Origin of the sequence: Bacillus sp. FSL R9-9530, from assembly GCF_038008145.1 — a bacterium.
Classification (GTDB): Bacteria; Bacillota; Bacilli; order Bacillales; family Bacillaceae_G; genus Bacillus_A; species Bacillus_A mycoides.
This window is the reverse complement of sequence record NZ_JBBOYO010000001.1, coordinates 2,018,504-2,076,174: the sequence shown is the minus strand read 5'-3', so window position 1 is coordinate 2,076,174 and position 57,671 is coordinate 2,018,504. Positions and strand designations below refer to the sequence as shown.

Here is a 57,671-nt window from a genome sequence, read left to right as displayed (position 1 = left end):
AATATATGATATTAGAGAGGAGTCATTCAATCATGATGAGAGTAAAAGTTGTTTTGATTACCCTTGTAATATTATTAAATGTACAGATGCTATTTGGGATTCAAATAGCAAATGCAGAGAATGATAGAATGTTTACGGAAAACGATAAAGAACAACTAGACTCGCTTATAAAAAAACAAATGCAAGAAGCCAAAATTCCTGGAATGTCAGTGATAGTAGTCAAAGGTGATCAAGCTGTATATAAAAAAAGTTTTGGCTATTCAAATCTTGAGACAAAGCAACGTGTAACGGAAAAAACATTATTTGAAATCGGTTCGAATAGTAAGGCGTTTACAGCTCTCGCAATATATCAACTTGTTCAAAAGGGGTTAATTGATTTAAAGGACCCTGTTAGCAAATATTTGCAGTGGTTTCAAATGATATATGAAGGTAATTATAAAGGAAAACAACTTAATAAAAATGTTGAAATAACTCTTGAACAGCTTTTATATCATACGAGTGGGATCCCTTTTCATACCATTGGGGACATACCTATCTCAAATGACAATGATGCGTTGGAAAATACAGTTAGAGAAATATTAAATCAAAAATTGGAGACATATCCAGGAGAGCAATTCAATTATGCCAGTATTAACTACGATATTCTAGGATTAGTTATACAAAAAGTTACCAATCAATCTTTTGAACAATACGTTCAGAATAATATATTAAACCAATTTAATATGGGTAATACTTTTTTGTTTAGAAAAGATGTCGCTAAATATGATATGTCAAAGGGATATAAAATAGGTTTTTTAAAGCCTATAGAGTTTAATGCACCTATTTATCGAGGAAATACACCCGCAGGTTATTTTATCTCAAATAATGAAGACATGGAAAAGTGGCTTCGTATGCAGCTTGGGATATATGGACTAAGTGATGATCACCAAAAGGCAATTTATAGTACACATATACCAAACAGATCAGTTCCACCATCTGAGGATGGCTCTTCTTATGCCGGAGGGTGGCAAGTTTTTCAAAATGGTCCTGGTGAAATATCACATGCAGGAAGTAATCCGAATTTCTCCTCTTTCGTTGTATTTCATCCTCAAGAGAAGTTAGGAGTTGCGGTGATGGCTAACATGAACTCCGAGTACACTCAAAATATTGGCCAGGCTATTATGGACACACTTGTGGGGGAGAGTGTGGTGACAAACGGTAAAGATACGTATAAGAGTATTGATGCCTTTTCTGTTACTGTACTTTTGTTTATGGTTCCTTTTTCAATTATTACTCTATACTTCATTTTCATAGTTATGATTCAGGTGTATAAGAAAAAAAGGAAGTTGGAAAAAAATAAATTTAAAAGTATTTGTATTCCCTTTATAACGTTTCTGTTTGCGTTCTTAGCTGGGTATGCCCTTTATAAAATTCCATTTGTATTTTTCGGGAGACTTTCTTGGGATTTTGTTAATGTTTGGTTACCTATCAGTATGAGTTTTGCGGTATGGGCTACTTTAATTAGTATTGTACTGTTCTGCCTATATTTATCTTTAATAACTGTTTTTCCTTTGCATAATAAGAAAAATTTTTTTCCGATTTTTGTGTTGAGTGTAACCAGTGGTTTTGGAAATGCGATGATTATTTTTATTATTAATGAAGCTTTAACTAGAAGTAATTATTCAAGCAACAATAGTTTGTTTTTATATTTTTTGCTAGGAATTATTACTTATGTATTAGCGCAAAAATTGGTACGGACGCAGTTGATTACCATTACAAATAATCTGATTTATGAAAAAAGGACCCAGTTAATTAACGATATATTAAAAAATCCTTTTGAAAAAATTGAAAAAATAGAGTCAGAAAGAATTCAAACCACCTTAAATAATGATACAGAAGCTATCAGTAATTATGCTGCCACCATAATTACTGGTTTGACTGATTCAATTACACTTTTATGTTGTTTGGTTTATTTGGGAGTAATTAATGTTTATGGACTGCTTGTTTCTATTGCAGTTATTTTGGTTGCAGCAGGTATGTATTATGTAGCTGGAAAATCAGCTAATAATCTTTGGGAACAAACAAGAAACATCCAAAACACTTTTTTTAGATATATAAACGATCTCATTGGCGGTTATAAAGAGTTAAGCATAGGAAAGTCAAAGCGAGAAGAGTTTGGACAAGGGATGCAAGAGAGCTGTGAGGATTATAAGGATAAGCGGATTCAAGGTGGTCTTAAGTTTGCTAATGTTTTTATTATTGGTGAATTGCTGTTTGTTATGGTAATTGGGGCTGTTACATTTTTATTTCCGCTTTTATTTAAAGGGGTACAGAGTGAGTTTTTAAGAAGCTATGTTTTTGTTTTTCTTTATATGACAGGACCTCTACATAGTATACTCAATACTATCCCTAATGCGATTCAAATGAAAATTAGTTGGAAGAGAATAAATGATTTTTCAAGGTATTTAAAAACCGAAACTAATAAGACAGACGTAAACAGTACTTTGATACCTCAAAGTAAAATAAACATGGAGATTAAAGAGGTAGTATATCAATACGAAAGTGAACATGGAGAACCTTTTCAAGTTGGGCCAATTAATTTTGAACTTAAATCAGGAGAGGTTGTATTTATAACCGGTGGCAATGGTAGTGGTAAATCAACTCTTGCTAAACTAATTACAGGTTTGTATTCTGCAAATAGCGGAAACATATTTGTTAACAATCAACAAATAAATCAGGAACAGTTAAGAGAGCTATATTCCGCAATATTTAGTGATTTTTATTTGTTTACAAAAGTCTATGGTATTGACTATAGTTCAAAGGAAGAAGAAATAAAAAAATATTTGAAAATATTACGTATCGATGAAAAAGTACAAATTCAAAATGGAGAATTTAGTACAACTAAACTTTCAACAGGACAACGAAAAAGACTAGCACTATTAATTAGCTATTTAGAGGATAAATCTATTTATCTATTTGATGAATGGGCGGCAGATCAAGACCCTGAATTTAGACATTTTTTCTATACAGAACTATTGGCTGAATTAAAGGAAAAAGGAAAAGCTATCATTGCTATTACTCATGATGATAGGTATTTTCATATCGCGGATAAAGTTATCAAGATGGAAAGAGGAGAAATTATAGAAAATATGAAGAAGCATAATTATTTAGATTCATTTGATTGTCTCAAGGAGGAGCTCAATGATGATAAAATTGGATAAACAAAATTTGGAAGATATTCTTGGTTTAACACCAATACAGGAAGGGTTGTTATTTCACTACTTAAAAAATCCTCAAAGTGATGAGTATTTTGAACAGATATGTTTGGGGATTTTAGGTAGAGTTGATGCAGGATTGTTTAAGAAAGCTTGGGACGCGGTTGTCCAAACAAATGAGCAGTTACGTACACTATTTCGTTGGGAAAAAGTGAAAACTCCTGTTCAAATAGTATTGAAAGAACATACCCCTCATATTAAAATAATTGATCTTACACACAAGAGTGAAAGTGAAAAAAATATTTTACTAGAAGAGATAAAAGTTAAAGATCGTGAAAAAAAGTTTAATCTTCGTGAAATACCATTCAGGGTTACTTTGTGCATATTAGCAGAAGAAAGACATGAAATGATTATAAGTAATCATCATATTATATATGATGGCTGGAGTAATGGAATTATTTTAAAAGAATTCCTAAACGCATATCGATGCCTTAGTGAATCAGAAACTTACAATCTGCCTACTAAAAAAAAATATAAAGATTTTATTAAATATATTCAAAAACAGGATAAAGAAGGGCAGAAAGTATTTTGGCAAGAGTATTTAAAAGGATTTAACTCGCAAAATAGATTGGAAGTAACAAAAAAGAAACATAAATCAATTCGAAAAGATCATCAGTATCGTATTCAATTTTCAAGGGATAAGTTGGAAGGATTTGCGAAGGGAAATGAAGTTACTCTTGCCGCCCTTGTTTATAGTTTATGGGGAATTGTGCTACAAAAGAATCATAATATCGATGACATTATTTTTGGCGCAACTATTTCGGGTAGAGCAGGAACATTTAATGGGATTGAAGAAATGGTAGGCCTATTTATAAATACAGTTCCATTAAGAGTTAAAAAGGATTCTGGCGAAACATCTATAGAACTTATCAAAAAGTTAAATAAGACATTGCAGGATTGGGAATTGTATGGGACATCATCTTTAGTAGATATAAAAAAATATAGTGAATTGGATACGGAAATCGACCTTTTTGATACTATTGTTGTTTTTGAAAACTACCCTTTAGATCAGACGATACTGACAAACAAAAATAGAATCGCTTTGAACTCATATTCCACCTTTGAAATGACTAATTATGGCTTATCTATTAGTATAAGTTTGCACAAAGATATTGAGATATGTTTCAGTTACAACGAACAATTATATGAATCATCTAAAATTGAGCGTTTAGCTCAGCATTTTACTATAATTGCAGAAGCAGTCATAAAAAATCCTCATAAAAAAATAGAAGAGATTGATATCGTATCTATTGAAGAGAAAAAACAAATCCTTTTGGAATTTAATAATACTCGTAAAACATATTCACATCAGTTGACGATTAGTCAGTTGTTTGAGCAACAAGCGATGAAAACCCCGGATAATGTTGCGATTGTATATAAAAATAGGACTATGACTTATGAAGAATTAAATGACATATCCAATAACTTATCAAATGAACTGCTTAGAAAAGGAGTGAAAAAGGGTGAGATTATTGGAATCATGACGGATCCATCAATTGAAATGCTAATAGGGATAATTGCTATTTTAAAAGTCGGAGCTGCATACTTGCCAATTGATCCAGAATATCCAGAGTCAAGGAAAATGTATATGATACAGGATAGTCAAACAAAGTTCATATTGACCAGTAAGGATGTAATTAATAAAAACGACTATGTAATTGGAAAATTCAACAATGATTGTATTTTTATATTGGATAATAGTAGAAAAATTTCGGGTGAGACTCTTCTACCAAAAGTAAACCTTAGTCCGAATGATTTATTTACGGTTTTGTATACTTCAGGTACTACAGGAAAACCTAAAGGTGTAATGATAGAAAATCGAAATGTTGTTAATCTTGTTCAGTGGTTTGGAAAAACATTTAATATAACGGAAAAAACAAATCTATTACAACTAACAAATTATGTGTTTGATCCGAGTATTGAGGATTTTTTCGGTACATTACTTTATGGAGCGACATTACATATAGCCGAAAAGAATTTAATTTTAAATAAGGAGCATTTTTGTGATTATGTTGATCAACATGAAATTCATATTATTAATTTCATACCGACTGTATTAAAAGAATTATTATGTCATGATCGCAAATTGCAGAGTTTACACACAGTTATTTCAGGTGGGGAAAGACTAGAAGAATCATTAAAAGATGCACTGATTGATAGAGGATATAAATTATATAATAATTATGGTCCAGCAGAAACGACAGTGGATGCTTTAAGTGTTGAATGTTCAGAAAATACCGTCTCTTTAGGGCGGCCGATTTCAAATGTTAGATGTTATATATTAGATAAAGATAAAAATATTAGTCCAATAGGTGTTCCTGGTGAGTTGTATATTGCTGGAGACGGTGTAGGAAGAGGGTATTTGAATCTACCAGAATTTACAAATGAAAAGTTTATGAATGATCCCTTTAATCCAAATGATCGTATGTATAAAACAGGGGACTTAGGAAGATGGCTTCCAAACGGAGAAATCGAGTTTCTTGGAAGAGAGGATCATCAGGTGAAAATCAGAGGGTATCGGATTGAACTTTCAGAAATTCATAATTTAATATTAAAAAGGAACTACATTGAAGATGTTGCTGTAATTGATTGGGAAATTAATAATGGGAAAAAAGTTATCTGTGCATATATCGTTTCCCATGTTCAGGTTAACATGGAGGAACTTAAGGGATTTTTAGCAAAAGAATTACCAGATTATATGCTTCCGTCATACTATATTCAGCTAGAGAGTCTGCCCTTAACTTCCATAGGAAAGCTTGATCGAAGGAACTTACCGGCTCCTCAAATTCATACTTATAAAGGTTACGTTGCTCCAAAAAATAAAGTTCAAGAAGAACTAGTAGAGGTATGGTCTGCAGTATTGGGTCTACATCAGGGGGGAATTGGTATACATGATAACTTCTTCGAGTTGGGAGGAGACTCAATTTTAAGTATTCAAATAGTAGGTAAAGCGCTTCAAAAGGGTATAGAGATTACCGTGAGTCAGATGTTTGAGAACCAAACGATAGCAGAACTGGCGGATTGTATTGCAGATATTAAAGAAAGCTATAGTGAAGATCAAATAGAAGAACCTGAGACTGGAGAAGTGCTTCTTACACCGATTCAAAAGTGGTTTTTTGAGCAAGATTTGGAAAATTATCATCATTGGAATCAATCTGTGCTATTGGAAACACGAGCAGGTATAAATCCGAATTTGTTGCATGAAAGTTTTCGTATACTTACAAATTATCATGAGAGTTTTAGGCTCCGTTATTATCAAAGGGCTGGAGAATGGATTCAAGTTTATTCAGAGTCCGATGAGAATGTGTTATTTGAATTACATGATTTTAATAATAGTCATATGCATGAAATTTTATCAAAATTGCAGTATGAATTAAACATTACAGATGGGCCATTAATTAAAGTTGCATATTTTGATTCCGGGGATCAGGAAAAAGGAAGGTTGTTTATAACAGTACATCATCTTGTAATAGACGGATATTCATGGCGACTTATGCTGGACACTCTACAGATGATATATGAACAGCTTACAAATAGTGGCTCTGTTCAACTTCCAGTGAAAGGCCTCTCTTTTAAAAAATGGTCTGAGCATCTCTATGAATATGCTTATTCCAATCAATTAAAAGATGAACTTGCTTTTTGGAAGAACAATGTCCCTTCTTCTGTAAATACTATACCTATTGACATGGAAGGGGGGAGAAATGATGAAAATTCTGCTCGTACACTTTCTTTTATGTTGACGGAGAAAGAAACAAAGTATTTACTGCATGACACGTATCAATTATTTAAAATGAGAATTGATGATATTCTGCTTTCCGCACTTTCTAGTACATTAGCAAATTGGAGTGGTGAAACACTAGTTGATTTGGAGGGCCATGGTAGGAATCCTTTGTTAAAAGAGTACGACACTTCAAGAACTGTAGGATGGTTTACTTGTGTATATCCTATTGTTATGGGCGACATTGAAAAAGAGAAGGGCATAGCAGAAATATTGAAGCAAGTAAAAGAGCGGTATCGTGCTATACCAAATGGTGGAATTGGTTATGAAATTTTATATTACTTAGCAGAGAAAGAGATGCGAGGGCAAATTTCGTCTAGGAAAAGGGCACAAATAAGCTTTAATTATTTAGGACAGTTCGAACAAGCAATTAAAAAACAGCAGTTATTTAATATAGCGGATGTGAATACAGGACCAACCCGTGATTTGAATGGAATTAGAAGTCACTTGCTTGAAATTGAATGTATGATCGTTGATAAAAAATTATGTGTAGAATGGAAATATAGTGCGAATAGTCATTTGGTTGAAACCATTCAAGGCTTGGCAAAGGATTTTGTCAACAATTTGAAGGATATAATTGACCACTGTCAAACAAAAGAAGGTACATATTTGACGCCTTCAGATTTCCCACTTGTCTCCATAGATCAAAAGAAAATTGATGAGTGGATTGAGGTATATAAAAATATAGAAGATATATACATGCTTTCACCAGTACAACAAAGTATGGTTTTTCATCATATCTATTCACCAAAATCGTCAGTAACTGTGGAGCAAACAATATTTTCAATAAAATCAAAACTAGATATTGAGATATTTGAAAAGGCTTGGCAAAAACTTTTAGATAGACATGAAAGTTTAAGAACATCATATCATTGGGAAGGACTAGAAGAACCTGTACAGATTGTTCATAAAGATCTAAAAATTCCTTTTCAAGTTTTAGATTGGACAAATTTTTCGAAATCTGAAGGATTGCAAAAGTTAGAACAACTTATTGAGGAAGATCGTAAGAAGGGATTCGACCTTTCAAAACCACCACTTATGAGAATTTTGGTCATTAAGCAAGAAGAGTATGCCTATGATGTAGTATGGACGCATCATCACCTTCAGTTAGATGGTTGGTGTAATAGCATCCTCTTTAAGGAACTGGGTCAGTGTTATGAAGCATTATGTGTTGACGAAAAGATAACATTTGGACATGTATATTCATTTAAAGATTATATCGACTGGTTACGTAGGCAAGACAAGAAGAAAGCGGAACAATTTTGGAGAACCGAGTTAGATGGATTTAAAACACCTATACGATTCAATAATATTTTTCCTGCAAAAAATTCAAATCAGTTATCTGCTTTTGGAGATGTAGTATACGAAGTGTCTGAAGACAAACAACAGATAATTCAAGACTTTACTAGAAAGAATCGGATTACACTAAATACTATGATTCAGGGGGCTTGGGCAATTCTTTTAAATCGCTACTCCCAAGAAACAGATATTATTTTTGGGGTAACTTCATCAGGGCGTCCGGCCGAGTTAGAAGGTTCGGATTCAATAATTGGTTGCTTTATGAATACTCTTCCTTTTAGGGTAAAGATAAATAAAAATGTAAATTTGATTAAATGGCTTAAAGATGTACAACTGAAGCAGGTTGAAATGCGTCAATATGAATATACCTCACTCGTTGATATAAGAAGTTGGATTGATATGCCAAGAAGCTCTGCCTTATATGATTTGTATGAGAGTATTGTAATTGTTGAAAACTATCCATTCGATGTGAAATTGAAAGACGGAATTGGTTCATTACAAGTGAAATCAGTACGTATAGATGAACAAATGGATTATCCTTTGGTTGTTTATTGTAATCTACAACCAAAGCTTCAATTGAAGCTACTGTTCAATAGTTCCTTTTTAAATGAAACAGAAGCAAATCAGATACTTTCACATTTAATCAATATTTTGTGGGAAATGCTTGTTAGCGAAGATGGTAAGTTAGAGAATATCTCAATGATTTCCGAAAAAGAACTTACACATATTTTAAGTGATAATAATTCTACTTCATTGGATTATCCTAAGAATCAATGTTTTCAGGATTTATTTACTGATCAAGTAAAATTAAATTTAAACAAACCTGCTGTTATACAGGGGAATGAAAGTTTATCTTACACAGAATTAGATATACTTTCAAACCAGTTAGCGCATAAGCTAATTAAATTAGGGGTAGGGCCTGAAATACCTGTGGGAGTGTATGTTGAACGTTCACCTAAAATGATTGTAGGAATTTTAGCTGTTTTAAAAGCTGGTGGAGCTTTTCTACCTATAGATATGGATTATCCTGGCGAAAGAATAAATTTGATGTTGAAAGATGCCCAAGTACCTATATTACTCACCCAAAATAATTTACAGTCGAAGATTAGAGATTATCAGGGACATACCGTTTGTCTTGATATAGAATGGGATTCAGTGCGCGAAGAACCAAAAAACCAACCGAGTGTTAGAATTGAACCCCAGAATTTGGCATATATCATCTATACTTCGGGTTCTACTGGTCGACCAAAAGGTGTAATGATGTCTCATGAAGCAGTTGTAAGCCACTCCATTGATATTTGCAAACGTTATGAGCTGACACCGGAGGATCGTGTTCTTCAGTTTTCTTCGATAAGTTTTGATATTTCACTTGAACAGATTTTTACAACACTAGCTGCAGGAAGTTCTCTTGTTTTGCGTGATAAGAATATATGGACTCCTTATCAGTTTTCTCAGAAATGTGTTGAACTTGGACTCTCAGTTGTTAATCTACCTACAAATTATTGGGGCGAAATTGTACAAGAATGGTATACAAGACCAGAAATAATTCCAGATAGTAACCTCAGACTCGTTATAGTTGGTGGGGAACAAATGCCAGCGGAGAAAGTAGGGATGTGGGAACAGTTACCTTTAGAAGATATTATTTTGTTAAATGCATATGGACCTGCTGAAACGGCGATGACAAGTACTTTATATGAAGTGTCTGGAAAAAGAACTAAAAGTGCCGACTTAAAAGTTATTCCCGTGGGAAAACCACTTGCTAACAGGCGCATTTATATCCTTGATGAGAACATGCACCCTTTGCCGATTGGAGTGAAGGGGGAAATATTCATAGGTGGCATACCTTTAGCTAGAGGTTATATTAACAATTCTAAGTTGACGAAGGATAAGTTTATTCGAGATCCGTATTATCATAATTATGGAAAAATGCTTTATAAAACAGGAGATATGGGGAAATTACTTTGCGATGGTAACATTGAGGTTCTGGGGCGGAAGGATGACCAAACAAAAATACGAGGGCATCGAATTGATATAGGAGAGATTGAAGTTGTTTTAAACAAATGTGATAACATAAAAAACTCTATAGTTGTCGTGAAGAATGGAGTAGCAAATGATAAGTATCTTGTTGCATTCTATGATTCCCCCTCACATGGTACAAATAATCAATGCAGTATAAGGGGTTTTTTGCGGAAAAAACTTCCTGAATATATGATTCCTTCTTATTTTATTCAACTAGGAAGCCTTCCGCTCAGTCCGAATGGAAAAATTGATCGGAAGTCCCTAGAAAATATGGAGATTAAAGTACAGTTTGATGAAGAATATCAAAAACCTTATAATACGATACAACAAAAACTTGTAAGTATTTGGAGAAAGATACTGGGAACTGATGGTGTAGGCATTAATCATCATTTCTTTGAAATTGGGGGACAATCATTAAAAGCAATAACACTTGTTTCTGAAATTCATAGGGAATTTGAAGTTGAACTTCCACTTGGAAATATATTTGCATTTCCTACTATTAAGGAATTGGCTGTAATCATTGAAGAAATGATGGGAAAAAAAGAAACATATGAAGCGATTCGTCTAGCACCACCACAGGAGTATTATGAAGTCTCTCCAGCACAAAAAAGTATGTATATTGTTAGTCAATTGAATGGTGCATCTACAAACTATAATATTACCGGAGCAGTATTTCTTGAAGGGGAAGTTAATATAGTACAGATAGAAAAGGCATTGCAAGCTTTAATTAATCGCCATGAAAGCTTGCGAACATCATTTAAACAAGTACAAGGGAAAATAGTTCAAAAAATCCATCAGAATCCTGAATGGAATATGCAACACTTGTATGCAGATGAACAAAATTTTGAGAGTGTTGTTGAAACATTTATTAGACCATTTGATTTAGAGAAAGGGCCCTTGTTCAGAGCAGCAATTGTGGAGGTGCTACCATCATCGAAATATTTGCTTGTTTATGATATGCACCATATTATATCCGATGGTTTATCAATGGGAATTTTAATTAGAGAGTTTGCATCTCTTTATCAAAAAAATAATTTGCCAGACGTAAGAATTCAATACAAAGATTTTTCAAACTGGCAAAACAAAATGATAGAATCCGGGAACTGGAAACTAAAAGAACTGTACTGGCTTGAAATATTTTCAAAAGAAATACCATTACTCAATTTACCAACTGATTATCCAAGGTTAGATGAGCCAATGTTTGAAGGTGATGTAGTTCAATTTAATTTGGATGCATATTATACATCTAAATTAAATGAAATCTCAAGCCGAAAAGGAGCTACTCTGTACTCATTATTACTTTCGGCATTCAATATACTACTGTTTAAATATAGCGGACAAGAAGACATTATAATTGGAAGCCCGGTAGCAGGAAGACTGAATTCTGAATTAGAAAATGTGGTAGGTATGTTTGTTAATACACTTGCGCTCAGAAATTATCCTACTTCAGAGAAACGGTTTGAGGATTTTTTGAAAGAAGTTGCAAGCCACACACTTCAAGCTCTCGAACATCAGGAATATTCATTTGAGATGCTCGTTGATAAGCTACAATTGCGAAAAAATGTGAATCGTCATCCTCTGTTTGATGTGATGTTTGCTTTTGAAAATGTTGATGCAGTATGGGCGGAAATAGGTGATTTTGAAATTAAACCGTACGAGTATACGAATCGTACATCTAAATTTGATTTAGAGCTGAAAGTAACTGAGCAGGATGGACAACTTCGTTTTATATTTGAATATAGTACAGGTTTGTTCCGTAAAGAAACGATAGAACGAATGGCGGAACATTTCGTTAAAATTATTGATACTATCATAGAGGACATTACTATTCCAATTGAGGAAATTGATCTAGTAACCATGAAAGAAAAAAATAGAATAGGTGTTTTTAATAATACTGATACTTTGTATCCAGAAGAAAAAACGATTAAACGTATATTTGAAGAACTGGTGGAAAAACATCCGAATCGTACTGCTGTAGTGTTTGGACAGAGAACAATAACTTATAAGGAATTAAATGATAAAGCAAATCAATTAGCTAAACACTTGATTAAGAAGGGGGCAGGAAGTGATACAGTAATCGCTTTATTAGCTGAGCCTTCTATTGAAATGATCATTGGACTATGGAGTATTATTAAAAGCGGGGCAATTTATTTACCTCTTGATCCGGAGTTTCCATTAGAACGAATAAATAGCATGATTGAAGACAGTGATACAATTCTTCTTTTGACCCAGTCTCACTTAGTAACTTCTAATGATTTTACTTGTGAGGTTATGGAATTGGAAGATAAGAGCTTATTTTTTGAATGTCCTTCAAATATAGAGGAAAGAAGTACAGTTGATAATCCAATATATATTATTTATACATCTGGTACCACTGGGCTCCCAAAAGGGGTACCGATTAAGAATCAAAGCTTGGTAAATTATATTTCATGGTTCACACGAGAAGCAAGTATAACGTATAGGGATAAAACACTACTATTATCTTCCTTTGCATTTGATTTAGGATATACAAGTTTGTATACAGCTTTATTAAATGGCTGTGAGTTACATTTAGTTCCAAAAGAACATTATATGCTCCCAGAAACCCTTATCACATATTTGAGAGAGAAAAAGATAAGTTATATAAAACTGACTCCTTCACTATTTAATTATTTAGTTAACCATCGTATGGTTGAAGATTATGAGAATTGCATGGCGCTAAGGTTAATCGTATTGGGCGGTGAAGAAGTGAAGTCAGCTGATATTAGTAAGTTTAATAGGGTGTATCCGCAAACTGTAATTATGAATCACTATGGACCTACAGAAACTACTATTGGCGCTCTATTTCACAAATTTAATGCTACTGATTTTGACCTTGTATCCAAGGGAACGGTTATTGGAAAGCCAGTAGATAACACGAAAATATTCATTTTGGATAGAGGTCAAAAACTTGTTCCACTTGGAATGGCTGGTGAAATTTGTATTGGGGGAGTAGGAGTGACAGAAGGTTATTTGAATCAAATTGATTTAAATAGCGAAAAGTTTATTACGGTTTCACCTTTGGGACATGAAAAAATCAAACTCTATAGAACGGGAGACTTAGGGAGGCTCACATGCCATCAAGAAGTAGAATTTCTCGGAAGAATTGACAATCAATTGAAAATTCGAGGATATAGAGTGGAGTTAGAAGAAATAAATTCAGTACTGTTGCAACACGATATGATACTTGATGCAATTGTTGTTCCAAAAAAAGATAAAGAAAATAATAATATACTATGTGCTTATATTGTGTTGAAAGAGAATGAGAATGGGTGGGGAATAAGGGAATACCTTTCAAGTAAGATTCCTTACTACATGATGCCCTCTATCTTTATTAAGTTAGATAGAATTCCTTTGACTCCAAATGGTAAGCTAAATGTTAAAGCACTCCCAGAAATTAAGGATGAATTATTGATAAAAACTAATTATGAACTGCCTGAGGATCCAATTGAAAAAACTGTTGCACAAATGTGGGAAGAAACTCTTAATGTTAAGCAAATTAGTATGAATGACTCGTTTTTTGAAATGGGTGGAAACTCATTGTCGTTAATGCTTTTAATGGCAGAAATTCACAAAAAGTTTAGTGTAGATATATCGTTAAGAGAAGCGTTTAAAGCACCAACAGTAAGAGGTATAAGTAAGCATATAAAGAAAAGATCTGAAAGTAAGTATGTGTCATTACAACCTGTGGAAAAGTGCGAATATTACGACCTTTCTTCAGCTCAGAAAAGGATATATACACTACAACAGATGGAAGGGATTGGAACTAGTTACAATATGCCAAGAGCAACCTTACTAGAAGGTGAAATCAATCTGGATAAATTGGAAAAAGCTTTTTGTGAGATTGTAAAGAGACATGAGGCATTTCAAACATCTATTGAAGTAGTAGATGGTGTGCCCAAACAACGAATTCAGGGAGAAGTGGATATAGAAATTAGTTATTCTGTTTTAGATGAACATTTATGTTCTAATCCATCAAGTAAGCTGAATGTCGAACTGGAAAATATAATTGATGAATTTATTGAACCTTTCGACTTAAGTAAAGCCCCTTTAGTAAGAGTTAAGATCATTCGCTTAAGTAGTCATAAACATGTGCTCTTAACAGATATGCACCATTTGATTTCAGATGGATATTCAGTCAATATTTTACTGCAGGAGTTATCAGAATTATATCAAGGAAAACTGTTACAGGAAAACCCTATTCAATATAAAGAATTCGTTTATTGGCAGAATGAGTTTTTAAAGACAAGTGCTGCAAGTATACAAGAAAAATATTGGTTAGATGTACTTTCAGGGGATCTTCCAGTATTAGATATGCCTACGGATTTTCCTAGACCAATTATACAAAGCTTTGAAGGAAATAGTTTTATTTTTGAAGGCGGAAATGAATTAAAGCAACGTTTAGACAATTTATGTTTAGAAACAGATACGACATTGTACATGATTTTGTCTGCAGCTTATAGTATTTTGTTATCAAAATGTTCCTCGCAGCACGATATAATTGTAGGAATGCCTATTTTAGGGCGGACACATTCTGATTTGAAAAATATCATTGGTATGTTTGCAAATACTATTGCAATTAGAAGTTTCCCTATTGAGAAAAAAAACTTTACGGAATTTTTGTCAGAGATTAAAGAACAGTTAATTAAAGCGTATGATAATCAAGATTACCAGTTTGATATGATTATTGATAAGTTAAAAATTAAGAGAGACTTAGGGAGAAACCCTATATTTTCTACAATGTTAGCTTTTCAAGAATCTCAAATCAATGAAAGTATAATGGGGAATTTGAAAATGACGCCTGTTCAATATAGAAATAAAATTTCGAAATTTGATTTAACCTTATTTGTAGAAAAAGGAAAAAAAGAGTTGTTTTTTGAATTTGAATATGCAAGTAGTTTGTATAGAATGGAAACTATAAAAAAATTAGCGGAGAATTTTTTAGGTATCTTAGACACGATTAGTTCAAATAAAGAAATAAAATTAGAAAATATTGAGATTGAAGGGTTAGTAATCGAGAATACAGAAATTGAAAATGTCAAATTTAATTTTTAAGATAGATAAGATATTGGTTATTGAGGCTATTCCTAATATGATACTTTAGGAATAGCCGTTTCATATAAATGCATTCTTTAAATATCTATAAAAAATAAAAGGATATATTGTATAGAAAAGGTTAGCTTTTAATTATAATTAAAACGATGATATAGAAGTGGCGATATAAAGGGAGTTCTCTATCATGGAGAGACTTAAAGAAGTGTTTCATTTTGTTTAGGATAGCGGTATCGTAGTTCATGATCTAGATAGTTATACGTTTTTACGAAAAGGTTTGGTAAGGAACAGTAATAGAGCGTTACGTAAGTGAGGTGCTAGGTGTGGAAGGAGAAGCAGCCATTCTTGAAGTGGATGGTGATAGAATTGAATTACTTACACCAACGAATACTATACCTTCTCCAATGGCACGATTTATAAATAAAAAGGTGTTACGTAATAACGTAACACCTTTTTATTTATGTATTTCACATTTTCTTCACAAATGATTCACGAGAACTTTTCTTCTTAGGAAACTTACATAAATATATTTTATGATATAATAACAATCGACTTTAAAAATGTAAGTTGTTTTAATTAAAGTAGCTACTATTATATTAGAAGTTTAAAGGTGGGGAGAAAGAAAGCGTCATGTTGTATAAAAAAATACTTAATCAGGTTAATATTTCGTCAGGAAATCAAACTAGGAAGTATAAAGTAATGAAAGTGTAGCGAGAAAGAAGAAAGAAGTGAAATGATTGTGAAAGTAATACGAAGGTTAGGGGCATGGCTATTAATAGCGTGCGTGTTTATCATATTGATACCAAAAAGCGCATCTGCTCATGCGTATGTTGTGAAATCAAATCCTGCTGAAAATGAAACGTTAAAGAAAGCACCATCTGTTGTGAAAATTGAATTCGATGAGGACATACAAGTTTCAAGTTTTAATACATTGTTCGTAAGAGACACCTCAGGTAAAAGAGTAGATTTAAAAGATGCACATATTGATAAGAAAAACAAAAAAATATTAGAGGCTGGGTTAAAAGAGAATCTCAAAAATGGTCTTTACTCTATTCAGTGGAAAGCTATTTCAGCTGATGGACATCCGATTCAAGGAGTTATTCCATTCCGTATTGGATTAGCAGAAGCGGGAACAGATGATATACAAGTAGAAGAGATGGGCTATGTTCCGCAAATCGATATGATCATGGAACGTGGGGTTCTATATACAAGTTTCTCACTATTTTTAGGAGTTCTATTCTTTAATCTTATTATGTATAAAGGGAATGCAACCTCAGTTCAATCAAGGGGTAAGAGAATAATATGGATATCATTATTTGGGATATTTATTAGTTTACTATTCAATCTACCATTGCAGGCGAAAATAAATGCTGATGTTTCATGGTTAGAAGCATTCGATCCTTTATTATTAAAAGAAACATTACAGCTATCTGTTTTTGGTTATGTATGGATCACTCAAATGGCTCTTATTAGTACGCTTATAATTGTTACATATTTTGCAGTGAAGAGTGAGAGGCTTTCGTCGTTTAAAGTATGGAGCATTCCAATTGTATTATTTATGGGGTTACTGGTTATGAAAGCTTTCAATAGTCATGCATATGGATTAAAGTTTAAAGAAATTGCTGTCGTTATGGACTTTCTACATTTATTCGCAGCTTCGTTATGGATTGGGGGGCTATCATCGATTGTTCTTCTTTTACGTAAAGAGGATGACAAGTGGACTATGTATTGGGATGCGATTAAGCGTTTTTCGCCATGGGCAACAGGTGCTGTCATAGTGATTTTATTAACGGGTCTTTTTAACAGTACATTTTTTATTCCCACAATCCATTCCCTATTTGATACGAAGTATGGATTGGCCTTATTAGCAAAGATACTTTTATTCGTGTGTATGGGGATATTGGGAATTATTCATTATGTGAAAGGGAGAATGCGAGCGCAGCAAAGGTTAGGAGCTACGGTGAAAGTAGAGTTTATCATTGGAATTATCGTTTTCGTAATCGTAGCGTTTATGACAAATGTACAAACGCCGCCGATGCCTCCTACGGGACCTTTTACAGAGAGTAAACAATTAGATAATGGATATGAACTTACTTTACATGTAAGTCCTAATAAGGTAGGACAGAATACATTTCATATTACTTTGAAGGATGAGAATGGACAGCCTGTTACTGATATGGAACAAATTGTATTGACGACTCAATCTTTAGATATGAATATGGGCAAAGGTTCATTTAAAGTTTCGGCAGTGTCACCGGGAGAATATGAAGCGGAAGGTATGTATATTAACATGACAGGAAACTGGAATATACAAGTTCACGGATTAACAAAATCTCTTGATAGTTTCGATACGGATTATAAATTTATTGTAGGTGGCAGATAAAAAAGACGTTATAAATGAAAAGGAGTTTATAGAAAATGAAACGTATAAAAAAATTAGGAACAACAATGATCGCAACAATAATTGCAATGGGGATTTTTTCGTTACCTGTTAGTGCTCACGTAACTGTGAAACCAGCAACTTCTGACGTTGGCTCTTGGGAGACTTATACAATAAAGGTACCTGTTGAAAAGAATATGGCAACAACAAAAGTCACACTGAAAATACCGTCTGGAGTCGAGTTTCAACAGTACGAGCCAGTGCCAGGGTGGAAAGTGGAAGAACAAAAAGATGCAGCTGGAAAAGTTAAAACTGTAATATGGGAAGCAACAGGAGAAGGGATTTTACCTGGTCAGTTCCAACGATTTACTTTCGTTGCTAAAAATCCAGATAAAGAGCAACAAATAGCTTGGAATGCATATCAACAATATAAAGATGGAGAAATTGTTGAATGGACAGGCGATGAGAAAGCTGAAAAGCCCCACTCACTTACTACGATTGCAAAAGGTACATCATTAACAGGAGAACATGGTGAAGTATCTAGTGTGGAAAAAAATGAAAGTACAAGTAATATGCAAACAATAGCAATTGTCTTATCAGTTTTAGCGATTGTATCTTCCGTAGGTACGTGTGTTTTTGTAGTACGTCGTAAAAAGTAGGGAACATTGAAAGGTCTCATTGAAAGTAATGAGACCTTTGTTAATAAAATTTTGAGATTAAGCAGCTTCGAGGGGGATTAGAGCTACAAATACAACATGGTTTATTAAGATAAGGAACTCAATTGACTGTCATTACTTCTTCTGGTAGGTTATCATGCTTAAGCCAGTTTTCAATTAAAGTATTAAATAGTTTGGGATTTGCTAAAGGGATTCCATGACCGATTTTAGGAATGATAATACCTGTGCAAGTAGGATTGCTTTCAAGGATTGCAGTCATCGAGTCTTTCATGATAATAGTTATCAAATTGTGTTTCATCTATGTACATTGATTTTGCTTGTATTTTGGAAAACGTCTTACTCTTTATAAGTGGATAGGTTAAGCCAAGGGATCTTATTAATGTTTTAGCGAAAGGAATTAGTTTAACTAATGCGCTATTTATCATAGCGTATTGAATTAAGTTTGGTTTCATGCTGAGCATTGCAATTAATACTTGAGCACCTAACGAAAAACCGATTACTATAACAGTTTTACCTTGTCCTTTTTCTTCAACTAATTCAATGATTTTTTCAGCACTAAAGTGTATTGAAAAATGATCCTTACTACTATTTTCCCCTTGCTCGGGTAAATCAGGAACAAGGCAGTGAAAGTTAGTAAAATGTTTAATTTGTTTGTCCCACATCCATCCACTGACTCCGCCCCCATGAATAAAAACCATAAGTGGAGAGCTTGAATCTCCAAATTCCTTATACTGTAAAACCATATAATTCCCCCTTATGATTAGAATTGTTAGTCCATACATATGTATTAGAGATAATATTTTCTACTTAATTATCATCATACAATAAAAAAGGAAAATTTTCCTTTTGCTAAGATGTTAAGTGACTGTACTGATAAAATGGTAAAAAAGAAAGAGCCTACAAGTGGTAGACTCTTTCTCATATCTATTTATTTCACTTCAACTTGCTGCCTTACAGCAAGTGCTTTCGGCTTTATATTTACAAAACAAATGCTTACGATAATAAATAAAAGTCCGATGAATAAGCTAATTGTAATGGCCTCATGTAAGAAAATAGAGCTTACAATAATAGCGATCAGTGGGATAAGGAACGTATAAGCCCCAACTTTACTTGCCTCACCAGCTCCTACAAGTGTAAAGTAAGCGAGCCATCCCATTGCAATAACAAAGAACGAGATGAATAGTAGTACACTTACAAATGGTATACTCCAAGCGATGTTAGACCAGCTCTCAAATTCTGAACCAAATCCGATTAAGCAAAGTCCGCCAATAATAAGCTGAAGTGTTACCATCCAAATGGCATTAACGCGGTGTCCAGTTTTCTTAATAAATACTGTGCCGAGTGCCCAGCCGATAGCGCACCCTAAAGCAAGTAGTACACCGATAATAGAAATATGTCCAGTTAAACTACTAGAGCTAATAACCCCAACACCAATAAATCCAAGAATAAGTCCGAAAATTTTCAAGCCGTACATAGATTCTTCAAGCCAAATCCATGAGAAAATGCCGAGTAAGACAGGTTGGAGAAATACGATTGCGGAGAAGAGTCCGGCGGGCATATACTGAAGTCCGACAGTTTGTAGTCCGTAAAACAAAATAATATTGAGTAAAGATGAAATAAAGTATAAATGCCAAGTTTCCTTTAAATTTAATTGTTTGTATTTCGGTAATGCGAAAGTAAGTAAGATAAATCCTCCTATTAATGTTCTAATCCCTGCAAAGAGTACGGGTGGTGTGTAATGCAGAGCGAATTTTGATAACGGCCAATTAATTCCCCACATAATAACGAGAAATGTAAGGATTATGGCCGTCTTAGTTCGAGAAAGCTGTGTCACTGTAATCCCTCCTTGTTGTATTCCATTTCACTATGATATGATATCGACTATGATAAATAAAATGAATCTTTTTTATAAGGAGTATAAGTGATTAGTTATGACCATTACACAACTTCAAGTTTTAATTAAAACGGTTGAATTAGGGAGTTTTACGAAGGCTGCCGGGATGTTAAATATGACACAGCCAGCTGTAAGTCATGCGATTTCAAGCATTGAGTCAGAGTTAGGAGTTACCATTCTTATACGCGATAAACGAAAAGGGCTAATCGTTACGGATGTTGGAAATAGAATTCTTGTACATATTAGAGAAATCTTAAACGGCGTTGAGAAGATTGAACAAGAAGTAGCGATGGAGAAAGGGCACGAAGTTGGGACGATTCGAATTGGGAGTTTTCCGAGTGCTTCTGCACATTTCTTACCCAAAATGATAAATCTTTTTAAGGAGAAGTATCCGAACTTAGAAGTCGTTCTTTGTGAAGGCACGATTAAAGAAGTTGAAGATTGGTTAGTATCGAGGGTTGTTGATATAGGAATTGTTATTTTGCCTAATAAAGATATGGAGATCGTGCCCTTAACGAAGGGGAAAATGGTTGTTGTCTTAAGAGAGGATCATCCTCTTTGTAAGAACGATGCTATTACAATAGGTGATTTAGAGAATGAACCGATCATATTATGTAAGGGTGGGTACGAACCACCCATTATCGATATGTTTAAACAAGCGAACGTACCACTTCGGGCTGAATATATAATTTCCACAGTTACAACAGCTTTAAATATGATTCAAGAAGGATTAGGAATCGCAATTTTGGCTGAGTTATCTTTAACGAGTTTACCAAAGAATATACAAACGAGAGAATTGGAACCACAAGTATGGAGAGAAATTGCTTTAGCTGTTCCTTCATTAAAGGATTCTTCAATCGCTGTGCAGCTATTTATTGAAGAATTTCAAGCGCTATTTGCAGAATAAAAAGAGGTGTCTCATATATCATAATGGGACACTTTTTAATTTGCTTATAAAAAATCTATGAAAAGGATTGACTTATTTTTTAGTTGTAACTATAATAATTACATCAAGGTGGTGATTACGATGAAAATTAGTAGCCGCTTTTCTATAGCTGTTCATATTTTATCTATTTTGAAAAACGATCCGTCTTCACTTTGTACTTCAGACTATATGGCTGAAAGTGTAAATACAAATCCGGTAGTAATCCGTAAAATTATGTCGTACTTGAAACAAGCTGGATTTGTTTACGTAAATCGTGGACCAGGTGGCGCGGGATTATTAAAGGATTTACATGAAATCACGTTGTTAGATGTGTATCATGCAGTAAATGTAGTGGAAGAGGATAAACTATTTCATATTCATGAGCAACCAAATCCAGATTGTCCAATTGGCGCGAATATTCAAGTGGTGTTAGAAGTTATTTTAGTTCAGGCGCAATCTGCGATGGAAGAAGTTTTGAGAAATATTACGATGGGGCAGTTATTTGAATCTTTACAACAAAAAATGAATGCATAATATGATAATTGCAAGTCTCTAAAAGAGAATGCATATTTTTTTCTTAAAATTGTAACTGTTTTGGTTACATCTAAAAATAAAAAGAAGGTAAGGTGTAAAAGATATGACTGTAAAAATGAAAGTATACTCAGATTTTATATGCCCGTTTTGCTTTTTAGCAAAAGGCCCATTAGATGAAGTAGCGAAAGAGAAAGATGTGGAAATCGAATGGATGCCATTTGAATTGCGTCCAAGTCCATATTCTAAAATAGATCCTTGGAACGAGCCAGATAAGTTAGGTTCATGGGATTCTTTCATTCTTCCTACTGCAAAAAAATTAGGGGTTGAAATGCGTCTGCCACGCGTTTCTCCGCATCCATATACACATTTAGCTTTTGAAGGGTGCCAATTCGCGAAAGAGCGTGAACTTGGAAATGAGTATCATCACCGAGTATTTACTGCGTTTTTCCAAGAAGAGCAAAACATTGAAGATATTGATGTATTAACGAAATTAGCGGTAGAAGTAGGGCTTCCTGAAGCTGAATTTAAAGATGCTTTAGTAAATCGTAAATATAAAGAAAAACATCAAGAAGCAATTCAGCATGCATATGATGAAGCGAATATTATGGCTGTTCCAACTGTCATGATTGGAGATGAAGTCATTCAAGGACTTGCTAGTAAAGAAACGCTAGAAAGAGTAATTGATAAAGAAATCGAAAAGGATAAAACAAATTCATTTGAAGGTATGCAATGTAAGACGGATGGATATTGCTAATTCGTCTTGCATGAAAGACTCAAGTTGATTTGTTTAAATAAAAATAATAAAACATATATTTGGAGGAATTAAAATGTCAGCAACTACAACAAATTTAAAAGAAGCAATCGTGAACCGTCGTTCAATTCGTAAAGTAACAAAAAGTGCTACAATAACAAAAGAAAGAATTGAAGAAGTTTTAAAAACAGCTTTACACGCACCAACTTCTTTCAATATGCAAAGTGGCCGTATGGTCGTATTAATGGATGGAGAGCATGAAAAGTTTTGGGATATCGTAAAAGAAACACTTAGATTACGCGTGCCAGCAGAGAATTTTGAAGCAACAGTAGAAAGACTAAAAGGCTTCCATGCAGGTGTAGGAACAGTTCTATTCTTTGAAGATCAAGCAACAGTAGAAAAAATGCAAGAAAATGCACCATTGTATAAAGATCAGTTCCCATTCTGGTCTCATCAAGGAAATGCAATGCTACAACATACTGTATGGATGCTATTATCGGCTGAAGGAATTGGAGCGTCCTTACAACATTACAATCCAATCGTAGATGCTGAAGTGAAAGCAACTTGGAACATTCCAGCAGAGTGGAGTTTAGTAGGACAAATGCCATTTGGTGAGCCAAATGAACAACCAGGAGAAAGAACGTTCTTACCTACTGAAGATGTAGTGAAATTTTATTAAGAAATTTAATATATACAGAGTTAAATAAATGAAAGGAGAGTACATATTAGCTATATATGTACTCTCCTTTCGTATGTAATGTTTAAATTCGATTGTGGAAAAGGTTACTGCAAGAATAATTTCTTTCATACGAAGCGAAGTTTTCCCTACAATTAAAAATCTATCATGTTTTGGAAATGACAGTAAACATCCCCGTCATGTTTGGTGAGTAATTTTTAAAATCAAATTTTTCATAGAACGATTCTTTACCTTGTGATGCAAATAAACCGACAAACGCCTTATCAGGGGCATTCTCATTTAAGTATGCAATCAAACGATGCATGATTTCTTTCCCAATACCATGTTTCTGATAATCTGGATGAACCACTATATCTTGAATATAGAAATAGATAGATCCATCGCCAACAATTCTCCCCATACCGATAATTTGTTCATTATCTTTGACTGTGATGCAGTGAATAGAATGCTTCAGTGAAGTATCCGCTACTTCAAAATTCATATAATTAGTCCATCCAACAGAATCACACAAATATTTATACTCTTCTAATGTTGGAATGTTATGTTTAAACTCATATGTTTTCAAAATGCAACCTCCAAGTCCTTAAATTCAACAAGTATATAAATTCGACATTTTTTTATCTTTTCCTCTTACGTAACTGCCTTTACCTATTGAATTTCGTACAGTGTCCTTAATTGTATTTGTGTTAATTTCTAAGAGTTTAGGGAAAAAATATAAGAAATAACGTAGTAAGAAGGGAAGTGGAAAAATGAATGATGAGAAAAAATATACAGTAGTAGGTACTGATGTTGAGGAAGTAAAACGTTTAAATAAAGATTCAGGATTAACGTATAATCAAGTGAAGGAATTATTAGCGAAGCAAATGCAAAAAAAGAAGTAATTAGATTGAAATCTTTCATTTTTTCATTTAGCATTTTGATTGGAGAGAGTTAAGTAAAAGGTAACTCTCTTTTTTATATAAATGAGCAACTTTTAGAGTGGAGGAAGCAACATGAAAAAATGGGTGGAAATAACGTTGTCTATCGCTGGAGGTACTGTCCTATTGGCATGTGCTGGAGGATATTACGTGTATAAAAACTATTTTCCGAAGGAACCTGAACTTATTGTATATGATAAAGACAGAGTGTTAAAGCCGATACATAATCAGCTTAACGGTATCAACATAGATAATATAAAGATAAAAGAAAAAGAAGTTGTAAATGCGACTGTGGATGAGCTTCAAAAAATGGTCGATGATGGAAAATTGTCATATGAAGAATTGACGAGTATTTATCTTTTTAGAATACAAGAACACGACCAAAGTGGAATATCATTAAATGCTGTTACAGAGATTAATCCTGATGCGATGGAAGTAGCACGAAAGTTAGATAAAGAGAGAGCGTTAAATAAGAAATCGAACTTATATGGCATTCCTGTCATCGTAAAAGATAATATACAAACGGAAAAAGTGATGCCGACAAGCGCAGGCACTTATGTATTAAAAGATTGGATTGCAGATGAAGATGCGACGATCGTGAAGAAGTTGAAAGAAGAAGGTGCTTTTGTTTTAGGAAAAGCGAATATGTCTGAATGGGCAAATTATTTATCCTTTACAATGCCTAGCGGATATAGCGGGAAAAAAGGACAAAATTTGAATCCATATGGTCCGATTACGTTTGATACATCGGGATCAAGTTCTGGATCTGCTACAGTGGTTGCAGCAGATTTTGCACCGCTTGCGATTGGCACAGAAACGACTGGATCAATTGTAGCACCGGCAACGCAACAATCAGTAGTTGGATTACGTCCATCTTTAGGTATGATTAGTAGAACTGGAATTATTCCGTTAGCTGAAACGCTTGATACTGCAGGGCCTATGGCAAGAACGGTAAAAGACGCGGCAACGTTATTTAATACAATGGTAAGTTATGATGAAAAAGATGCTATGACAGAAAAAATGAAAGATAGAGATAGAATAAATTATACGAATGATTTATCGATAGATGGATTAAAAGGGAAAAAGATAGGGATTCTTTTTTCTGTAGATCAACAAGATGAAAATAGAAAAGCAGTAGCAGAAAAGATTAGAAAAGACATTCAAGATGCAGGTGCGATATTGACTGATGATATTCAGTTAAACAGCGAGGGTGTAGATAATCTGCAAACATTAGAATATGAGTTCAAGCATAATGTTAACGACTATCTTTCGAAGCAAAAAAATGTGCCTGTAAAATCGTTAGAAGAGATTATAGCGTTTAATAAAAAAGATAGTAAAAGACGAATGAAATATGGACAAACATTAATTGAGGGGTCTGAAAAATCTGCTATAACGAAAGATGAATTTGAAAAAGTAGTTCAAACGAGTCAAGAAAATGCAAGAAAAGAGCTAGATAGGTATTTAGTAGAAAAAGGTTTGGATGCTCTTGTAATGATTAATAACGATGAAGTTCTTCTATCAGCTGTGGCTGGTTATCCCGAATTAGCAGTGCCGGCAGGATATGATTCTGATGGTCAGCCGGTAGGTGTAGTGTTTGTTGGGAAACAGTTTGGTGAAAAAGAACTTTTTAATATTGGATATGCGTATGAACAGCAGTCTAAAAATAGACGATCTCCTAAAATATAGAGTTGATAAAGTAGTTTTTAGAAAAGTAGTAGATAAAAAAATCCGACAATAAAAAAGAAAAAAAGGATTCTTTCCAATTAGTAAGAAAGATTGTCTATAGAAGTTCATAAAATGTAATATATCCAATTTCCATCCATTGAAGGGGGAGGTTAATTCTTAATGAATGAAGTGAAAAATTTCTTTCGAAGCAGAGGGTTTCAACGGTTTCTCGTTTTAATAATATTAGTGCTTGTATTGTATGGATTAAAAAGTATGATTAATTTAATATTAATTACGTTTATTCTCACGTTTTTGATGGATCGATTTCAAAAGTTTATTTCAAAAAAATTGAAAGTAAATAGGAAAGTGGTTATTGCTGGTTTATATATTGTGTTAGTGACGTTTATTGTAACTACACTATATAAATATTTGCCTGTACTAACGATACAAATTTCACAATTAATTTATCAATTTAAATTGTTTTTTCAAAACCCACCTGATAACGAGATAATTAAATATGCACTTTCGACAATTAATGGAATGGAAGTATCGAAATATATCGAACAAGGTGTAGATGTCATTTATCAATCGATAGCAAACATAGGAAAAGTCAGTTTACAAATACTACTTTCTCTTATTTTAAGCTTATTTTTCTTATTAGAAAAAGAACGCATTATAGCATTTACTTCGAAATTTAAAGATAGTAAGCTGAAAATTTTTTATGAGGAGATTGCATATTTCGGTGAAAGGTTTGCAAGATCGTTCGGAAAAGTGATTGAAGCACAGTTTTTAATTGCGGTTGTAAATTGTGTGCTCACTGTAATTGCACTTGTCATTTTAGGATTTCCACAGCTTCTTGTATTGGCTGTCATGGTCTTTCTACTCGGTTTGATTCCAGTTGCTGGTGTTATCATTTCATTGTTTCCACTTTGTATCATTGCCTATAACGTCGGCGGGGTTGTGTATGTTGTTTACATACTAGTGTTCATTACAGTAATCCACGCTCTTGAAAGTTATTTATTAAATCCAAAATTTATGTCTGCAAAAACGAATTTACCTGTTTTTTATACATTTATGATTCTTATTTTTTCAGAGCATTTCCTCGGAATATGGGGGCTTATTATTGGGATTCCAATCTTTATCTTTTTATTAGATGTACTTGATGTAAATAATGATGAACCGATTAAAGATAATAAGTGATAGAAAATGACCGATGTTTTCTCTTGATGAAAACATCGGTCATTTATTATTTTTTCTTTGGAGGAGGTAGTTTAATGAAGGTATTTGCAATTAAAGCTATAATAACAGCAGCAAAAATAAAGACTGCAATTACACTAACTCCCATACCTGCCCATCCTCCTACAAGGAAGATACTTATCGGTATTGCTAACAAGCTTAAAATAATTAGAATCAATCCGAGATTCTTATCATATTTTTTAGTTGGAAATAGCGTTCTGATGATTAAGAAGAGGAAAAGTATTAAGGATGCTACAGCTAGCAAGAGGATTGCAATCGTCAAAGAATCATTCATGAAATCACCCCTTTTTATAGATAATATTACCGTTTAAATTGAGGGGGAACTATAAAAGTATAAAAAAGCAATCCAATATAAATCGGATTGCTTTTTTGATTGGAAAATATGATTAAAGAACAGGAGCCATTGTTTCTTTCAACACTTGAACAGAGTGATCGAATTTTAATTCTTCCTCTTCACTTAGTTCAACTTCTAAAATTTCACGAACACCGCCGCGGTTTAAAACAGCAGGTACGCCGATATAAACATCTTGTTGGCCGTATTGACCTTCAAGATATGCTGATACAGTTAATACGCTGTTTTCATTGCTTAAGATTGCTTTCGTAACACGTAAAAGTGACATGCCGATGCCGTAGTATGTAGCACCTTTTCGTTCAATAATGTGATAAGCTGCATCACGAACGTTTACGAAAATATCATCTAAATCTTTTTGGTTATATGTGTTGTCTTTTTCAAGAAGCGTTTGTAGTTTTTGAATACCAATTGATACGTGACTCCACACAGGAAGTTCTGTATCACCATGCTCTCCGATAATATAAGCGTGAATGTTATGAGGTCCAATATCGAAGTACTCACCTAACATATAGCGGAAACGAGCTGAGTCAAGAGTTGTACCAGAACCGATTACGCGTTCTTTCGGTAAACCAGATTCTTTCCAAGTTACGTAAGTTAAAATATCTACAGGGTTCGTTGCGATTAAGAAGATGCCATCAAAGCCGCTATCCATAATGCTACGAACAATTTGCTTGAAAATTTTAGCGTTTTTCTCAACTAAATCTAAACGTGTTTCACCTGGCTTTTGTGGCAATCCAGCTGTAATTACAACAAGATCTGCGTCTTTACAATCTTCATAACTACCTTTCCAAACTTTTGTTGGAGCTGGTGCGAAAGGAACGGCATGGCTTAAGTCCATTGCTTCTCCTTCAGCTTTTGCTTCATTTACATCCACTAAAACAAATTCTTCAGCTACAGCTTGGTTAATCATGCAGTAAGCATAACTACACCCAACTGCTCCTGTTCCTACTAATACAACACGGTTAATACCTTTTTTCATTTCAAAATTCCTCGCAATTTCATTAATTTTATTATGCAAGATAATACGTCTTACTTCTATAGTTTCATATCTATTTTATTACATTTTATAAAAGATATTCAAGTAATTGAAAATGTATCCGCTCAATTACTTGAATGAAACATAGGAATCCTGTTAAACGAATATAATTCAGTAAAATCCTTCATAAAAGGGGAATTGGCATGGGGAATCCATTATCGATGGAAGAAATGCTTCAAATTATTCATGAAGGGCTTGCCAAAACAAATAACCCCAAACGGATTACAATTGCCGGTGCAGGGATGTCTGGATTAGTTGCAGCATCTTTATTAAAAGAGGCTGGACACGAGGTAACGATTATAGAAGCGAATAACAGAATAGGTGGCAGGGTGTATACGATTCGTGAACCATTTAGCGCAGGGTTATATTTTAACGCAGGCCCTATGCGTATTCCGGATACTCATGATTTAACTTTAGCCTACATTCATAAATTTAAACTACCGTTAAACCTTTTTATTAATAAAACTTCTTCAGATATAATTTATACGAATAACAAAAGAACGAGATTGGATGTGTTTGAAAAGGATCCAAGTGTACTTGGATATCCAGTTTTAGATAAAGAAAGAGGGAAAACAGCAGAAGGGTTAATGTTAGAGGTATTGGAACCGATACTTAATTATATTAAGAAAAATCCTAATAAAAACTGGATTATTGTTGAAAAAAAGTATAAAACATATTCGCTCGGTTCATTTTTAACCGAGTATTATTCAGATGGGGCAATAGATATGATCGGAGTACTTCTTGATATGGAAGCATACATGGGAATGTCATTAATTGAAGTATTACGCGAAATGATCTTTTTCACTTCAACGACGAAATATTATGAGATAACGGGCGGAATGGATAAATTACCAAATTCATTTTTACCAGAGCTAAAGGATAATATTTTTATGTCGTATAAAGTAGAAAAAATTATACAGGAAGATAATAAAGTAATGATGCAAGTAACACATGAACAAACGTTAAATTCATTTATAGTAACTGGTGACATCGCTATTGTCACAATTCCATTTTCAGCTTTGCGATTTGTAGAAGTTCAGCCATATCATTTATTCTCTTATTATAAAAGGCGGGCAATTCGTGAATTAAATTATATTGCTTCAACTAAAATTGCGATAGAGTTTAAAAGTAGATTTTGGGAAAGAGCAGGACAATATGGTGGTAAGTCAATTACAGATTTACCTATCCGCTTTACATATTATCCGAGCTACGGCATTCATACACCAGGGGCGGCTATCGTTTTAGTGAGTTATACGTGGGCAGATGAGGCGTTAACGTGGGATAGTCTCTCGAATAGAGAACGTATTCGTTATGCGTTGAAAAATTTAGCGCAAATATATGGAAATGTGGTTTATAGTGAGTATGTTGCGGGAGAATCTTTTAGCTGGAGTCAAAATCCGTATTCTTGCGGAGCATTTACAGCTTTTGAACCAGGGCAAGAGCTTGAATTGTTTCCATATATTACGCCGCCAGCGGGTAGAGTGCACTTTGCAGGAGAACATACGACATTAACACATGGATGGATGCAAGGGGCAATCGAGTCTGGAATTAGAGTTGCTCATGAAGTGAATGGAAATGAAACGATAATCTAGCAGTTTTGTTTACAAATAGGTATTCTTTTAATAAAATGATAAATATAAATCGTAATAATTACGCTTTGAAGAAATTTGAAGTAGAGAAATGGATGGTCGGTCGAATGAGTAAAGTAGAAATTCATATATTAGGTGGTTTTTTAGGTAGCGGAAAATCAACATTGCTGCAAAATTTATTATTAGCAGAAAAGAAGAAAAATCGAAAAGTTGCAGTTTTGATGAATGAAATCGGTGAATACTCGGTAGATACAGATATTATTGGAAAAGAGAATGTGTTAAGGGAACTTCTGAAAGGATGTATTTGTTGTACGTTAAAAGAAGAGCTTGAAATTCAATTACATTCTTTATATCAACAAGAAAGACCAGATGTAATTTATATAGAAACAACAGGTGTCGCACATCCAATTGAAGTGTTAGATGCATGTGTATCACCAATTTTAGCTCCTTTCTTTGAAGTGAAATCAATTGTCGTCGTTTTAGATGCAGTAAGATGGTTAAACCGAAGTATATTAAGTGCAAATGTACAACAGCTATTACATGAGCAAATGAAATATGGAAGTCATATTCTTATTAATAAATCAGATTTATTAACAGATTCGGATAAGAACAAAGTACTTGAAGACGTGAAAGCAATAAATAATCATGCGAAATTGTTTGAAACAAAATATTGTAATATATCTTTAGAAGACATAGAAGAAGCTGAATTTACGAATGATGGGGAACATGAGACACTACATGTCAAACAGCATTTACATATACAAACGATGACGTATCAATTTACGAAATCGATTGATCAAGATAAATTATACGAATGGCTTTCGAATTTACCAGATAGTATTTATCGTGTAAAAGGATTTGTGAAATTCCATGGAGATAAATACCCGCATCTATTCCAATATTCGTTCGGGGTACCGACTTTACTGGAACAAGACTTCGGTTTCCCGACAAACTTGGTAGTAATAGGGGAAGGATTAGATAAGAAGCAATTGGTTGAGGGGTTAGAGAAAGTCGAAAATAATTAATCGGTTTTTCTAATCATTTTTTTAGGTAAGCTGCAAATAATTGACTTAATGAATTAAGTCAATTATTTGCAGCTTTTTGCGTGATGATTACTGTAATGAAACAGTAATTTCATTTGAACAACGGAATATATATTGATTGTATGTCCGTTTCCATTTAATAGGAAGGTGATTATAGATTTGTGCCGAATGTAGAGGTTACTACAAGAGTTTTCCATTACCAATTTTAAAGTCATGATTACGGACAGGGGAATTTGGCGTGTTTGATTCTATCAGAAAGTAAAGTATGGGGAGGATCACAATGTCGATGAAAAAACGTAAATGGCTAAGAACGGTGGTTACTGGTTGTGTTTTAGGGTCATTATTAGTAACAGTAGCTTGTTCGGGAAAGAAGACAAGTACAGAAGATGAAAAGACGATTAAGGTAGGGGTTCTTGCTTCATTAACAGGTCCATTAGAATCATATGGAAAACAAACAGTGAACGGATTTGAATTAGGGTTAGACTATGCAACTGGTGGAACTGGGAAAGTGGAAGGGAAGAAGATTAAGTTTGTTGTAGAAGATACGGAAACGAAAGCTGATGTAGCGGTTAAAAAAGCTACGAAGTTATTAGAAGAAGAGAAAGTCGATTTTTTAGTCGGATCGTCTAGTTCAAGTGATACATTAGCGGTTTTACCACTTGCAGAGGAATATGAAAAAATAATGGTTGTAGAACCAGCAGTTGCTGATAGTATTACCGGGAAGAACTGGAATAAATATATTTTTAGAACAGGTAGAAACTCTTCGCAAGATGCGATTGCTGGGGCTGCCTCAATTGCTAAAAAAGATGTAAAGATTGCGACGTTTGCTCCAGATAATGCTTTCGGTCGTGAAGGGATTGCAGCATTTAAAGCGGGAGCAAAGAAATTAGGTGCGAATATTGTAAACGAGCAATACGCGGATACGAATTCAACTGATTTCACTGCAAATATTCAAAATATTATTAGCTCAAAGCCAGATTATTTATTTATCGTTTGGGCAGGTGCGAATTCACCATGGAAACAGTTGAAAGATATGAATGTGGAAGCGCAAGGTATTAAAATTTCTACTGGTGCACCTGATATACCAGCATTAAAAACGATGGATGCACTAATAGGGATGCAAGGGTTTTCTGTTTATTATCACTCACTTCCAAAGAATAAGGTGAACGATTGGCTAGTAGAAGAACATAAAAAACGTTTTAATGGTGCTGTTCCAGATCTGTTTACAGCAGGAGGAATGTCAGCGGCAATTTCTATCGTCGAATCTTTAAAGAAAACGAAGGGCGATACAGATGTAGATACACTTATTAAGAAAATGGAAGGGATGGAATTTGAGACACCGAAAGGAAAGATGAAATTTAGAGAGAAGGATCATCAAGCATTACAAACTCTATATTCTATAACGCTGAAAAAGCAAGATGGTGTTGATTATCCAGTACCAGTGTTAGAGAGAGAATTAACGATGAAAGAGACAGAACCATCAATTCAGAATAAATAGACTGAATTTTCTGTTGTCTTTGTATAAAGAGGGAATACCCTCTTTATACTTGTTTCTTTCATAAACATGGCTTTCAGTGGGAGGGATTTTATGACACATTTGTTAGAGACGAAAAATCTTTGTGTATCTTTTGGGGATCATCATGTTATTAAGGATGTTAATTTAACGGTACAAAAAGGAAAGCTCATTTCAATAATTGGACCGAATGGTGCTGGAAAGACAACGCTATTCAATTTACTAAGTGGACAAATTTCTCCAACAAAGGGTGAAGTATATTTTAAAGGACAAGAGATTACAAATTTATCAATTTCGGATCGTACTCGATTAGGAATTGGTCGTTCTTTTCAACTTACAAATATATTCCCAGAGTTAACGGTACTTGAAAATGTTCGTTTAAGTGTTCAATCATTTGTGCAAGATTACTATAGTTTTTTTCCGAGTTCGGCAAAATTTAAGCAACAAGTTGGAGAGGCGAGACGTTTCTTAAAAACAGTATTACTTCACGAGAAAGAATATGTATTAGCGAAAGATCTAGCGCATGGGGAAAAACGAAAGTTAGAGCTTGCTATGTTATTAGCATTAAAAACGGATGTATTACTACTAGATGAGCCGACAGCAGGTATTTCTGTTGAGGAAGTTCCGGCTATATTACAAGTAATCGAAAATATTAAAAAGAATCCAGAGAGCACAATCGTACTTATCGAACACAAAATGGATATGGTGCTAGATTTATCAGATCATCTTATCGTTTTATTTCATGGGGAGTTATTGGCTGAAGGATTGCCGGAAGAAATGATGAAAGACGAGCGAGTACAAAGTGCTTATTTAGGGGGATTATATAGTGGCACTACTACAAGTGAATAATATAGAGACGTATTTAGATCAGTTTCATATTTTACAAGGGGTATCTCTTACTGTTGAGAAAGGAACGATTACTGTACTGTTTGGAAGAAATGGGGCAGGGAAGACTACGACATTACGTTCGGTTATGGGATTTCACCATATCGCACATGGTGAAATTTATTATGATAGTACACAAGTAAATGGATTATCTACACATTTAATTTCAAGGAAAGGAATAGGGTATGTACCAGAAAATCAAGGTATTTTTCACGACCTGACAGTAGAAGAAACATTCGCTCTTGCTAGTGGGAAGGGAGCAGAAGCGGAAGAAAAAATAGACTGGATGCTTGAATTATTTCCAGATTTAAAGCAATTTTGGCACAAAAAAAGCGGACTCTTAAGCGGAGGGCAAAAGCAAATGCTAGCAATTTCAAGAGCATTTATTAATAGTGATGGTTTATTACTTATTGATGAGCCGAGTAAAGGCTTGTCGCCCATTATGATAGAAAAATTAATGATAGCCATTTTGAAAATGAAGGAAAAAACGACTGTTTTACTTGTTGAACAAAATTTTATGATGGCTAGTCAAATCGGTGATTATTTTTACATTATGGATAATGGGCGCATTGTGCATAACGGTTTCATGGAGGAACTGCGAGAGGATAAGGAAACATGTCATAAATATTTAGGTATTTCTTAACATTGATACGGGGGGATAGAACGTGGATGTGCTAATTAACTTATTTGTAAATGGCGTTTCGACAGGGATGCTTATTTTTTTATTAGCGTCTGGTCTATCACTTATTTTCGGTTTAATGAGCGTACTAAATTTTGCGCATGGCGGTTTATTTGCATGGGGAGCATTTACAGGCGTTTGGTTATTTAATATGACAGATAGTTATTTATTAGCGCTAATTGGGGCAGTCGCTATGGGTATGTTCCTCGGTTTCATTTTAGAAAGATTTCTTATTAGACCAGTGTATGGAAACCATGTGCGGCAGCTTCTCGTGACACTCGGAGGAATGCTCGTTCTTAGCGAGTGCATCAAAATATTTTGGGGTCCTAATCCAATTGCTGCAAAATTACCGTTATGGCTTCAAGGCAGTTTTACATTTGGAGGAGTTATCTTAATAAAATATCGCCTATTCGTTATTTTAGTTGGGATACTAATTTACATCGCTTTACTATTGCTGCTGAAAAAAACAAAGATAGGACTTATGATTCGCGCTGGTGTAATGGATAAAGAGATGGTTCAAGCTCTCGGAATTAACGTAAAAGCGATATTCTCGTTTGTTTTTTTATTAGGAGCAGGGATGGCGGCGTTAGGTGGTTTTCTACTAGCACCATATTCAGGAGTTATTTTTGCTGAGATGGGTATGCAGTACGCAATTTTAGCTTTTATAGTAGTTATTATTGGCGGATTAGGTAGCGTACAAGGTTCAGCGCTAGCATCTTTAATTGTCGGATTAGCCGGTGCTTTTACAGCGTATTTTTTGCCAGATTTATCTCTTGCAATTAATATGTTAATGTTACTATTTTTCTTAATAGTGAAGCCAACGGGACTTGTTGGTGAAAAGGGGTGAAATGGTGAACAGCACATCGAATCGAATTAAAGTATACTTCGGAGTATTTATGCTCATTTGTTTAAGTGTATTTCCATTCGTAAATGATTCACGGAGCTTGTTAATTTTGTTCACTCAAATCTTCATCTTTGCTATTTTCGCTATGAGTTTTGATGTTCTCCTTGGATATACAGGTATTGTTTCATTCGGTCATTGTATGTTCTTTGGTATAGGGGCGTATGGGGTAGCACTTTTATTTGATCGACAAGGGGTGTCTATCACAAACTTTTTTATAGGAATAGCAGCCGCAATTATTGTATCAGCCATCGTTAGTTATATAATCGGTTTGCTTTCTTTACGGCTGAAAAGTCATTTTTATGCAATGTTAACGCTCGCTATTTCCCAGCTGTTTTTTGTACTTGCTGAAAAATGGCGTTCACTGACTCATGGAGGAGATGGATTTACATTTCGTGTACCAGATATATTCCGTGATCGTTTTACATTTTATTATATAACATTTATATGTCTAATCAGTATTTTCATTTTGTTACGTCTTTTCACAAAATCTTCAATTGGGAAAGTGTTAAAGGCGATTTCACAAAATGAACAACGAGTTGAAGCACTTGGCTATAAAGTTCTTCATTATAAAATTATTGCTAGTGTTGTTGCAGGAGTAGTTGCAGCGATTAGCGGTGGTTTATTTGTTATCACTTTACGCTTTGTTAATACAACTGTATTTTCAATTGAAATGACATTAAATGCATTATTGATGACAATGATTGGGGGAGTTGGAACTTTAATCGGAGCAATCGCTGGAGCTGGGATTATTGAATCATTGAAATATTATTTATCCGAATTAGCGACGGAATATCCGATTTTTGAACGATGGACGATCATTCTTGGTTTATTATACATTATCGTGCTACTAGTTTTTCCGAAAGGGTTAGTTGGAACAGTTAAGAAGTTGAAGAATTTTAAAAGAAGTAAGAAGGAGAAGAGCACAGGGGTGGAGCAGAACGTTTAAACTCTTTGGAATAAGGTTTTGGTAATAAGGAATAGCTCTATATAAGATAAAAAGGTTTTAGGTGAAGCTATATAATATGAAGTCCCTCCTTTAACTTATCTAAAGGAGGGTTTGCCATTTCTAGAAAAGAACTTGGGTGTATGGAATTCGTGAGATTGTTATTTTGTATAAAAGTCTATTGCGTTAATTAAATAGTTCAATTGATGCTAATTTATTATTTCTAATTGGAAAAATAGCTGGTTAAGATTTTTGGGATTAAATATGTATTTACTCTTTACTTGCTTTTTTATCACTTGAGTGGTAAAGTGATAGTAAGATCAACGCTAGGAAGTGATGAAACATGCGTGAAAATACGATAGGATCGTTAATATGGCTACGTTTAATACGATTTACGAACCAAAGTAATCAAATGTCAAATGAGTTTTTAAAACGTTTTGATTTAACAACAGCCCAATTTGATGTGCTTTTGCAAATACGGACTTATCAGCCATTAACACAAATGGAGTTAGCAGAAAAGGTTACCGTTACACAAGGCGGTATTTCTCGAATGTTAACACGTCTTGAAAAAGAAGGATATATTATACGAAAACAAGATTGGAAAACGAAAACAATTAGTCTTACAGAGCAAGGGGAAGCGGCTTTAGAAAGAGCATTGCCAGAGCAACTTGCATTTCAATCATCATTTTTTGATGATGTATTAAATGAAGAAGAGCAGAAAATACTATACGAGTTGATGTCAAAAGTTCATAAGCATAGTGAAAAAAAAGAATTACCGAATGAGTAATTTTTTTTACTTAATCAATTGACTAATCAAGTGATAAAGGGGAGGAAGTTTTATGTATACAATTCCAGGACATCACCACATTTCTATGGTGACTAAAAATGCGAAAACGAATAATAATTTTTATCGAGATGTTTTAGGATTACGCCGGGTGAAAAAGACAGTCAATCAAGATAATCCATTTATGTATCATTTGTTTTATGGTGATTTAACAGGGAGTGCCGGAACTGAATTATCATTTTTTGAAATGCCGAATGTAGGTAGAACAATCCGTGGTACAAATGCAATAACACAAATAGGCTTGCTCGTACCTTCAATAGAAAGTCTTACATTTTGGAAGAGACGTTTTGAGTCACTCCAGGTGGCGCATGGGGAAATTACAACTTACGCCGGAAGAGACGCACTGCACCTTGAAGATCCAGATGGTCTACGGTTAGTGCTGTTAAATAATAAAGATGAAGAGGTGCCTGAATATTGGACTGCATGGGATGAATCTTCTGTAGAGCAGAATCATCGTATTTTAGGCATGGGAACAGTTGAAATGACAGTGCGCAGTTTAAATAAATTATCAAAAACATTAACAGGTTTGTTTAGTTATAAAGAAGTATCTCGTTCAGACGATGAGGGGATTTATCAATCTATTGATGGTCAATCTTTTGGAGAAATTTTGGTGAAACAGCAAGATGGAGAGAGTGAAAGACCAGGAAAAGGAAGTATTCATCATTTAGCTATTCGTGTGAAAAATGATGAAGAACTGAGTTATTGGAATGAAGCGGTGAAAGATAAAGGGTTCCAATCAACAGGGATTATCGATCGCTTTTATTTTAAAAGTTTATATTTCCGTGAGTCAAATGGCATTTTATTTGAGATTGCGACGGATGGCCCAGGATTTACAGTAGATTCAACAGTTGAAGAATTAGGAAAAGAGCTGGATTTACCACCATTTTTAGAAGAGAGAAGAAAAGAGATTGAAGAGAAATTAATACCGCTTTATTAAAAGGGAGAGAGCAACTATGGAAAAATACCGTATTGATACAAGTAAGGGAATTGAATTTGGATTATATTCAATTGGAGATCATATTTTAAATCCGCATGATGGCTCGAAAATAAGTGCAGAAAAAAGAATTCATGAACTAATTGAAACAGCTAAGTTAGCAGATGAAGCTGGAATTGATGTGTTTGCTGTCGGTGAAAGTCATCAAGCGCATTTTACAACGCAAGCTCATACAGTTATTTTAGGAGCTATTGCACAAGCTACGAAAAACATTAAAATCGCGAGTTCTGCAACAGTATTAAGCACGTCAGATCCGGTTCGTGTATATGAGGATTTTGCCACAATTGATTTAATTTCTAATGGTCGTGCTGAAATCGTTGCTGGTCGTGGATCTCGTATTGGGGGATATAGTTTACTTGGTTACGATGTAAATTATTATGAAGAACTATTTGAAGAGAAGATGGATCTTTTATTAAAAATAAATAAAGAAGAAAGTGTAACATGGAAAGGGCAGTTTAGAACGCCACTTGAACATGCGGCAATTATACCGAGAGCTAAAAATAACAATATGCCAATTTGGCGTGCTGTTGGAGGGCCACCTGCTAGTGCAATTAAGGCAGGACGCGCAGGTGTACCAATGATGCTTACGACACTTGGTGGCCCAGCTGTTAATTTTAAAGTTTCGGTTGATGCATATCGTGAAGCAGCTGAGCAAAGTGGTTTTGACCCAGCAACATTACCAATTGCAACAACAAGTTTATTTTATACAGCAGAAAATTCACAAGATGCACTTAGTGAATATTATCCCCATATTAATGCTGGTATGCTTGCGCTACGCGGTGGTGGGTATCCAAAACAACAATTTACTAACGCAGTAGATCACCGTGATGCGTTAATGATTGGTAGCCCGCAACAAATTATTGAAAAAATGCTTTATCAATATGAATTATTTGGACAGCAACGTTTTATGGCACAGATTGATTTTGGCGGTGTACCATTTGATAAGATTGAGAAAAACATTGAATTAATTGCTACCGAAATTATGCCGGCTGTTAGAAAATATACAACGAAATAATGATTAAAGTACCGGGAATATAATTTATTCTCGGTACTTTTTTATTTAGTCTGTTTGAAAAATGACAAAAAAACGAATTTTATGTCTAGAGAAAGGGGAGTTTTTTTCTATTTGTGAATAACAATATTGTTGATTTGAATTTTGGAAATACATTTTTCTCTTGACAAAAAACTAGCATATTTCTAGGTTTAATTCGAGGACATTTTTCAAGGAGAAAGTCAAGCGTATGAAGAGAAAAACATAATAACAATTGATATAAGAGTGTGTTGTATGTTTGAAAAGTACGTTTTTAAAATGTGAGAAATCTAATTCAAAAAAATTACAAAAGACATATTTCAGACAAAATCCTGTCAATAATACGTCAAAAATCACCTGAATTTATTATGTAAGTATATTATACAATTCGATTAACGAATAAAACACTACTGAAATAGTGAAAAGGTAAATCGTATGAAGAAAGTTCTTTTGTAATTATCTAAAAAACTGACAATCTATATTTTCAGAAAGTACATAAACGAATTTATCTTTTTGTATTTCCAAATGATTGAATTGTTCGTTATGAAATGAATTCATACAATTCAATCGATATTACGATATAAAAAAATATGAAGGAAGTGACTTTAGCATGGAAACGCTCGAATTGGCACGAATACAATTTGCATCAACAACGATTTTTCATTACTTTTTCGTTCCGCTGTCTATAGGTTTAGCTTTTATCATTGCGTTAATGCAAACGTTGTATGTGGTAAAGGGACAAGAAATTTATAAGAAGATGACAAAGTTTTGGACACAAATATTCCTTGTTAACTTCGCGGTAGGCGTTGTAACAGGTATTTTACAAGAATTTCAGTTTGGTATGAACTGGTCAACGTATTCACGTTTTGTTGGTGATGTTTTCGGACCATCACTTGCAATTGAAGGTTTATTAGCATTTTTCATTGAGTCTACATTCCTAGGTTTATGGGTATTCGGTGAGGATAAACTTCCGAAGCGAGTTCACCTTTTATGTATTTGGCTCCTCTCAATAGGAACAATGTTATCAGCATTTTGGATTTTAACTGCAAGTGCATTTATGCATGCCCCAGTAGGATATGAAATGGCAGCAGATGGACGTGCACAAATGAATGATTTTTGGGCGATTATTCAAAATCCACAATTATGGGTGCAATTCCCGCATACAATTACAGCGGCGATTGCAACTGGTGCATTCTTTATTGCAGGTGTAAGTGCATGGAAAATATCAAAAGGCCAAGAAACTGCGGTGTTTAAAAAATCGTTCCGAGTTTCTATCGTTGTTGGAACAATTACAACTGCATTGGTATTATTTTTCGGTCATGCACAAGCACAAAATTTAATTAAGACACATCCGATGAAAATGGCAGCAGCTGAAGCATTATGGAATACGAGTGAGGATCCAGCTCCATTTACAGTATTTGCAAAAATTGATACAGAGAAGAAAGAAAATTCGTTTGAAATTCAAATCCCTTATATGCTAAGTCTATTGTCATACGATAAATTTAGCGGTCAAGTTGAAGGGATGAATCAAATTCAAAAACAATATGAAGAAAAATATGGACCTGGAGATTATATTCCGCCAGTACATACTATGTTCTGGAGTTTTAGAGCGATGGTAATGAGTGGAACATTCATGCTTCTTTTAGGAATGTACGGCTGGTTCTTATCAAGAAAAGATCGCTTAACTGAAAACCCTTGGTATTTAAAAATAATGGTATATGCAATTGCACTACCGTTTATCGGTAATACAGTAGGTTGGATTATGACTGAAATGGGACGTCAGCCTTGGGTTGTCTTCGGTGTTATGAAAACAGAAGATGCTGTATCTCCAAACGTTTCATTTGGAGAAGTATTATTCTCTCTTGTTTCATTCACATCACTATATTTAATTGTTGGAGGAATTACTGTTTACTTATTCGTTCGTATCATTAAAGGACATGCGAATAAGAAAACGAAAAAGGATTATCAAAGCCATGATCCATTTGATAAGGAGGAAGAGTATGTTATCTCTTAATGAGTTGTGGTTTCTAATTATCTCAACCTTATTCGTTGGCTTCTTTGTACTTGAAGGTTTCGATTTTGGTGTAGGAATCGTTTCAAGGTTTTTAGGGAAAAACGATTTGGAAAAACGTATATATTTAAATACAATTGGGCCGTTTTGGCACGCAAATGAAGTATGGCTTGTTTGTGCTGGTGGCGCTATGTTTGCGGCATTCCCGCACTGGTATGCAACTTTATTTAGTGGGTTTTATATTCCATTTGTGTTTATGCTTCTTGCATTAATTATAAGAGGTGTTTCCTTTAAATTCCGTGCGAAAATAGAAAATCATAAATGGAAGAGTTTCTGGGATTGGGGCATGTTTATTGGAAGTTTGCTACCTCCTATACTTTGGGGAGTTGCAATCGCAAACTTTATGACAGGTGTACCAATTGATGGAAGTAAAAATATGGTAGGCGGATTTATGAAATTACTTCACCCATTTGCGTTACTTGGGGGAGTTATGTTTCTTCTTCTATGTATTGTTCATGGTTTGCAATTTCTTACTATACGTACAACAGGAAAATTACGAGAACGCGCACGTATTGCCGCGACAAAGATTGCACCTTTTGCATTAATAACACTTCTTGTTTTTGCAGCTGGAGGGTTATGGAAAACAGATATTTTCACCGCACATGGTTCAGAGTGGCTAATGGTTCCAATTGGAGCTTTTGTAGCGCTATTTGTTTCTACTTTATTAAATAAAAGAAGAAGAGATGGTTGGGCTTTCTTTATGACGAGTTTAACAATCATTTTGTTAAGTGCAAGTGTGTTCATCGGTATGTTCCCGCGTGTCATGATTAGCTCATTAGGAGCGGTAAATGATTTGACAATTTATAATGCGGCATCAGGACCTTATGCATTAAAATTGATGAGCTATTTTTCTCTTGCTATTTTACCGTTTGTTATCGGTAGTCAAATATGGAGTTTCTATGTATTTAGACAACCTGTTAAGTCAGACAAAGATTTGGAGTACTAATGAAAAGAAAAAGAGGACTTCCGTCGTATCCTGGTAGCCGAGTTTTATATGTAACTTTAAGTCTTATTAGCATTTTAGAGGCGTGTAGTATCATTGCGCAGACAGTATTTTTAGCACGAGCAATCACATTTTTATTTCATGGAGAAACAGTGCAAGCTGTGCTAAATGAAACTGTTTATTTTGGGATCACGTTTGCAGCACGCCAAATGTTAGTGCGAACATCGCAAATATTGGTTGAGCGTTTCGCTGAAAAAACAGGATTTGCATTACGTAAACAGTTAATAGAAGCATATTTTACGTTAGGGCCGAGATTTGTCCAAACGAATGGGACTGGTCATCTGGTTACTTTATCGATAGAAGGTATTGAGAAACTTAAAACATATATTGAATTGACAATTCCTAAAATGATTAGAAGTAGTATCGTTCCAGGGCTAATTGTTCTATATGTTTTTACACTGGACATTAAGTCTGGAATCATTTTAGTTGTAACGATTCCAATTGTGATCATATTTATGATCCTTCTAGGATTAGCAGCGCAGAAAATGGCGGATAGCCAATATGAGACATATCGTGTACTTTCTAATCATTTTGTAGATACGTTAAAAGGATTAGAAACATTAAAGTATTTAGGGAAAAGTAAACAGCACGAAGGAAAGATTGAAAAAGTAAGTAAACGATATAGAAAAGCAACGATGCGTACTTTGCGAGTTGCTTTTCTTTCTTCTTTTGCATTAGATTTCTTTACGAGTTTATCAATTGCATTTGTAGCAGTTGGATTAGGGATACGGTTAATAGATGGGACAATTATACTGTTGCCAGCTCTTACGATTTTAATTTTAGCGCCGGAATATTTTCTGCCGATTAAGCAAGTTGGAGCGAATTATCATGCTACATTAGATGGACAACTTGCAATGGAGCAAATAGAAGAAATTTTACAGAAACAAAAAGAAATAGAAAAGAAAGATTCAAATGTAGATATAGTATGGAATTCTTCTAGTAGTTTGAAATTACAAGATGTAAAAGTAAATAATGATGAATCTGAAAAGGCTATATTAGAGGGAATTGATTTTACTTGGCAAGGTAACGGTGCTATAGGCATTATTGGTGAAAGTGGGGCAGGGAAATCAACGTTAATCGATGTGTTAGCAGGATTTCTACCGCCTTCGGGTGGGAAGATGTTAGTAAATGGTGTGGAAATTGGTGAATCTACTCGAGAAGATTGGCAAAAAAATATTGCTTATATTCCGCAGCAACCTTATATTTTTCCGCTTTCATTAAAAGATAATATTTGTTTCTATGAAACGAATACAATTGATGAAGAAGTTGAGAGAGTTATTAATGAAGTTGGTCTTCGTTCGCTCGTTGCATCATTACCACATGGGATGTACGAAAGAATTGGAGAAGGTGGACGTATGCTTAGTGGCGGACAAGAACAACGTGTCGCTATGGCACGTGCACTTTTAAGTAAAAAGCCAATCATTTTATTAGATGAACCTACAGCACATCTTGATATTGAAACTGAATTTGAAATAAAGCAATCGATGTTACGTCTGTTTGAAGGTAAGTTAGTATTTCTTGCAACGCATCGTCTGCATTGGATGAAGCAAATGGATCATATTCTTATTTTAAATAAAGGGGAAATTAAAGAAAGTGGAACATATGAAGAACTTTTAAAGAATGAGACATTACATTTTCATAGGGAAGAGAGGGGAGAGCGATGAGTAATTGGATTAAACCTTATATACAGCAAAATAAAGGTAGAATGACGTTGACTATTTTCCTCGGGCTTCTTGGAGTTAGTTCAGGTGCGATGCTACTTTTCATTTCAGGTTATTTAATTTCTAAATCTGCTCTCAGACCAGAAAATGTAATGGCTGTATATGTTCCTATAGTTGCAACGCGTGCGTTTAGTATAGGGCAAGCTGTCTTTCATTATTTAGAACGTTTAGTAGGGCATGACGTCGTTCTACGAATTTTAGAAAAAATGAGAACAAAACTATATAGAATTGTAGAACCACAGGCGTTATTTTTACGCTCTCGATTTCAAACTGGTGATGTACTAGGTGTATTGTCTGATGATATAGAACATTTACAGAATCTATATTTACGTACAATATTCCCTAGTATATTAGCGTTAGTTGTATATAGCATTTTCGTAATTGTTATAGGTGCATTTGACTTAGTATTTGCACTTATCGCAGCTTGTATGTTAGCTGTTATTGTTTTTCTTCTCCCATTCGTATCACTACTTTTGATGAAACGACATCATGTTGCTTTGAAGCGAGGAAGAAATCGTTTGTATCAACAATTGACAGATGCTGTATTTGGGTTATCTGATTGGCAGGCGAGTGGTAGAAAAGATGAATTTATTAATGAGTATGTAGCGCAAAATGTCCAGTTGTTAAAGACAGAAAAGAGAGTGAAACGCTGGTACCATATTCGAGACAGTATCATTCATTTAATAGTCGGCATTGTAGTTATTTCAATGATTATGTGGACTGGAAATCAAGCGGCAAGTGAACAGATTGCACCTACAGTTATCGCAGCTTTCGTATTAATGACATTATCTGTGACAAATGCGCTTATCCCTATATCAGATGCTATTGATCGAATTCCATCTTATGTAGAATCTGCTCATAGGCTTAAAAGCGTAGAAAGTGATATCATTTTGCAAGATGGAAATGAGTTACCTGGAGATAAAGATTACGTTGCACAAAAACATATAGATATTGAACTGAGTAATGTGTCGTATAATTATCCGGATAGTAATGAACCTGTATTAAAAGATGTATCATTGCAAATAAAGGCAGGAAAGAAAATTGCTATTTTAGGTAGAAGTGGAACAGGAAAATCTACTTTACTAAAACTGTTAACTGGTGCGCTACGTCCGGTGAGTGGGCAAGTTATATTGAATGGTGAACAAGCTCATACGGATTTTTTGTCAAAATATATTTCTGTATTAAACCAAAAACCACATTTATTCGATACGACAATTGGAAATAATGTGCGGATCGGTAAACCAGAGGCTAATGATGAAGAGATATGGAAAGCTTTAGAGAAAGCACAGCTAGCGCCGCACATTGCTTCTCTTCCTGATGGATTACAAACAAAAATGCATGAAATGGGAAAGAGGTTTTCTGGCGGAGAAAGGCAAAGAGTAGCATTTGCAAGAACTCTTATGCAAGAAGCATCGATTATTGTGCTTGATGAACCAACTATCGGTTTAGACCCTAAAACGGAATTAGCCTTAATAGAAACAATGTTTTCTGCAACAGAAGAAAAGACTGTTATTTGGATTACACATCATCTTGTAGGAATTGAACATGTAGATGAAGTTATTTTCCTTGATAGTGGCCAAATCGCTATGCAAGGTAGTCACGAACAGCTACTGAAAGAAAATGAGAAATATCGTAGGTTATATGAGCTTGATAAAGGTAAATAGGAATGAAATGCAAAAAAACACAAATTCTTGGTAGTTCAAGGTTTGTGTTTTTTTGTATTTGTGGTGAAATCATATAAGCCGTATAAGCTATTTGATCATGAAATGGTTATATATTGTTAGAAAGGGTGTTTAAAACCTATCCTTTCAAGGCAATACTTGAGCCATAGTGAATGGATTGTTGGAAGGCGTGATTATATGTTTGAAGAGGATGGCATTGTTTTAATACTGGAGCCTGCTGATGAGCGGAATATGAGGAAATTTATTTTTACAGTACCGAAGTCAGTTTATGAAAAAAAAGAAATTTTATTACATTACGGAACACCTTTAGGTCAAGGATATACGGACATTATAGAAGATATTATTAGTGTACATATAGACATAGATATTATAACAGTAATAGGGCATGTGAGAGGATAAAGAGAAACTTTAATTAGTGAGAGCTATACGTACCTGGAAAACAGACGTACTTAAAATAAGTATGTCTGTTTTTATATTTAAATGAAGATAGTTTCGAGGTACATGTTGAACAGGATAATAATGATTTTTCTAGAATGTATAAGAGGAAGATTAAAAAAATAAGATATGATGTGATAAAGTGTATAAGAAGAAAATAAAGTGTTTATAAATGAATAAAAGTATGGCAATTATTTAGGAGGTAAAAATGAAGTTTACAAAAACAATGTTACTTTCAATTGTAGTTTCAATTGGTTTGATGGGATGTTCGCTAGTAGAGGAAGGGAAGAACTCCATAGATTACGCTCAAAAAGCGACAGACTATGTAAATGAAATAAGTGCATTTGCAAATGAAGCGCCAGCATTAGCAGAAAAGGCTGTTAATGATGGGGAAGCCCGGAAAGAACTAGAAACGAAACTTACTGAAATTAAACAAGATATACCAGCTTTTAATGAATTAACACCACCAGATGTAGCGAAGGATCTTCACCAGCAAATCGTCGGGTATAATGAAAAGTTAAATACATTAATTGATACATCTATGACAAAGATAGAGGAAGGGAAAATGAATGTAGAGCAGTTTAAAAACTCTGAGCTTATGCAGACGATAGAACAAGTTCGTGATTTGAAAGATAAGGTTCAAAATTTAGGGCAATAACAAAAAGATCCGTTTATGATAAACGGATCTTTTTGTTATTGAATACAATAGATGATTACACCAATGACAATAATAATGTTGCCAATGATTTTTCGTTTCGTGATTTTCTCCCCTAGGAAGTACCAACTGAAAATTAAAATGATGATATAACTTAATGATTCTAATGCAGATGCTTGCTTTAATGCCATGCCCTTTAAGGCGATCACATTTAATCCGGCATTAATTACAAATAAAAAGTAGCCGATGATAACATAAGGATTCACATATTCTTTTATTCTAGAATCGTATTGTTGTAAAGTAGCCTTTTTTAATAATATTTGTGAGTAATTGGCTAAAATTATCCCAAATATCAATAATAACATATAACTATTCATCTTTTGTCACCACCACAATTCCGACGATAATAATAGCTGCGCCAAGTATGTGATTCCACTGTATCGTATCTCCAAACAGGAATACTGACCAAAGCATTGACCATAGTATGATAATCCCACGGTGTGAATATGCTCTAGAAATTTCAAAGTTCTTAATGACTTGTTGCCATAGAATTGCATATCCGAATAAAAGTACAACAAGTCCGAAGTAAGCAATAAAAAATGAAATTGATGCAATAGGGAATTGAGATGCCCATTTCATGTAAACCATAATGATAGAATATATCAAGAAGGCTACATGTAGAAATACATAGTTTTTAATAGTTGGTTTCATATATTCACTCTCTTTTACTTTATATACACGTATGTAAACTCGATGTATATAATCAATAGCTTCTTATTATATATAAAAGGCATATTGAAATGATTTTTGTTTATTTCTTCACATTCCAAAATATATAGTATCATGTCTTCTAATGTAAAACAATAGAAGGCAATGCGTAGCTTTAGAGCTGAAAATAATAGAGCTAGTAGAGTTAGATTTTCCACTGTTCTATAATTTGTATCGTTTTATTTGTTGCATCCATCTCTACTTGAATACCTATTGGCAAAGTAATCATTGGATGAGTATGACAACAGTCAAAATCGGCTAGAAAAGGAAGTTTTTGATTTTGTAATACTTCTAATAATATTTCGTAAGGTTTTCTATTTGTACCACAATCATCAAATTGTTCATGTTTTCCAAGGATGATACCTGAAACTTTATCAAAAACGCCGTTAATTTTAAGTGATGAAAAACTTCTTTCGATAGTAGCTGCATCTTTTGAGCTATCTTCAATAAAGAGAATGTCACCATCTTGAATAAGTGGCATATAGGGGCTACCCCAAATACCTTGTATAGTGTTTAAATTCCCACCAATAATACGTCCAGTAGTTTTTCCGCCCATTACTGAAATCCAATTGTTCGGTCGAAGATCTTTTTCTTTCGTTTTTTCTTCCCAATTAATAAATTCATCTGACCAAAATAACGGCTGGTTTATGTTGTAAGGAAGGTGTTGATCAGTTAATAAAGTATCCGCAAAATATTTGTACGTGCAATCTACGAAAGGCTCAAATTCACCAAAAGAAGGAACAAGTGCTGGACCATAAAATGTAGGAATTCCTGTTTTTGCATAAATACCTAGTAATAATGCTGTTGTGTCTGAATAGCCAATCATTATTTTAGGATTCTTTTGAAAAGTCTCATAATCAATATAAGGTAATAATGAATTTGAATTCAGTCCCCCAATTGTCGACATGATACAAGAGACGTTAGGGTTTCTAATCAAGTCATTTAATTCCTCAGCACGCTCTTTAATGCTCCCGGAACGATAATAATCATATTGACCTGTTAGTGAACCTTCTAATATATGAAATCCTTTCTTTTGTAAGTATAATTTTGCGCGCTCAAATCTCTTTGGAGAAGTATAGGTTACTGGTGAAGAGGGAGAGTAGATGCCAATGGTATCGCCATATTTTAATGCTTTTGGAAGTATCATTTGTATAAATCCTTTCTATTATATAGTGTTTTTGTGTTTAAATGTAATTGAATATTCTTATATTTCGTTGTTTTTAGTGTAACACATATGAAAAAGAGAACGAGGTTGAAATTATAATTGTTATAGATGAATAAATATGCTTTTTACCTTGACGATATAAAGTAATTGTTGTTATGGTTAAACATGAGTGTATAAAAGGTTTGTTAAAGGAGTTTTAGAATGAAGCGGTTAAAATGGGGAAGATTAACAATCCTGTTAGTAGTAATTCTGGGTATATGTTGGTTCTTTTTCCAAGGAGTTCAAAAGAGTGAAACAAATGTAGATACTCAGCCTTTACAAGTGGCAGAGCTACCTAAAACAGGGCTATCTGAAAAAGTAGTTCCACCAAAATATATACCACCAGAAATTGATGCAAAAGCAGCTATTATTATCGATGCGAGTAATGGAGAAGTTATTTATCAAAATAATGAAAATGAAGCTGTTGCCCCTGCTAGTATGTCAAAAATGATGACAGCATATCTCGTTTTAGAGAGTATACATAATGGGAAAGTCCACTGGGAAGATCCAGTGAAAATAAGTGCAAAGTCGGCACAAACAGAGGGTGCAAAAATCCCGATGCAAGCAAATGATACATTAACTGTTAAGGACTTATATCATGCGTTAATGATTGAATCGGCTAATAATTCGGCTGTCGCTTTAGCGGAACATGTAGCTAAGACAGAAAAAAACTTTGTTCAACTTATGAATGAAAAAGCAAAGCAGTTAGAAATGTCAGATAAAGCTAAATTCGCGAATGCTTCCGGATTGCAGGAGCCCGACGGAAGTGAAACGAAAATGACAGCAGCTGACGTATCGAAATTAGCGTACCATCTTATAAAAGATTACCCAGAGATATTAGAAGTGACTCACTTACGTCAAAGTCAGTTAGCATTTAATAATATTAATGTTACAAACACAAATGAGATGTTAAACAAAAATAATAAAGCTTTATATATAGAAGGAATAGACGGTTTAAAAACAGGGTTTACAGATAGCGCAGGGTATTGTTTTACAGGTACTGCAAAACAAGGCGATAATCGTGTTATTACAGTTGTTATGGGGACAAAAAGTAAAACAAAACGTTTTACAGAAACAAATAAATTAATGTCCTATGCATTTCAATTGCTTAATTAGGTGAAGAAAGAAGTAATTTAGATTGTTATAAAAATAAGACAGACAGTTTATTGAACCTTGATTTTGGTGAGAATAAACTGTCTGTCTTATTTTTTGACGTATAGGAAGTGGAAACTCAAGTGATATCATTTGAGTTTGTTTTTGTTTGTTGATATTATTAAGTTAAGAACTTATTAATAATAAGTTCGAGAGGCATTACATGCTTCGTACATATGATACTGCCTCAAATGAAAATTGGAGGGAATTGTAATGGCAAAAGATTTTTACTCAGCAATTGAAGACAGAAGATCTATTTACGCGATTAGTAAAGAGCAAGTAGTTTCTGATGAAAGAATTCAAGAAGTGATTTATCATGCTGTGAAACATACACCTTCGGCTTTTAATTCTCAAAGTGCAAGAGTTGTTGTATTACTAGGTGAACAACACGACAAATTATGGAATGTTACGAAAGAAACGTTACGAAAAATTGTGCCTGAAAATAATTTTGCACCTACTGAAGAGAAAATGAATGCATTTAAAAGTGGCTATGGAACAGTTTTGTATTTCGAAGATAGTAAAGTAGTAGAAAGTTTGCAAGAGAACTTTGCACTATATAAAGATAATTTTCCTACATGGTCTCAGCAATCTTCTGGAATGTTGCAATTTGCGATTTGGACAGCATTAGAGATTGAAGGTTTTGGTGCTACACTACAGCATTATAATCCGTTGATTGATGAGGAAGTAAAAAAAGAATGGGATGTACCTGAAAACTGGAAGTTAACTGCGCAAATGCCATTTGGTAAACCGGTAGTTTCGGCAGGAGATAAAGAATATCAGCCATTAGAAACTCGTGTGAAAATTTACAAATAAAATAAAAAATAAAAGGTGAACAGAGATATAATCTGTTCACCTTTTATAAGTAGTAAGGATTTTTTTTGTAGGAATTTTTCATCTGATTTTTTAATTTGTTTTTACGTGTTTCAATAGTTGATACTTTTTGTAATGTTATAATTGAAACGAATTGAAAAAAAGCATAGTACAGTTCTATATTTTTATTTATAGGATCATCTATTATGTTTTTCATAAATATATCTCCTTTTTTTATCTCACTATTTGCGGGCAGTAAGGCTTCCATATCAAAATTCAATGATACGTATAGAATACCGACCTGTAAAAGTTCGATTGGTTTCAGTGTGGGGTGAATAAAATTTGTATGGATTAAAATCCTACTTTATATATGATAATATAAATATCCTGAAAATTCCATGGATAGTGAAAAATAGATAGTGGAATGTGTATTTTCGTCAAATTAGAACAGAATTTTTGGAGTTAAATCTTACAAATCGTCAAATCTTTTAAAAACGATGGATAATATCAAAAATAGTTTTCTAAAAATATTATACTATTGATAAAAAAAGCATTTTTTGTCATGATAAGAGTATGCTTCATGGAAGGGACTTTACTAGAAAATACATTCTTTGCATTGTATTAGATTAATAGAGTTTTTTAAAGTGGATAGCAAAAGAAAAATATATATTAAGATAATGAATGGAATGTCGAATTTTCAATGAAATACATAAGAAATTTGAAAAAAGCATTGCAAAAACACACTGTTTAATGATAAAGTTCACATGAAGTTCACACTAAATTCACTTCAATCGTTTAAAATAAACGATGTGTGAAAAATAAAACTCTTGCTAAAAAATGGAACTGGATGAATATTTTACTTTGATAATATTGTAAAGTACTAAGTTTATAGTTTTCTCAAGAGGATAGTAGGGAAAGGAAGTAAAGACAACTTATGAAAAAAGTAATCGCAGGTTTAGCAGCAGCATCTGTAGTAGGTGTAGCAGTTCCTGGAATGGATTCTGCTCATGCACAAGTTTCAAATGATGCGCTAAAAGAAATTAATGGACAAACTCAAACTCAAACGACTGTAACTGAAACAAAAACGGTAGAAACAACTTCTGAATTAAAATACACAGTAACAGCTGATGTATTAAATGTACGTTCAGGTGCTGGTACAGGACATAACGTTATTTCTAAAGTGAAATCAGGTCAAGTACTTCAAGTAATTGGACAAGAAAACGGTTGGTTCAAAGTTAGTGTAAATGGTCAAACAGGTTATGTAAGTGGGGACTTCGTAACAACTGGTGGCAATAAAGGAACTACTACTACTGTTCAGCAAGGAACAGGTACTTACACAGTAAACGTTTCTTCATTAAACGTACGTACAGGCCCAAGTGCATCTCATACTGTTTTAGGTTCTGTAAATAAAGGAAAAACAGTTCAAGTTGTAGGTGAAGTTCAAGAATGGTTTAAAATTAACTTCAATGGTGGAACTGGATACGTAAGTAAAGACTTCGTAACAAAAGGTGGTTCAGCTGTATCTAACGAAACTCAGCAACCAACTACAAACAACAACAATACTACTACAGTTCAAACTGGTGGATCTTATGTTGTTAACACAGGTGCTTTAAAAGTACGTACAGGTCCAGCTACATATAACCCTGTAATTGGTGGGGTAACAAATGGTACAGTATTAAACGTTACTGGCGCTGAAAATGGTTGGTATAAAATTAACCATAATGGCCGCACTGGTTACGTAAGTGCAGACTTTGTTAAGTTTGTAAAAGGCGGAGTGAATAATGTAGTTACTGGTGGTAACCAAGGTACGAACCAAGGTACGAACCAAGTACAAAAACCAACAGCACCAACAGGTGGAGATACATCTTCAATCGCTGGATTCGCTAGATCTTTAAATGGTTCACCATACAGAACTGCTGGTACAACACCTGCTGGTTTTGACTGCAGTGGATTCATTCACTACGTATTAAATCAAACTGGTCATAAAGGCGCTCGTCAAACAGTTGCTGGATACTGGAGCTCTAAAACAAAGACTAACAGTCCACAACCAGGTGATTTAGTATACTTCCAAAATACTTATAAATCAGGTCCTTCTCACATGGGCGTTTACTTAGGTAATGGACAGTTCATCAGTGCAGAAACTGACGCAACTGGTGTACGCATTAGCTCTGTAAGCAACTCTTACTGGAGTAAGCACCTATTAGGTTACACAAAAGCATACTAAGAAAAAGTATTTTATATACTTTTCGTATAGAGAAAAGGCTTTCCAGGGAAACTTGGGAAGCCTTTTTCATAGTTGGATAAACTAACAGTATAGTAGTATTTATCCTGCTATTTGCGGGATAATAATCAGCGGGGATGGACAAATCCCCGCTGATTAAAGTTTCACTTTATGTCAATTTTCCATGCAAAAACTTAGCATATAAATCATGAAAATAGTTTGGACGGAATAAGTTTGCTGCATGACCTGCTAATGGAATTTCTTTATATAAAACGTTCGGAAGAATGGACTTCAAATCAAAGAGACAAGATTTATAGAGATGATCATGTTCTCCCATCACCCATAATATAGGATGGGGAAGTGCTTTTAATTTAGATTTTAAGTCGAATTCTAAGCGGTGTCGTAATGACTCAGCAATAATGGACGAGTGTAATTGTAATCCGAAACGGTAATAAATATTTCGTGAAATAACAGCGAATGGATTTGCCCTTAGTATTCCACTTGGAAAAATAGTACTAGCATACTGAGAAAGCCAAGATGAATATTCATCACCACGTTTTTCCCAAAAATTCTGAAAAACATTATATAAACGGGAAGGGTTATTATAATGTCCACCAATATGACAAATACTCAATACTTTTTCTGGATGCATTTGTGCAAATGTCGTAGAGATATAACAGCCATAGCTTAGAGCGCAAATATGAGCCTTTTTAATTCCCTCTTTTTCATACAAGTTCAATAATTGATCTACGAGGCGCTGTATTGAAAAGTCGATAGCTTCTCCTTTATCGTCGCCGTGACCTAATAAATCATAAGTTATAATGTTGTAGGAGGCAGAAAATCGTTTATGCTCTTTTTTGAAGGCGCGGCGATTTCCAACTAATCCATGAATAAAAATGATTGTTTCCTTTTCGGAATGTGTATTTGTTTGCAAAAAGGATACTCCTTTCAATGCTGGAGATTTATATAGTGTTTTAAATTAGCTAATTGATAAAATTAGTTATATATTTTCTATGCGTAGTCTATAATTTACATAGAATAATAATAAGTACCAGGTAATAATATCAGATATTTATACTTGTTGTAAAGATGAGTTTATATGTATATTTTGTAAAATTAGAAAAAAGTGTGTTTACATTCAGTTTACATTTATAGCGTATTCTAGTTTTAGAAAGAATAGTTTTGTTTATAACGAGGAGATGAACGACAATGGAAGTTAGGAATACAGAAAAGAAAAAAGGGAATTGGAGGCAGTTTTTACGTCTCATTCAAGATACAAATCCACCGAAAGGCATTCTTATTTTTGCATTAATAATGAGCTTACTTTCTACTGGAGCGAGTTTGTTTATTCCAATGCTGACAAAAGGTTTAGTTGATAATTTTTCACTTTCTTCAATTAGTACGGGACAAATTGTTGGATTAATTGCATTCTTTATTATTCAAACAATTGCTGCAGGATTGTCAATTTATTTACTGAATTATATTGGACAAAAAATTGTAGCTGGACTTAGAGAACGATTGTGGAAAAAGGTACTTATTTTACCAGTGTCTTATTATGATCAAAACAGAACGGGAGATACAATTAGTCGTATGACAAATGATACAGGTGTTGTTAAAACATTAATTTCTGAGCATTTGTCAAACTTATTAACAGGCGGTATCTCAATTATTGGGTCATTAATTGTATTATTTGTTTTAGACTGGAAAATGACAATTTTACTTTTAACGGTTATTCCATTATCGGTACTAATTTTAGTTCCACTTGGACGGAAAATGTATAAGATTTCAAAAGCACTTCAAGATGAAACGGCTTCTTTTACTAGTGTATTAACACAAGTACTATCAGAAATTCGTTTAGTAAAATCTTCAAATACGGAAAAAAAAGAATATGAAACAGGTAATACAGGTATCCAAAAATTATTGCAATTTGGTTTGAAAGAAGGAAAAGTGCAAGCATTAATTTCACCTGTTATGTCGTTTGTTTTAATGGCATTGCTTGTTATTATCGTAGGGTATGGTGGAATGCGAGTTTCTAGTGGTGCATTAACAACAGGTGAACTTGTAGCATTTATTTTGTATTTGGTTCAAATTATTATGCCAATGAGTCAGTTATCAATGTTCTTTACTCAGTTCCAAAAAGCAATTGGTGCAACCGAAAGAATTAATACGATTTTAGAATATGAAGTAGAAAATCATGAAACAGGTATGAATGTTACAAATGCGAAGCAGCCGATCGTTATTGAAAATGTACATTTTGAGTATAACGAAGAAGAGAAAATCTTGAAAAATATCGACTTCACGATTGAATCTGGAAAAGTAACGGCGATTGTAGGACCGAGTGGTAGCGGAAAAACAACTTTATTCTCGCTGTTAGAACGTTTTTATGAGCCAACTAGTGGTTTCATAAAATTAGGGAAAGAACCAATTAAAGCATATTCATTACAATCATGGCGACGTCAAATTGGTTACGTTTCACAAGATAGTCCGTTAATTGATGGAACGATTCGTGATAATATTTGCTACGGTGTTGAGGGTGAAGTGACGGATGAAGAAATTGAAAAAGTAGCAGCGATGGCGTATGTTGATGCGTTTATTCATGATTTACCAAGTGGATACGCAACAGAAGTTGGAGAGCGTGGTGTGAAGCTTTCTGGAGGGCAAAGACAACGAATTGCGATTGCTCGAGCGTTACTACGAAACCCGCAAATCCTTATGTTAGATGAAGCGACGTCAAGTCTTGATAGTAAATCGGAATCGGTTGTTCAGAAGGCGTTAAATAACTTAATGAAAGGTAGAACAACTTTAGTTATTGCGCATAGACTTTCTACTGTTGTAGATGCAGATAAAATTATCTTTATTGAAAAAGGGAATCTTACAGGAAGTGGCTCACATGATGAGTTATTACGGACACATGACATGTACCGTGAATTTGCAATGCAACAATTGAAAATTAAAGAAGGAGCATTATAGAATGAAAACAAACAGTGAAGGGGCACTTCACTGTTTGTTGATTTTAGAGTGCTAAAAAGTATGTTAAGCAGAAAGGATATGATTCCTTGATACCCAAAATTTTAATTGTAGATGATGATCCGCACATTAGAGAACTTGTTTCTGTATTTTTGGAACGAGAAGGTTTTCAAACATATGAGGCCGTTGATGGATTAGATGCTCTTCGAAAAATAGAAGAAGTGAAAGTCGAAATGGCGATTATTGATATTATGATGCCAAATATGGATGGGTTTGATTTATGTTATGAATTAAGAAAATACTATGATATCCCAATTCTTATGCTGACTGCTAAAGGTGAAACATCTCAAAAAGTAAAAGGATTTCACCTCGGAACAGATGATTATCTTGTAAAACCATTTGATCCTTTAGAATTAGTTGTGAGAGTGAAGGCATTATTGAAACGTTACCAAATTACAGTATCGCAATCTATTCAAGTTGGGAATGTACTGTTAAATCGTAAAACATTTGAAGTTAACGTTGGAGAACAAACGGTGACGCTGCCGCTAAAAGAATTTGAGTTGCTCTTTACATTAGGATCTAAAGCGGGAAGAACTTGTTCAAGAGAGCAATTAATAGAAGACGTATGGGGATATGATTTTGAAGGGAATGAACGCACGCTAGACGTTCATATTAATCGGTTGCGTGAAAAGTTTCAAGAAGAGCTATCAAAGTTTAGTATAAGGACGATAAGGGGCTTAGGGTATCGCTTAGAGGTAAGTAAATGAGAAAAAGAGAAAGAATGAGTAAGATGAAGATGTTAAAAGTAATGGGGGCGATAGTAGCGCTCTTTGCTTTTCTTACTATAATTTGGTCAATAGCCTTTTTTGTATCGTCTAGTGTAATGAAAGCTTTTGAAATAAACGTATCGCCTTTTATTACTTTTCTAATTAGTGATATGGTCGGCTTTGTTTTTATCGTTCTTATTTGGACATTAATCGGAATTTTAATGAGACCGAAGCGAGAGGCGATGATTTGGACGATCATTGAACCGATACAAAAAATTGCAAAAGGGGACTTCTCTGTAAAAATACGGAATGAAGAAAAGTATGATGGTGAAATTGGTGTGCTTGTAAAAAGTATTAACGATATGACGGATGAACTTAATGCAATGGAGAAAATGAGACAAGAATTTGTATCGAATGTTTCTCATGAAATACAGTCGCCATTAACATCTATTAAGGGATTTGCTCGAGCGCTACAAGATGATAATCTACCAGTTGAAAAAAGAAAACATTATCTTACTATTATTGAAACTGAAACAACGCGATTATCTAAATTGAGTCAAAATTTATTGAAGCTAACACTTTTAGAGTCAGAGGAGTATTCACCAGAAAGAGCTACTTATCGATTAGATCAACAGTTGAAACAAATTGTGTTAAATAGTGAGCCTCTTTGGGATGAAAAAGGACTTGAGCTAGATCTTGATATGGATAAAGTGTGTGTTACTGCAGACAAAGAAAGTATGAGCCAAGTATGGATTAATTTAATTCATAACAGTATTAAATTCACACCAAATGGTGGCACGATTACAATTCATTTAAAAGAACATAAAGAATTCCTGGAAGTAAGTATTCATGATACGGGAATTGGTATATCCGAAGAACAGAAACAACATATTTTTGAACGTTTTTATAAAGCGGATTCTTCACGAAACCGTGCTTATGGAGGAAGTGGATTAGGTCTAGCAATTGTAAAAAAAGTACTCGACCTTCATCAAGGAAAAATAAAAGTTGAGAGTGTAGAAGGAAATGGTACAGAATTTATTGTGCGTATTCCAAATCATGAAGAAAAATAGTGTTAGAAGGAGGCCTTCTAACACTATTTTTCTTTAAAAATGCATTTACCATTACTATAGTTACCTATAAGTAACCTACGCACATAAAAGTGCATCATTGCCTTTTTACATAAACATAGCTACACTTTTAATATAATAAACAACTGAGAAGATTAAGGAGTGTTACACTTGGCAGAATTATTACAAGGAAAAAATGCTTTAATTACAGGAGCAGGT

44 protein-coding genes and 2 pseudogenes (2 of these 46 running past the window's edge) are annotated in these 57,671 nt (G+C 34.1%); 36 read left to right on the top strand and 10 right to left on the bottom strand.

Annotated features, from left to right (window positions below):
• From MKX66_RS10315 to MKX66_RS10290, 6 genes and pseudogenes are all read left to right on the top strand, one after another.
• On the top strand, positions 1-9 hold the end of the coding sequence (locus MKX66_RS10315; protein WP_341086065.1) for an amino acid adenylation domain-containing protein. Its footprint begins 4,476 nt before the window's first position; the window shows 9 of its 4,485 coding nt (coding positions 4,477-4,485); the start codon falls outside the window, past its left edge; the stop codon is at positions 7-9.
• A 23-nt stretch (positions 10-32) separates the two neighbouring features.
• Positions 33-3,200 carry a cyclic peptide export ABC transporter gene (locus MKX66_RS10310; RefSeq protein WP_341086064.1) on the top strand — a complete coding sequence of 1,056 codons (3,168 nt, stop codon included), beginning with the start codon at positions 33-35 and terminating at the stop codon, positions 3,198-3,200.
• Positions 3,184-15,423 (top strand): amino acid adenylation domain-containing protein, encoded by a 12,240-nt coding sequence (locus MKX66_RS10305; RefSeq protein ID WP_341086062.1) that lies wholly within the window; start codon positions 3,184-3,186, stop codon positions 15,421-15,423. Before MKX66_RS10310 ends, MKX66_RS10305 begins: the two co-directional genes overlap by 17 nt.
• Before the next feature lie 229 nt (positions 15,424-15,652).
• Positions 15,653-15,848 (top strand): annotated as a pseudogene (locus MKX66_RS10300) (glyoxalase); the annotation flags it as partial.
• Positions 15,849-16,153: 305 nt separating this feature from the next.
• Positions 16,154-17,803, top strand: a complete 1,650-nt coding sequence (locus MKX66_RS10295) for a copper resistance CopC/CopD family protein (RefSeq protein ID WP_341086060.1) — start codon at positions 16,154-16,156, stop codon at positions 17,801-17,803.
• Between the two features lie 35 nt (positions 17,804-17,838).
• A complete protein-coding gene (locus tag MKX66_RS10290) occupies positions 17,839-18,459 on the top strand; it encodes a YcnI family copper-binding membrane protein (protein ID WP_002031295.1) in 621 nt (206 codons plus the stop codon).
• Between the two features lie 118 nt (positions 18,460-18,577).
• Here MKX66_RS10290 and MKX66_RS10285 read toward each other — a convergent pair.
• Positions 18,578-19,220: pseudogene (locus MKX66_RS10285) on the bottom strand (alpha/beta fold hydrolase).
• Positions 19,221-19,405: 185 nt separating this feature from the next.
• Complete coding sequence (locus tag MKX66_RS10280; RefSeq protein WP_002086216.1) at positions 19,406-20,311, bottom strand: DMT family transporter; 906 nt, start codon at positions 20,309-20,311, stop codon at positions 19,406-19,408.
• Positions 20,312-20,408: 97 nt separating this feature from the next.
• Between MKX66_RS10280 and MKX66_RS10275 the strand changes: the two genes are divergently transcribed.
• The 4 genes from MKX66_RS10275 (at position 20,409) to MKX66_RS10260 (ending at position 23,260) form a co-directional block, all read left to right on the top strand.
• A complete protein-coding gene (locus MKX66_RS10275) occupies positions 20,409-21,278 on the top strand; it encodes a LysR family transcriptional regulator (RefSeq protein ID WP_341086058.1) in 870 nt (289 codons plus the stop codon).
• A gap of 120 nt (positions 21,279-21,398) precedes the next feature.
• On the top strand, positions 21,399-21,830 hold the full coding sequence (locus MKX66_RS10270) for an Rrf2 family transcriptional regulator (protein ID WP_341086055.1): 432 nt from the start codon (positions 21,399-21,401) through the stop codon (positions 21,828-21,830).
• A gap of 103 nt (positions 21,831-21,933) precedes the next feature.
• The gene (locus tag MKX66_RS10265) at positions 21,934-22,584 is read left to right on the top strand and encodes a DsbA family oxidoreductase (protein ID WP_341086054.1); all 651 of its coding nucleotides are present in this window, start codon (positions 21,934-21,936) and stop codon (positions 22,582-22,584) included.
• A 73-nt stretch (positions 22,585-22,657) separates the two neighbouring features.
• Positions 22,658-23,260 carry a nitroreductase family protein gene (locus MKX66_RS10260; protein ID WP_341086053.1) on the top strand — a complete coding sequence of 201 codons (603 nt, stop codon included), beginning with the start codon at positions 22,658-22,660 and terminating at the stop codon, positions 23,258-23,260.
• Between the two features lie 163 nt (positions 23,261-23,423).
• Here the strand turns inward: MKX66_RS10260 and MKX66_RS10255 are convergent, their stop codons facing one another.
• Positions 23,424-23,843: a GNAT family N-acetyltransferase gene (locus MKX66_RS10255; RefSeq protein ID WP_000860618.1), complete on the bottom strand. Its 420-nt coding sequence runs from the start codon at positions 23,841-23,843 to the stop codon at positions 23,424-23,426.
• 184 nt (positions 23,844-24,027) lie between these two features.
• On the opposite strand from MKX66_RS10255, the gene MKX66_RS10250 reads away from it, so the two are divergent.
• The 3 genes from MKX66_RS10250 to MKX66_RS10240 all read left to right on the top strand — a co-directional run bounded on the left by MKX66_RS10250 (position 24,028) and on the right by MKX66_RS10240 (position 27,060).
• Complete coding sequence (locus MKX66_RS10250; protein WP_277994374.1) at positions 24,028-24,159, top strand: hypothetical protein; 132 nt, start codon at positions 24,028-24,030, stop codon at positions 24,157-24,159.
• A 111-nt stretch (positions 24,160-24,270) separates the two neighbouring features.
• On the top strand, positions 24,271-25,881 hold the full coding sequence (locus MKX66_RS10245) for an amidase family protein (RefSeq protein WP_341086050.1): 1,611 nt from the start codon (positions 24,271-24,273) through the stop codon (positions 25,879-25,881).
• A gap of 159 nt (positions 25,882-26,040) precedes the next feature.
• Positions 26,041-27,060: an AI-2E family transporter gene (locus tag MKX66_RS10240; protein WP_002031308.1), complete on the top strand. Its 1,020-nt coding sequence runs from the start codon at positions 26,041-26,043 to the stop codon at positions 27,058-27,060.
• 46 nt (positions 27,061-27,106) lie between these two features.
• Here the strand turns inward: MKX66_RS10240 and MKX66_RS10235 are convergent, their stop codons facing one another.
• Both MKX66_RS10235 and MKX66_RS10230 read right to left on the bottom strand, forming a co-directional pair.
• Positions 27,107-27,391 (bottom strand): YesK family protein, encoded by a 285-nt coding sequence (locus tag MKX66_RS10235; RefSeq protein ID WP_002086206.1) that lies wholly within the window; start codon positions 27,389-27,391, stop codon positions 27,107-27,109.
• Between the two features lie 112 nt (positions 27,392-27,503).
• Positions 27,504-28,448, bottom strand: coding sequence for an L-lactate dehydrogenase (locus MKX66_RS10230; RefSeq protein WP_002012312.1), 945 nt, complete (start codon positions 28,446-28,448; stop codon positions 27,504-27,506).
• Between the two features lie 200 nt (positions 28,449-28,648).
• Here MKX66_RS10230 and MKX66_RS10225 point away from each other — a divergent pair, with 200 nt between their 5' ends.
• From MKX66_RS10225 to MKX66_RS10150, 16 genes are all read left to right on the top strand, one after another.
• Positions 28,649-30,097, top strand: a complete 1,449-nt coding sequence (locus MKX66_RS10225; protein ID WP_002031310.1) for a flavin monoamine oxidase family protein — start codon at positions 28,649-28,651, stop codon at positions 30,095-30,097.
• 104 nt (positions 30,098-30,201) lie between these two features.
• Positions 30,202-31,119 carry a CobW family GTP-binding protein gene (locus MKX66_RS10220; RefSeq protein WP_326996550.1) on the top strand — a complete coding sequence of 306 codons (918 nt, stop codon included), beginning with the start codon at positions 30,202-30,204 and terminating at the stop codon, positions 31,117-31,119.
• A gap of 298 nt (positions 31,120-31,417) precedes the next feature.
• Complete coding sequence (locus MKX66_RS10215) at positions 31,418-32,635, top strand: substrate-binding domain-containing protein (RefSeq protein ID WP_002031313.1); 1,218 nt, start codon at positions 31,418-31,420, stop codon at positions 32,633-32,635.
• Positions 32,636-32,725: 90 nt separating this feature from the next.
• Complete coding sequence (locus tag MKX66_RS10210; RefSeq protein WP_002141338.1) at positions 32,726-33,499, top strand: ABC transporter ATP-binding protein; 774 nt, start codon at positions 32,726-32,728, stop codon at positions 33,497-33,499.
• Positions 33,477-34,178, top strand: a complete 702-nt coding sequence (locus MKX66_RS10205) for a branched-chain amino acid ABC transporter ATP-binding protein (protein WP_002141339.1) — start codon at positions 33,477-33,479, stop codon at positions 34,176-34,178. The genes MKX66_RS10210 and MKX66_RS10205 overlap by 23 nt, the downstream gene beginning before the upstream one ends.
• A 22-nt stretch (positions 34,179-34,200) precedes the next feature.
• Positions 34,201-35,061, top strand: coding sequence for a branched-chain amino acid ABC transporter permease (locus MKX66_RS10200; RefSeq protein ID WP_002141340.1), 861 nt, complete (start codon positions 34,201-34,203; stop codon positions 35,059-35,061).
• A 49-nt stretch (positions 35,062-35,110) separates the two neighbouring features.
• Entirely contained in the window at positions 35,111-36,064 is a 954-nt protein-coding gene (locus tag MKX66_RS10195; RefSeq protein ID WP_002126891.1) for a branched-chain amino acid ABC transporter permease, read from the top strand.
• A gap of 340 nt (positions 36,065-36,404) precedes the next feature.
• Positions 36,405-36,848, top strand: a complete 444-nt coding sequence (locus tag MKX66_RS10190) for a MarR family winged helix-turn-helix transcriptional regulator (protein WP_002012331.1) — start codon at positions 36,405-36,407, stop codon at positions 36,846-36,848.
• 52 nt (positions 36,849-36,900) lie between these two features.
• Positions 36,901-37,842 (top strand): ring-cleaving dioxygenase, encoded by a 942-nt coding sequence (locus MKX66_RS10185; protein WP_002141341.1) that lies wholly within the window; start codon positions 36,901-36,903, stop codon positions 37,840-37,842.
• Positions 37,843-37,858: 16 nt separating this feature from the next.
• Entirely contained in the window at positions 37,859-38,914 is a 1,056-nt protein-coding gene (locus tag MKX66_RS10180; protein ID WP_002031331.1) for an LLM class flavin-dependent oxidoreductase, read from the top strand.
• Positions 38,915-39,539: 625 nt separating this feature from the next.
• Positions 39,540-40,943 carry a cytochrome ubiquinol oxidase subunit I gene (gene cydA, locus MKX66_RS10175; protein WP_002012335.1) on the top strand — a complete coding sequence of 468 codons (1,404 nt, stop codon included), beginning with the start codon at positions 39,540-39,542 and terminating at the stop codon, positions 40,941-40,943.
• Positions 40,930-41,946: a cytochrome d ubiquinol oxidase subunit II gene (gene cydB, locus MKX66_RS10170; protein WP_326996460.1), complete on the top strand. Its 1,017-nt coding sequence runs from the start codon at positions 40,930-40,932 to the stop codon at positions 41,944-41,946. Before cydA ends, cydB begins: the two co-directional genes overlap by 14 nt.
• A complete protein-coding gene (gene cydD / locus MKX66_RS10165; protein ID WP_002031336.1) occupies positions 41,946-43,667 on the top strand; it encodes a thiol reductant ABC exporter subunit CydD in 1,722 nt (573 codons plus the stop codon). Before cydB ends, cydD begins: the two co-directional genes overlap by 1 nt.
• Positions 43,664-45,388 carry a thiol reductant ABC exporter subunit CydC gene (gene cydC, locus MKX66_RS10160; protein ID WP_326996461.1) on the top strand — a complete coding sequence of 575 codons (1,725 nt, stop codon included), beginning with the start codon at positions 43,664-43,666 and terminating at the stop codon, positions 45,386-45,388. Before cydD ends, cydC begins: the two co-directional genes overlap by 4 nt.
• A 195-nt stretch (positions 45,389-45,583) precedes the next feature.
• Positions 45,584-45,805, top strand: a complete 222-nt coding sequence (locus MKX66_RS10155) for a hypothetical protein (protein WP_002031341.1) — start codon at positions 45,584-45,586, stop codon at positions 45,803-45,805.
• Between the two features lie 244 nt (positions 45,806-46,049).
• Positions 46,050-46,499, top strand: a complete 450-nt coding sequence (locus MKX66_RS10150; RefSeq protein ID WP_002012340.1) for a DUF6376 family protein — start codon at positions 46,050-46,052, stop codon at positions 46,497-46,499.
• 35 nt (positions 46,500-46,534) lie between these two features.
• Here the strand turns inward: MKX66_RS10150 and MKX66_RS10145 are convergent, their stop codons facing one another.
• The 3 genes from MKX66_RS10145 to MKX66_RS10135 form a co-directional block, all read right to left on the bottom strand.
• Positions 46,535-46,873 carry an EamA family transporter gene (locus MKX66_RS10145; protein WP_002135751.1) on the bottom strand — a complete coding sequence of 113 codons (339 nt, stop codon included), beginning with the start codon at positions 46,871-46,873 and terminating at the stop codon, positions 46,535-46,537.
• The gene (locus tag MKX66_RS10140) at positions 46,866-47,207 is read right to left on the bottom strand and encodes an EamA family transporter (protein WP_002086172.1); all 342 of its coding nucleotides are present in this window, start codon (positions 47,205-47,207) and stop codon (positions 46,866-46,868) included. The genes MKX66_RS10145 and MKX66_RS10140 overlap by 8 nt, the downstream gene beginning before the upstream one ends.
• A gap of 202 nt (positions 47,208-47,409) precedes the next feature.
• Positions 47,410-48,411 carry a S66 family peptidase gene (locus MKX66_RS10135; protein WP_002141346.1) on the bottom strand — a complete coding sequence of 334 codons (1,002 nt, stop codon included), beginning with the start codon at positions 48,409-48,411 and terminating at the stop codon, positions 47,410-47,412.
• A 219-nt stretch (positions 48,412-48,630) separates the two neighbouring features.
• On the opposite strand from MKX66_RS10135, the gene MKX66_RS10130 reads away from it, so the two are divergent.
• Positions 48,631-49,584 (top strand): D-alanyl-D-alanine carboxypeptidase family protein, encoded by a 954-nt coding sequence (locus MKX66_RS10130; protein WP_002031349.1) that lies wholly within the window; start codon positions 48,631-48,633, stop codon positions 49,582-49,584.
• Between the two features lie 249 nt (positions 49,585-49,833).
• Complete coding sequence (locus MKX66_RS10125; RefSeq protein ID WP_002141347.1) at positions 49,834-50,433, top strand: nitroreductase family protein; 600 nt, start codon at positions 49,834-49,836, stop codon at positions 50,431-50,433.
• A gap of 43 nt (positions 50,434-50,476) precedes the next feature.
• Here MKX66_RS10125 and MKX66_RS10120 read toward each other — a convergent pair whose 3' ends face one another.
• Positions 50,477-50,647 (bottom strand): hypothetical protein, encoded by a 171-nt coding sequence (locus MKX66_RS10120; RefSeq protein WP_002086168.1) that lies wholly within the window; start codon positions 50,645-50,647, stop codon positions 50,477-50,479.
• 717 nt (positions 50,648-51,364) lie between these two features.
• Between MKX66_RS10120 and entFM the strand changes: the two genes are divergently transcribed.
• Entirely contained in the window at positions 51,365-52,654 is a 1,290-nt protein-coding gene (gene entFM / locus MKX66_RS10115; RefSeq protein WP_341086043.1) for an enterotoxin EntFM, read from the top strand.
• Positions 52,655-52,820: 166 nt separating this feature from the next.
• Here the strand turns inward: entFM and MKX66_RS10110 are convergent, their stop codons facing one another.
• On the bottom strand, positions 52,821-53,585 hold the full coding sequence (locus MKX66_RS10110) for an alpha/beta fold hydrolase (protein WP_002141349.1): 765 nt from the start codon (positions 53,583-53,585) through the stop codon (positions 52,821-52,823).
• A 275-nt stretch (positions 53,586-53,860) separates the two neighbouring features.
• Between MKX66_RS10110 and MKX66_RS10105 the strand changes: the two genes are divergently transcribed.
• The 4 genes from MKX66_RS10105 to MKX66_RS10090 form a co-directional block, all read left to right on the top strand.
• The gene (locus MKX66_RS10105) at positions 53,861-55,621 is read left to right on the top strand and encodes an ABC transporter ATP-binding protein (protein WP_326996464.1); all 1,761 of its coding nucleotides are present in this window, start codon (positions 53,861-53,863) and stop codon (positions 55,619-55,621) included.
• An 86-nt stretch (positions 55,622-55,707) separates the two neighbouring features.
• Positions 55,708-56,385 (top strand): envelope stress response regulator transcription factor HitR, encoded by a 678-nt coding sequence (gene hitR, locus MKX66_RS10100; protein ID WP_002031358.1) that lies wholly within the window; start codon positions 55,708-55,710, stop codon positions 56,383-56,385.
• Positions 56,382-57,455: an envelope stress sensor histidine kinase HitS gene (gene hitS, locus MKX66_RS10095; protein ID WP_016103187.1), complete on the top strand. Its 1,074-nt coding sequence runs from the start codon at positions 56,382-56,384 to the stop codon at positions 57,453-57,455. Before hitR ends, hitS begins: the two co-directional genes overlap by 4 nt.
• Positions 57,456-57,623: 168 nt before the next feature.
• Positions 57,624-57,671: the start of a 3-ketoacyl-ACP reductase gene (locus MKX66_RS10090; protein ID WP_000818985.1), read on the top strand. The gene runs 672 nt beyond the window's last position; only the first 48 of its 720 coding nucleotides appear in the window; the start codon lies at positions 57,624-57,626; its stop codon lies off the right edge, out of view.

Bases quoted from the DNA above. Each gene is read 5' to 3' on its own strand.
- MKX66_RS10310 (WP_341086064.1), top strand. From the start codon at position 33: ATGATGAGAGTAAAAGTTGTTTTGATTACCCTTGTAATATTATTAAAT.
- MKX66_RS10305 (WP_341086062.1), top strand. From the start codon at position 3,184: ATGATAAAATTGGATAAACAAAATTTGGAAGATATTCTTGGTTTAACA.
- MKX66_RS10295 (WP_341086060.1), top strand. From the start codon at position 16,154: ATGATTGTGAAAGTAATACGAAGGTTAGGGGCATGGCTATTAATAGCG.
- MKX66_RS10290 (WP_002031295.1), top strand. From the start codon at position 17,839: ATGAAACGTATAAAAAAATTAGGAACAACAATGATCGCAACAATAATT.
- MKX66_RS10275 (WP_341086058.1), top strand. From the start codon at position 20,409: ATGACCATTACACAACTTCAAGTTTTAATTAAAACGGTTGAATTAGGG.
- MKX66_RS10270 (WP_341086055.1), top strand. From the start codon at position 21,399: ATGAAAATTAGTAGCCGCTTTTCTATAGCTGTTCATATTTTATCTATT.
- MKX66_RS10265 (WP_341086054.1), top strand. From the start codon at position 21,934: ATGACTGTAAAAATGAAAGTATACTCAGATTTTATATGCCCGTTTTGC.
- MKX66_RS10260 (WP_341086053.1), top strand. From the start codon at position 22,658: ATGTCAGCAACTACAACAAATTTAAAAGAAGCAATCGTGAACCGTCGT.
- MKX66_RS10250 (WP_277994374.1), top strand. From the start codon at position 24,028: ATGAATGATGAGAAAAAATATACAGTAGTAGGTACTGATGTTGAGGAA.
- MKX66_RS10245 (WP_341086050.1), top strand. From the start codon at position 24,271: ATGAAAAAATGGGTGGAAATAACGTTGTCTATCGCTGGAGGTACTGTC.
- MKX66_RS10240 (WP_002031308.1), top strand. From the start codon at position 26,041: ATGAATGAAGTGAAAAATTTCTTTCGAAGCAGAGGGTTTCAACGGTTT.
- MKX66_RS10235 (WP_002086206.1), bottom strand. From the start codon at position 27,391: ATGAATGATTCTTTGACGATTGCAATCCTCTTGCTAGCTGTAGCATCC.
- MKX66_RS10230 (WP_002012312.1), bottom strand. From the start codon at position 28,448: ATGAAAAAAGGTATTAACCGTGTTGTATTAGTAGGAACAGGAGCAGTT.
- MKX66_RS10225 (WP_002031310.1), top strand. From the start codon at position 28,649: ATGGGGAATCCATTATCGATGGAAGAAATGCTTCAAATTATTCATGAA.
- MKX66_RS10220 (WP_326996550.1), top strand. From the start codon at position 30,202: ATGAGTAAAGTAGAAATTCATATATTAGGTGGTTTTTTAGGTAGCGGA.
- MKX66_RS10215 (WP_002031313.1), top strand. From the start codon at position 31,418: ATGTCGATGAAAAAACGTAAATGGCTAAGAACGGTGGTTACTGGTTGT.
- MKX66_RS10210 (WP_002141338.1), top strand. From the start codon at position 32,726: ATGACACATTTGTTAGAGACGAAAAATCTTTGTGTATCTTTTGGGGAT.
- MKX66_RS10195 (WP_002126891.1), top strand. From the start codon at position 35,111: ATGCTCATTTGTTTAAGTGTATTTCCATTCGTAAATGATTCACGGAGC.
- MKX66_RS10190 (WP_002012331.1), top strand. From the start codon at position 36,405: ATGCGTGAAAATACGATAGGATCGTTAATATGGCTACGTTTAATACGA.
- MKX66_RS10185 (WP_002141341.1), top strand. From the start codon at position 36,901: ATGTATACAATTCCAGGACATCACCACATTTCTATGGTGACTAAAAAT.
- MKX66_RS10180 (WP_002031331.1), top strand. From the start codon at position 37,859: ATGGAAAAATACCGTATTGATACAAGTAAGGGAATTGAATTTGGATTA.
- cydA (WP_002012335.1), top strand. From the start codon at position 39,540: ATGGAAACGCTCGAATTGGCACGAATACAATTTGCATCAACAACGATT.
- cydB (WP_326996460.1), top strand. From the start codon at position 40,930: ATGTTATCTCTTAATGAGTTGTGGTTTCTAATTATCTCAACCTTATTC.
- cydD (WP_002031336.1), top strand. From the start codon at position 41,946: ATGAAAAGAAAAAGAGGACTTCCGTCGTATCCTGGTAGCCGAGTTTTA.
- cydC (WP_326996461.1), top strand. From the start codon at position 43,664: ATGAGTAATTGGATTAAACCTTATATACAGCAAAATAAAGGTAGAATG.
- MKX66_RS10155 (WP_002031341.1), top strand. From the start codon at position 45,584: ATGTTTGAAGAGGATGGCATTGTTTTAATACTGGAGCCTGCTGATGAG.
- MKX66_RS10150 (WP_002012340.1), top strand. From the start codon at position 46,050: ATGAAGTTTACAAAAACAATGTTACTTTCAATTGTAGTTTCAATTGGT.
- MKX66_RS10145 (WP_002135751.1), bottom strand. From the start codon at position 46,873: ATGAATAGTTATATGTTATTATTGATATTTGGGATAATTTTAGCCAAT.
- MKX66_RS10140 (WP_002086172.1), bottom strand. From the start codon at position 47,207: ATGAAACCAACTATTAAAAACTATGTATTTCTACATGTAGCCTTCTTG.
- MKX66_RS10135 (WP_002141346.1), bottom strand. From the start codon at position 48,411: ATGATACTTCCAAAAGCATTAAAATATGGCGATACCATTGGCATCTAC.
- MKX66_RS10130 (WP_002031349.1), top strand. From the start codon at position 48,631: ATGAAGCGGTTAAAATGGGGAAGATTAACAATCCTGTTAGTAGTAATT.
- MKX66_RS10125 (WP_002141347.1), top strand. From the start codon at position 49,834: ATGGCAAAAGATTTTTACTCAGCAATTGAAGACAGAAGATCTATTTAC.
- MKX66_RS10120 (WP_002086168.1), bottom strand. From the start codon at position 50,647: ATGAAAAACATAATAGATGATCCTATAAATAAAAATATAGAACTGTAC.
- entFM (WP_341086043.1), top strand. From the start codon at position 51,365: ATGAAAAAAGTAATCGCAGGTTTAGCAGCAGCATCTGTAGTAGGTGTA.
- MKX66_RS10105 (WP_326996464.1), top strand. From the start codon at position 53,861: ATGGAAGTTAGGAATACAGAAAAGAAAAAAGGGAATTGGAGGCAGTTT.
- hitS (WP_016103187.1), top strand. From the start codon at position 56,382: ATGAGAAAAAGAGAAAGAATGAGTAAGATGAAGATGTTAAAAGTAATG.